We start from the raw sequence: 41,655 nt of genomic DNA, 5'->3' as shown, positions 1-41,655 counted from the left end.
CTATTGCTATAATAGCAACGCTTCTTCCGGATTATCTATTCTACGTTTAAAACCCAAAACAAATTCTTTTAAAAGATGAATGAGGAGGCTTAATATGGAGACGATTTTACAGTTTTAAAAATTTGGATTATTATTATGAAAGTAATGGAAAAAATGTAGCGATACTAGAAAATGTTAACTTTTCTTTTCAAAAAGGACATTTCTACACGATTTTAGGACCATCTGGATCTGGTAAAACCACAACTCTAAGCTTAGGTTGTGGACTAGATGTCCCTAAAAATGGTTATGTACTGTATAATGGCAAAGATATTAGAAAAATTGGTTTGGATCGATACCGTAATCAAAATGTATCTGTAATTTTCCAATCTTATAACTTAATAACCTATATGACAGCTCTTCAAAATGTCTTAACAGCAATGGAAATTACAGGTGTTAAAGTGCAAAATAAAACAGCAAGAGCATTAGAATTGTTAGAAAGGGTAGGACTCACAGAAGTTGAAGCGAAACGAAACGTCCTGCAACTAAGCGGTGGACAACAACAGCGTGTAGCAATTGCTCGAGCACTATCTTGTAATGTTGATTTACTGATTGCAGATGAGCCGACAGGAAACCTCGACGAGGAAACCGCAATGGATATAATAGAACTATTTCAAGAACTTGCACATAAAGAGAATAAATGCATTATTGTTGTGACGCACTCACAGGCGGTTGCTAAAAAATCAGATCGTGCAGTGTATTTAAGTAAGAAGAAGTTGGTCGTAAATGAAATCTAATATAAACATCGTAGTTATTTAATTCACATAATTTTCGAAATCTATACCTTTCAAAAGTTTATATTTGATTTATAATAATATCAAGCCATAATCAAAATGGTCTCCCTGTACTGAATGTTAAAATAGTTTGTCGTTCCCGTTTTAATAATATTTGAAAAAGAACTTGTAGGATATTCTACAGGTTCTTTTTATTATAATTGGTTACCTATATCATGGGATAATCACATATGAAAAACGAGACAGTACCTAGATATATAATCTAAATGCTGTCCCGTTTAACTGTGTATCTGTATAGTTATTGCAGAATTAAACCTACAATCATAATTAAACTAAATACTATTATCCAACCAAACGCACAATAGCCAAAAATTCTAATCCATTTAGGTAATTGATTCATGTTAATTTTATTTGAGGGAACTCCCTGCATAGAAAACATCATTTTTTGATCTCTATCTCTATTATTTTGTTGTTCATACATAATATCATCACCTTTCCAGAACTATTGCGTTTATAGTATATCAGCCTAAAGAAAATTATGCACAGAATAAGAGGGGATAGCATAAATATTATGTGGTGAATTTTATAAATAAATGCATTTAATTCCCATGGTTCTAAGCGCTAATCCGTTATAAATACTGAAAAAGAGCACTACATAAATAGGACTCTTTTTCTTCAAATATTAAGTTGCTGGATATAAATCAGAACCAAGGTAACGTTCTTTTATAATTTGAAGGTGATGAAGCTCATGACCAGCAATGATGTATGCTAATGCACGAACTGTAACTTCAGAATTATTCGCATTTCCTCTTTGTGACCAAGCTTCTTTATCTAAGCTTCTAAGTAAATACAAGGTAGATTGGCGAACAACTATTAAATTCTCAAGAAGATTTTGCATAGATTGCTTATCAAAACCAGCTCTAAGAACATACATATCATCATTATAGCCTGGAAGTTCTGCTGTCTCGCCTCGAGCGATTGATAGCAATCGATACGCCATAATCCGTTCTGTATCTGCTATATGACCGATTACTTCTTTTATACTCCATTTAGTAGGAGCATACCGGAAAAGTCCCTCACTATCAGAAATTCCCTTTAATAAAAGATTTGTTTCCTTCATTTGTTGTTCTAGAATATGTATGATATTTCCGTCTGATACCAAGTTGGTATACGTTGCATAATAGGAGTTATATTCACTTACCTCTGGTCTTATTTGCATACGAATCATCCTTTATGTTTTATATTTAATCTTTACATATAGCTTATCATAAAAGAATTCTAAATTAATCTGAAAAATGGAGGGAAATATGCATTTTTCATCTTCCTTTTCATCTTCATAGATGAAATGCATCTCGAATAAGAGAATCTAATTTGCTGTTAAGCGGAATTTCATTTTTTGGCTATTATAGTAGAAGATAAATATGTAAATTAAATACAGTTTGTCACTACTTATGATAATCGCCATTTAAGAAGCAGCATTTGTCCATTAAGTGAAAAACCTGTTAATAAATTTATACTTACTACAAAAACAAACAAACTCGTCCTATTTAAAGGAGAGTTTGTTTGTTTTTATGTTTAGATAATGGAATACTCATGTAAAATTGCACACTATGTTCCATATTTTTTATTGAATACTTTATATCTAGCGTTTCAAGAATTTGCTTAACAATATATAGCCCTAAACCATTTCCTCCAGTATTTCGATTTCTTGATTTTTCAATTCGATAAAATGGTTTGAAAATTTGTTGTAAATCTTCATCTTTAATATTGACACCTGTATTTATAATTTGCATTTCGATTTGACCTTGTTTCGAATCCTCACTTAACTTTATATAGACTTTTTCATTATTTGGTGAATACATAACCGCATTGTGAATAATATTTTTACATGCTTTTTCTAAAAGAGCACAATCGGTATAAATAAAAAGGTCAGAATTAATTTCTTTTATTATTTCAATGCTTTTTTGAGAAGCAAAAAATTCAAGATCTTTTGTGATTGCACCTATTAACTTTGAAGGATTAACTTCCTCTACTTTTAGTTTGAAGGTGTGTTGTTCTAATTTCGATACGCTTAAAATTTCACGAACTAATTGTTCCATACTTTCAATAATTTGATGATTTTTCTTTAAATATTGATCGCGATTTTGATAAGGGCCAATATTGTATATCATTCCTTCTAAGTATCCTTTCATTACAGTAAGAGGGGACTTTAATTCATGTGCTACAATCGCAAAAAACTCTCTGCGTTTTGTTTCTATTTCTCTTTCTTTTTCAATATCATTTTTTAATTGTTCATTTGCTTTTTTCAAATCAAACATAGCTTGTTGCAAGTTAATAGACATGTCATTCAAACTATTAGATAATTCTCCTAACTCATCTGTAGAGCGAACCTCAATTTTTTCGGAGAAATCTAAATTTGCCATCTTTTGTGCACCTTCATTAATATAAATAAGTGGCTTTGTAATAAACCTGGAATAAAAATAAGCACTTCCTATACCAATAACGAGCACAATGATACTAATATAGGGGAGAAAGCGTACTAAAACCTGTGAAGCTTCATCAATCGGTTGAAATGTAGCAAACACTATAAGCGTTAAACTACCATCTTGAAATTGAATTGGTTTCGTAACGTTATATGAATTGCTAAGGGTACTTGCATTCTCGAATCGTGTTGCTTTAGTAACTACTGTTTTTTGCGTACCACTTTGAATAAAAGAAAATGAAGGAGAGTAAATAATTACTCCTTCTTTATTTTGAAGATAAAGCATCGCATTATTTTTTTTGGCGTATTCATCAAAAAGTGGTATCGCATCTTGAAACATAAGATTTTTAGATTTATCAATGATTTCGTTTATCCCTGTTTGAAGTTGATCTGTTTTATATTGCTCATAAAACGTCGGAAGAAAGAAGTATAAAGTTAAATAAATCAATACTGCAAAGGATAATAAAATGAGAGATGTAGTCATAAAGAGTTTATAAGTAATTTGCTTCATTTTCATGAGTTTCACAATACTATTCATCAATTTTATATCCAATACCCTTTATTGTTTTAATATAAGGGATAGCTAATTTTTTGCGTAGGTTTTTAATATGTGTATCAATTATTCGTGTTTCTCCAAAATAATCGTAACCCCAAACCTTTTCAACGATATTTTCTCTTGTGAGTACTTTTCTCTCATTTTGAAATAGTAGTTGTAGAATTTCAAACTCTTTTGTCGTTAATATAATTTCAACGTCATTTACATATACTCTATATGCATCCACATCAATACGCACTTCTTTAAATATCAAATGATTATTTACATTTTTATCATAACTTCTTCTAAGTACAGCTTCGACTCGTCTAATCAAAACATGAAATGAAAAGGGCTTTGTTATATAGTCATCGATCCCAAGGTCGAATCCTTTCATTTGATCTTCCTCTTCTTCCAACGCAGTTAGCATAATAATTGGTACGTTTGACTGACTTCGGATCATTTTAGAAACTTCAAACCCATTAAGATTGGGCATCATGACATCTAGAAGAATTAAATCAAATGATTGCTTATTAAATTGTGTCATACCCTCTAGTCCATCTGAAGCGACTACCACTGTATAATGCTGTGTCATTAAAAATTGTTTAATTAATTCCTGAATTTCTTGATCGTCCTCTACCACGAGAATATGATAGTTTTTCATAATATCACCTCTGGTAGTCATTATAGCCGTACTATCTGGAGTTTATGTGGAGATACAATAGGAACTTCATAGGACGTTTAACGTAGTAGCTCCATTTTCAAGATTGTGTATTCTCCATAAAAAAGTATTATTACCCATATTCCTTTTTTATAGAGAAATATTTGTGCGCTTGAAAAAACTTATTATATAAAAAGCTAAACAATTAATATTTACAAAAAACTAATGTATAATAATGTAAATTGCATGTAGTTTTTTAAACCGTTTGAACATATACTTTTGATACTTTACTAGAAGGGGAAAGGGAGATGAATTTAAATATAAAAGAAGCCAGCGAAATTTTAGAGCTTACGCCACAAATTTTTTAGTTTTTTTGCTAATTTAGTAAAGGCCTAAGGTGCAAACAAGGGATTATTTAAATCATGTGAGAAAGGTTGTGAAATTATTTGATGGGTTATAAAGCGATGCTGTTTGATTTAGATGATACGTTAATTGATAGGGATAAGGCAGTAGATAACTTGTTTTTATTAGTTTTAGAAAAATGTTATGAGGATGTTAGTGATACAGTCAAAAACAATATGTTACAGAAATTCAAAGAATACGATAAAAGGGAATACGGCATTAGTGATAAAACGATAGTTTTAGAATCATTATTTGATGAATTCGCGCCGAAATATAGATTGCCACACAATTATATCCAAGATTTTTGGAATGAAAATTTACCTAAATGTTTTTCAATAGACCAAAATACTATTCATTTCTTAAATCAAATAAAGAAGCACTTTAAAGTTGGAATTATAACAAATGGCTCAACGCATAGACAAAAAGCTAAAATAATTAACACGAATTTAAACAATTACTTTGATACGATTATTATTTCTGAAGAAGTAGGATTGAGTAAACCTGATAAAGGTATATTCCAACTAGCATTAAATAAGCTTAATGTGCAATCAGAAGATGTATTATTTATTGGAGATGACTTAGAAAAGGATATTGCTGGTCCTCAAAATGCAAATATAAAAGGTGTGTGGTTTAACCCTCAGAAAATCAAGAATACTACCAAAATACAACCATATGCCGAGATTAACACTTTGGATAGTTTGTTAAGTTATATTACTCCACAATATTTTTATAACAAGTAAAAGTAATTCTGTATATACATATTCAAAAAAATAAAAAAGAGAAACTATCATTAATTTCATTGACCGTATTAGTAATAAAAAATATATATTTACAATAAAAATAGAGGCAATTTTTTATAGCTGTGGCTAATTTAATCTATGATTAATACGAAGTTTTGTAAAACAATTTTACTCGTACTGTGTAAATTGAAAAACTAAGTACATTAAAGTAATAATTATATCCTGCTAAATTCCCCCATTGCACTTAGTTCATAATTATATACGATATAGAAGAACTGATGTTTGTGGTAAACTAAGAGATGAATAAAGGGGGAGTTTTCTTGAACAATTTTAATAATATAATCCAAAATTTAAATAATATAGTTTACAAACCTAACAATTTAATGATTACGAATCTAAAAGAAGAAAAGCAAAACGCAGAATATGCAGGATGTTTATTCCACTTAAATAACAAAACCATTCGTTTTAGAAAATCAAAAGTTACACCTAATAAAACTGGTCAATTTGTTTCTTTTTGGGAGAAAGATGAAAATATGCGAAATAGAGCGTTCTCTTATAAAGCTGCTCCTGATTTATTAGTAATCACTTGTATTGCTGATAATAAACTAGGACAATTTATTTTTCCTAAAGAGATTCTTCTTAAAGAAAAAATATTGAGAACACAAAATCAAACAGGGAAAATGGCAATGAGAATTTATCCTGTTTGGGATACCACTGTTAGCAATCAAGCTAAAAAGAGTCAAATGTGGCAACTTCAGTATTTTGTTGATTTAAGTGATAGTAATAATTTGCCTATAGATAAACTATTAAATTTATATTCGTAGCTTTTGATCTACTCCAAAAAGAAGTAATTACAGAAAAGGCATTTGTAATGACGCCTTCTATTAATTTACCCCGTGAATCGTAATTTTTGTACCGGTACAGTTAAATGAAATGTACGTTGTTACAGTGCCTCTTAAAATTTACAATCAGCATATAATATTTTAACTTATACATTTTAAGGGGTGCTGACTATGACAAGTCTACAACATAAGCTTTTTACAAGATTGAATCTTGCAAAGCGTACTGAAGTGAAGTTTGAAGAATTGAATACAATTCTCTTTACATTTGCACACACTATACCATTTGAGAATTTAGATGTTATAGCACGAAATACGAATCAAATCTCTCTGGAAAACTTACGAGAGAAAATTTTAACTAGTTCCCGTGGTGGACTTTGCTACGAATTAAATACTCTTTTTTACTATTTCTTAAAAGACTGTGGCTATGATGTACAACTGGCATTAGGTACGGTGTATAAAAATGATATAAATGCATGGGCACTGGAGGATGGCCATATAACAATTATTTTAACTTATGATAATCTACAGTATTTAATTGATGTAGGTATAGCTTCGTTAGTACCTCTTGTTCCTGTACCTTTTACTGGCGAGTCTGTTTCTTCAAAAAATGGTTCGTACCGAGTGAGACGAAAAGATACAAGTAAAGGAAATTATGTTTTAGAAAGAATAGATACTGATGGAGAATGGAAAGTTTGTCATGCTTTTTATAAACATATTATTGATGAGATAGTAGTAAACGATGTTCAAAGAAGAGTGATAGAAGATGAGAAGTCTATTTTTAATAAAGGACCAATTGCAGTAAAGTTGACGAACTCCGGTCATATTTCATTAACGAATACAAGTTTAACTGAAGTTATTCATGGGGAAAAAACTAAGCGTGAAGTTACAGAAAATCAATATAAAGAGTTTTTATATACTTTATTTGCTATTAAGTTATGAATAATAAAGATAGCCGGTTCTTATTCAGAAGCGGCTATCTTTATTATTTTTGGTGTAAATGGTTTTCTTCTAATATGTTTCGGAAACTGCGGTATAGTTAATGTTTTTAATGTTTCCTCCGCTTCTTCATATGTATGAAAAATTGGTTCTTTTCCATCATCCCCTTGTAAAACTAGCCCTTCATCTCGGATTACATATGGCATAAAACCACCCCATCTAGTAAAGAATTATATTCTTTTGCAGCAGAATAATACGATTTAAAGTTGATTTTCTTAATACATATAATACACTAGAACAGTACGCAAAAGTATGTACAATGAATTTTGAATGTAAAGGAAGATTAATATGTCAGTTATTGATAAATTGAAACTTAATAAGTATACAAATATGGTCGTTATTAACGAACCAAGTGATTATGACATTTTTACAGGTAAAGAAACTGCATTCTCAAAAGAACACGATGCTATCTTTATATTTGTAGAAACGCTTGATGAAATGGTGAAACAAACGAATTTTATTATAAGTAATGAAGAATTACTAATTGAAAAAGGTTACGTATTCTTCGCATATCCGAAAAAAGGTAATGCTCGTTATAGTACGTTTATTCACCGTGATGAGATGTTTCCGGCATTAAATGTTGGAGAAGATGGTTATGTGGGAGAAAGTGATATTAAATTTGCACGAATGGTAAGTATGGATGAAGTCTTTACTGTTGTAGGTTTAAAACGCGAGAAGAAAAAAACAACGAAAACATCTGCTATGAGTCAATGTGTTGCCGATTATGCAGATCGAATTAAAGATGTTGAAGCATTATTAGCTAATCATCCGAATGAACTTAAGTTTTATCAAAGTTTAACGCCTGGATATCAGAAAGATTGGGCACGTAATCTTTTTTCTGTAAAACAAGAAAAAACACGTGAAAAACGTCTAGAGAAAATGATAGAGATCCTTTCACAAGGCTATAAAACAATTGAATTATTCCGTAAGAAGAAAAAATAATGATTAAGAAAGTCACAATGCTGCAACAATTAATTGTGATAAGTACATTGAAAAAAGCATTCCTTCTATTATACTAAGGAATGTTCTTATATTTATATAATTAGCAAAAGAGAAAAGGTGTTTGAGATGAAATCGTATATTGTAGTTGGATCTGGAATTTTAGGAGCGTCTACTGCTTATCATCTTGCTAAGGCAGGTGCGAATGTTACTATCGTGGATCGCCAACAATTAGGGCAAGCAACTGATGCAGGAGCAGGTATTGTATGTCCATGGCTATCGCAGCGTCGTAATAAAGCATGGTATAAAATTGTTAAAGGCGGTGCACGTTACTATTCTTCGTTAATTCAGCAATTAGAAGAAGACGGTGAAACTGACACAGGATATAATCGTGTAGGTGCAATTAGTTTACATACTGACGAGAAAAAGTTAGATCAAATGGAAGAGCGAGCTTATAAACGACGTGAAGATGCCCCAGAGATTGGTGAAATCACTCGCTTATCAGCTGAAGAAACAAAAAAATTATTCCCAGCATTATCAGACGAATATAGTTCTGTTCATATTAGTGGTGCTGCACGAGTAAATGGAAGATTATTACGCAATGCATTAATAAGTGCTGCGAAAAAACATGGTGCAACTTTAATAAAAGGCGATGCTATATTAGTCCGTGAAGGAAATCATATTACGGGAGTTACAGTAAACGATGAAACAATTTTAGCGGAAAAGGTTATTGTAACTGCAGGCGCATGGGCGAACGAAATCTTGAATCCATTAGGAATTAATTTCTTAGTTACATTCCAAAAAGGACAAATTGTTCATCTGCAAATCGAGAATACAGCAACAGAAAATATGCCAGTTGTTATGCCACCGAACGATCAATATATTTTAACGTTTGACAATGGGCATGTCGTAATTGGTGCAACACATGAGAATGATACTGGTTTCGATCATCGTGTAACAGCAGGTGGTTTACATGAAGTATTCCATAAGGCATTAGCAGTTGCACCTGGATTAGAAAATGCTACAGTGCTTGAAACGAGAGTTGGATTCAGACCATTTACACCAGGATTCTTACCTGTTATCGGACCGCTACCTAACTTTGAAGGAATTCTCGTTGCGAATGGATTAGGGGCTTCAGGTTTAACAGCTGGTCCATACTTAGGAGCGGAACTTGCTAAATTAGCGCTGGGACAACCAATTGAGTTAGATTTAAATGATTATGATGTTGCTGGCGCAATTGAATAATATGGAGTACTGCTAACATTTATGAAAAACCATGCTAAACAAATTCGACAGAGAATAAGTAGTTTTCCCTCTGTTAAGAGTAAGCCTGTTTATGAAAAATAAAATTATTTAAAAATAGAGGGCCGACATTATAAACCTGCATTAATAATGTAGAATTGTGATGTCGGCTCTTTATTCATATTGCTTTAAAACTTATTTTCGAGAGGAGGTTAAGTAATGAGAGCGCCATATCAAGTATTGATATTTCCTTATATAAAAACTGTCGATTCTATTCAATATGCCATTTTTAACCGAAGTGATTATGGTTATTGGCAAGGAATAGCTGGTGGCGGAGAAGACGGTGAGATTCCTATTGAATCAGCAAAACGGGAAGCGTTTGAAGAGGCTGGTATTACAAGAGAATGTCCATATATACAATTAGATTCTGTGTCTTCACTATCAGTAGAAGATGTAGTTGGAGGATTCCTTTGGGGAGAAGAGGTTTATGTAATAAAAGAATTTTCTTTTGGAGTTAAAGTCCCTACAAAAAACATATCATTATCTAAAGAACACTTTAATTATAAATGGTTATGCTTTGAGGAAGCAGTAACGTTTTTGAAATGGGATAGCAACAAAACAGCATTGTGGGAATTAAACAAAAGATTATTAAAACAATAAAAGTGTTAGCTAACAAAAATAGTAGTGAAAGAAGAATTGAACCATTAACAAACCCTTGCTACATTTCTAAACAATGTTTTAGATTATAAAATAGAGTAATATAGATTTGGCATGTTATGCTAAAATTCGCTTAGTGTATATTTTCGTTAAAATGTGGGTGGGCCCCCTTTTAGCAAAACCGGAGTGGGAATGATGAGTATAAATAGTTTTGTGGGATTGATAAATGACGAATTATTAAAAGAGGTAAGTATAAGAAGTGATGATGAATTCGATCCTGTAGTAGTTAAAGATATTCCTAGACTTTGGAAGTGTTTAGGAACAGGTAATTATGCCGCAGTATTCATGCACAGAGAATACAAAGATTGGGTAGTGAAAGTTTACGTGCGAGAAGGAGAAGGAATTGAAAAAGAGTCAGAAGTATACCGAAGAATTGGAGATCATCCTTCTTATTCAAAGCTTATATATAAAGGGGAAAATTTCATAGTATTGAAACGTTTAAAAGAAATTACCTTATACGATGCCCTTCATAAGGGGATTAAAATTCCTAAGCAGGTGATCCTTGATATAAATAAAGCTTTAGAGTATGCGAGGGAACAAGGATTAACTCCTTGTGATGTTCACGGGAAAAATGTGATGATGGAAAAAGGAAGGGGATATGTAGTCGATGTATCTGATTTCTTAAAAACAAAAGAAGATAGTAAGTGGAGGGATCTAGAAAAGGCATATTTCACCTTTTATTTTCCTTTCATTTATAAATTGCCTTTCTCTGTTAAAATACCGTATTTTATGTTAAACATTGTTAGACGTTCGTATAGAAAATATAAGAAGCTTAAAAAGAACTTCAAATTATAAAAGGACCACATATGTTCCTGAAAACGAGTTAAATTCACATAAATAACTTTAGAAAAATTTTAAATTTTGTTTAGGGGCTACTTCAAGACCTTAGCTTGCTGAGCATGTGGTGCTACCTCAAAATATAAAAAGATTAGGAGTGAACCCTAATCTTTTTATTTATACATATTTTTGATAGTTATATATATCACTATCAATTCCAAAACGGGATATTTTGAATAAATGAAACCGTCAAAATAAGTGTTGATGCGGAACCAGCAGTTACTAAAGTTACTATTTTTCGTACGTTCTGTTCTTTTGAAGGTTTTATAAGTTCTGTAATTAACACAATCCATATTATGATAGAAACTATTGAAATAATATTTATAGACATATGTAACACATCCCTTCTTGTTTTCACATAAATATTGCTTCTTTTATAAAATAAAAGCAATTTAACAAGAAAATATGTAACGCATTAAAAATCAATATTTTCCTGTTAAACCACCTTTTTTAAATAGAAATACGACTGATAAAACGATAACAACAGCCTTCAAACTGCCCCAATATGGATAAATAGCATGATCAGTTAGACTAGCATGCTGAAAAATATTCTCTAAACCGAAAATTCCTATCATGACTGCTAAAAGGAATGAAGCTGATCCATACGTCCCTTTACGATAGAGGGTAAATAAATAGACTGCGAAAATTAGTGATAAGATGATTTGTAGTACGATTATCATAGTTCGTCCCCCAGATTATTTATAATTATATTATATGCAAAATTGTAATAAAAAGGAAGAAAACTTATTTGATACTAACAGAACTACTCTAATCATATTCTTCTATAAAAAAGAAGAAAAAGGGGTGTACAGTTAATTGACAAAAGTTAAAGTTAGTTTACGACCCATTGTTCATAACGTAAATTTACCAACTGTATTGAAAACAACGATACTTCCAGGTGAATCGACCGAAAGACTATTTATCGCAACTCAATTAGGAGAGATTTTTTACATAGGGGACGGAGTTATAAAGACATTTTTAGATATTCGTCACCTAATTATTAAATTAGGTACATTTGAAGAAGGTGTTTCTAGTAGCGGTTATGATGAACGCGGATTGCTAGGACTTGCGTTCCATCCACAATTTTATCAAAATGGGTTATTTTATCTTCATTATTCAGTAGCCGGAACTCAAGGACCAGGTGCACTTTCTGAACAATTTAAACCGAATCCTTGTGACCCTAAAACGTTAAATTTGAAGTGGGTTAATAGAAATACGCAATATGATCACATTGATACAGTGGAAGAATGGACTTTACAATCTAATGGTCAAGCTCAAAAGCGACGAATATTATTGAATGTAAGAAGACCATTTTTTAATCATAACGGAGTCAATAGTTTAAACTTTTCACCTGAGACTGGAAAACTTGTTTTTACAAATGGAGATGGTGGATCAGGTTATGATCCATTTAATTTAAGCCAAGATGATTTAGAAATAGCAGGAAAAATAATTGAAATCGATGTAAGTAAAAATACATTTATAAATAACCCTCCTGTAGTTACACGCTTTAATGAACTTCCTTTATCTATACAAGAAACACTTACAGTAATTGCAAAAGGAGTACGTAATATAACCGGCATTTCATTTCAAAGGTTTTATAATCAATATATCAAATACACCGGAAATGTCGGACAAGATATTGTAGAGTCTATTTTTTCATTTGTTCAATATAAACCTATACCGGTAACAGAACTTGTTCAAATGCATTTTATGAGGTTAACTCCCAATCAAGATGGGTTTATCAATTTTGGGTGGCGAGGATGGGAAGGGGATTTACCTACTTCTTTTATACGACATTGTTCTGAGAATCAGACTTTGGATGAGAGAACGATGGTTTATTATGATGAAACAATACAAACTTCAGTGAAGCGTATTCTGCCTCTACTTAGTTATTTTCATAAAGATTCTAGAACAGATAAGTTTGGAGGAACTTCACTTACAGGAGTTCAGCCATATATGGGAAATGCAATTCCAAATTTAACAGGTAGCGTTGTTTTTACTGACCTTGCCAAGAAAGGAGAATCTCAGTCTCCAGTTAAGGGTGTTTTAGCCTATACTAGAGCAGGTACAGACGGTAAACATGCTGACTTTCATGCTATTGAAACCAATTATGATTTTGGTACGCAAGCAGCTTATTATATGAGTTTAGGAACAAATTCGAATCAAACTAAGTTATATTTAGGAGTTTACAGTTCTATGAAAGTAACTGATTTTAACAAAGGTACCATTTTTGAAATTATTCCTTGATACGATATAAATTCTCAGTTTAAAAACATAAAGAGTTTATTCTGCTTCCAAAACGCACAACTTGACTTGCCCCCCCTAAAAATCTTCAATTTTATATAGTGATTTATAACTAGTAGAAAGCAACTCATAAACCATAAGTGTATGAATAATATAGAAAGTAATGAATGTGGTATCTTTAGGGGGTATTTTAATGAATTGGTTTGTACGTTATTGGTATCAACTGATGATAGAACATGATACGAGCTTTGTTCATAAAAGAAAATTGTCCCTTGCGAATAAGTTAGTACTTACAGCTTTGATGAGTGCATTGGCCACCATGTTTCAAGCAGCTGGGAACTTAGTTCCTGGTATAGGTTTGCTCATTAGTCCATTTTCGACATTAACGATTTTTTTTGCTATTTTTTATTCTATTCGTGAGGGAATACTTTCTTATATTCTTACTATTTTTCTATTATTTATTATTGAGCCCAGTGAACTAATTGTCTTTCCTTTTACTACAGGCTTATTAGGTCTAGCCTTAGGAGTATCCTTTTTAAAATTAAAGAGGAGAATTTGGATTGTTTCTTTTTCAGCAACTTGTCTACTTATAGGTATTATGATCGTTCTCGATGTTTTCCACTTTCCGGTACTTGGTCCTGCTGTTCATACAACTATGGATATAAAAATTATTTTATCAATATTTATAATGAGCTTTCTATACTGTTGGATTTATGCAGGTTTTTGCAGAATAATGATGAATAGATTATATAAAGTGTTGTATTGACAATGGCATAATGAGGATTGGAGATTGAATTCATGACTAACGTTGCAGTTAGACGACCGAATTTGAATGATGTAGATGAACTATATTTATTTTTCCGTATAGTTATTACAAATACATACAAAAATGAAGGATTGTCACAATTATTGGATGACATAGAAAATGAAATTAACTCAAAAAAGCAGTATTTGAAAAGTGATTTTGATAGTAACGGAGAAAGTCGTTACTTTTTATTAGCAATTGATACAAGTAACAATAAAATCATTGGAACAATCGAAATCGGTCCAGCAAGTACATTGATTAATAGTTGTACAGGTGGTGTACTTAAAAATTTGTATGAAATAGGAACTGTATTCATACTTCCGGAGTATCAAAGAAAGGGAATAGGGAGTTTATTACTACATACAATGTTTCTTACATTACTTAGCAGAGGGATAACAGAATATTGTTTAGATAGTGGATATAAAAATGCGCAAAGTATATGGACGAAAAAGTTTGGAAAACCTAATTATGTATTGAAAGATTACTGGGGAGAATCCAGTGATCATATGATTTGGAAGAAAAGTTTACATGATACACCTATAATATTTGAATTATAAAATGAAATATGCCTCTGAACATAGCTTTTCTTACTTATGTATGCTATTATTTATCTTTATAATAAAAGAGGACGTGAATGAACTTGATTAAAATTAATATTCCTGAAGCTGATGTTTCAATTACTGAACGTAAACAAGTTATTAAAGGAGACGAGCCAATCATTACTCCAATTAATGGATTTATCGATTTCCACTTGTTCCCTAGAGATAAAGGCGGCATTTTTATGTTTTACAATATTAATGACGAACTTCTTTTCGTAGGTAAAGCTCGTAAAATTAGACAACGTATTAAGAAGCATTTTGAAGATAATGTTTCACCAATTAAAAATCACCGTGATGAAGTATACCGCATTGATGCATGTATCGTAGAAGATCCAACAGAAAGAGAAATTTACGAAACATATATCATTAATGAATACAAAGCGAAATATAACGTTGATAAAGTATTCTACAAATAATCAACATTAATAAAAAACAATCCTAGCTAATATGCAAGGATTGTTTTTTATTTAGATTTATTCTTCATATCTTTCTCCTTTTTTCAAATGATTAGCAGCAACAAAACAGATTACACCTATAAATATAAGTACAATACCAACCGTTTTCTGTTTTCCCTCAAAGAAAGGAATATCTGAAATAACATTTGTCATACATAGTCCTAAAAATACAAAGATGGGGCCCACCCAAAGTAATACATTACCGAATTTTGTGTGCTTCCACATAATAACCCTCCTTAACCCTCTTTACATATATATCCATAAATAAAAAGTAAATTCATAGAGAAATATAGTTTTTTTCATATCGAAAATTTAACCCTCATATATTGGTACAAGCAAAAGAGAAAGGAGACCATCATGAATTGGTTAGAAGCTTTCATACTAGGTATAATTCAAGGTTTAACAGAATTTTTACCAATCAGTAGTACCGGACATCTTTATTTAGGAAGGCATTTGTTCCGATTAGATGAGGCTGGCTTATTTTTAGATACGATGCTGCATATTGGGACTTTACTTGCGGTTTTTATTTATTACAAAAAAGAATTTATATATTTAATTAAAAACCCATTTTCAAAGCTCATGTTATTACTTATCGTTGGGACAATACCCGCAGTTGTAATTGGTTTATTGTTTAAAGACTTCTTTGAAGATATTTCAAAAACAGGAATCACGATCGGTTGGGAGTTTTTAGTGACCGGATTCTTTCTCTACATGGCAGATAAACAAAAGAATGGTCGTAAAAAAATGGATGACATAACATATAAAGACGCATTAATTATCGGTTCATTTCAAGCTGCTGCTATTTTTCCAGCCATTTCTCGTTCTGGAATGACAATTGTCGCTGCATTATGGAGAAAATTAGACCGTGAAACTGCTGCTTACTTTTCTTTTTTACTATCGACACCAGCCATCGTTGGAGCTATCGTTTTGCAATTTGTAGACGTTTTTCAAGGGAAAGCAGAATCTATTTCTATCACATCTTTAATTGTCGGAACGTTATCAGCAGCGTTTTTTGGATACATAGCCGTTTCATGGATGATTCAATATTTAAAACGTCACTCCTTAAAAATATTCGCGTATTACGTATGGGGATTAGGTATTTTAATTTTAATGTTGCAATTTACTGATGTATTTTAAGTATAATGATAAAGAAGTTAATTAGTTTAAGATCCTGTTTCATTCATACAAGGCAGGATCTCTTTTTATTAAGGGGGAAAATATGTTTAATAAGGCTATCGTTATTGGTGGAAGTATGGCAGGAAAGTTTGCAGCAAAAGCATTATCAACTTCTTTTAAAGAAGTAATCATTATAGAAGCTGGTGAAAGATGGGATGGAAAGTCTTCGAGAAAAAGAGTTCCACAAAGTAATCATCCTCACGTGTTATTAAAAGGTGGAGAAAACGCAATTGAAGAATTGTTTCCTAATATTACGAACGAATTAATAGAAGCGGGTAGTATTATAAACAACTTTACGCGTGATTTGAAATGGCATCAATTCGGTCTATGGAAACAACCGTTCATAGGGGAAGTACATATGATTCAACAAAGTCGTCCTTTGCTAGAATGGCATATTCAAAAACGAATACATCAAATTTCAAATATTACTATTAAATATGAAACATTGGTTAAAGGGTTATTGGTAGATGCAAAGCTTAACAAAGTGTGTGGAGTAAAAGTTAAATATTTAGAGACAAACACACAAGAAGAAGTTCATGCGGATCTTGTAGTTGATGCGAGTGGATTTGGCTCAAAAAGTATAGAGTGGCTACGAGAATACGAAATTAAAGTACAAGAAGAGAAAGTTCGTATTGATTTATTTTACGCAACGAAAATGTTCAAACTTAAAGAAAATGAGGAGTTAGACTGTTGTAATATGCTAATGTCTCCTAGTTTCCCTGATAACCCTTATGGCGTTCTTATTCAAACGATAGAAGATAATCGTTATTTTGTTACTTTTAGTGGATACGCAAATAAGAAAGCACCACAAACAGATGATGAGTTTTATGATTTTGCTGAAAATCTATCAATTTCTAATGTTACAGACTTCTTAAATAAGGCTGAGGGAATTACTGATATAAAGACATACAAAATTCCTTATCAAGTACGCCGGCGATTTGATTTAGTGAATAATGTACCAGAAGGATTATTAGTTATTGGAGATGCGCAATGTCGTTTTGATCCCGTTTTCGGCCAAGGCGTATCAGTTGCTGCTATGGAGGCTCACCAGTTGCAATTACTTCTGCAAGATAGAAAACAACTTGATAAAACATTTACACAACAATTTTATAAAAAGGCAGCTACTATAATAGAAACCCCTTGGGATATGACAACAACAGAAATATCACGTCACCCGCAACTAAAGAGAGAATTAACTACAAAACAAAAATTTCAGCTATGGTATACGAAACAAATATATCGACTATCCGCAAGTAATTCTGATGTTTATATTCGGTTAGTACGAGTGATGAATTTAATTCGTAGTCCATTTCATCTTTTTCATCCGAACGTGCTACTATCTGTATTACTTAATCGAAAGAAATAGCAGGAATATAATTGATTAAAAAAGAATGTATAACAGTTAGTAAATCAAGAAGGAGAATACGGAATGGAAATATACATAGAGCAACTAAAGAAACAAGATGCTAAGGATTTATTTACGTTTGAACTTACAAATAAATCTTTTTTTGAAACAATGGTACCAAATCGTGGCTCGAAATATTTTGAATTTGAATATTTCCAAAAACTACTAGACGATTTATTAATAGAACAGGCAGATGGAGATTCTTATTTTTATTTAATTCGTAATGAAGAAAAAGAAATTGTAGGGCGAATCAATTTAGTAGATATAGATACGGAAACTCGAATTAGTTCGCTCGGGTATCGTGTCGGAGAAAAATTTACTAAAAAAGGAGTTGCAACAGCAGCCGTAAAATTAATTTTAGATGTAGCGAAAAATAATGAAATTACTGAAGTTCATGCTAAAACAACGACTAATAATCTCGCATCACAAATTGTACTAGAAAAAAGCGGGTTTTCTTCTTATCAAAACGAATCAGATATAACATCTGTAGAATTAAATGGAGAACATGTGAAGTTTGTACACTATATTTGGAGAAATACTTCACACTTATAATAAGGAGGACTTATTCATGAATGATTTACGTTATCCAATTGGCCAATTTACATACAAACGTCCTATAACTGAAGAAATGATTGATACATGGATTCAAGAAATTGAAGATTTACCTAATGAACTAACAAGGGCAATTAAAGATTTAGATCAGAAGCAGTTAGATACACCATATCGCGTTGGAGGTTGGACTGTACGTCAAGTAGTTCATCACGTCGTTGATAGCCATATGAATAGCTACATACGCTTTAAATTAGCACTGACAGAAAAGAATCCAACTATTAAGCCGTATAAAGAAGAGAAGTGGGCAGAGTTACCTGATTCAAAATTACCGGTAGATGTTTCACTAGTAATGCTAGATTCATTACATAAAAGATGGGTTAATCTTTTATATTCTCTAGAAATTGAAGATTTAGAAAAGACATTTAACCATCCTGAAACTGGTGAAACAAAACTTGCTGTTGCAATAGGACTATATGCATGGCATGGTCGTCACCATACCGCTCATATTACTTCTTTAAGAAAGCGTCTAAATTGGTAACATGGAGATTATATTAGAAAAGGTGACAGAAACTGATGCAGAAGTTATATTTCAAATGCAAATAGGCTCATTTAGCTCTTTATTACATAAATATAAAGACTATGAAACAAATCCAGCAAATGAAACTATTGAAAAAACTATTTTTAGAATAAATAATCCCAGCAGTAATTTTTATAAGGTGATAATAGATTCGAAACTTGTTGGAGCGATATGTATATCCGCAAAAGAACTACCTTATAAATTTTGGATTAGTCCAATGTTTATTCATCCAATCTATCAAGGGAAAGGAATTGCTCAGAAGGTACTTATTTTAATTGAAGAAATGTTTCCAGAAGCACGAAGTTTTGAACTTGCTACGATTTTAGAAGAAGAAAGAAATTGTTTTCTATACGAGAAAATGGGGTATAAAAGGACAGAAGTAATAAAGAAATTAAATGATAAAACTACACTTGTTTATTACAAAAAAGAAAGGTAAAGCATTTAAAATACGCTTTACCTTTTTATGTTATTTTAGATTAAATATACAAAAATAATGTATGTTCTTCCAAAATACTCGGGTTAGTAATTTTGAAAATGAATAAAGATACAAAAACCACTACTTTGTCGTAAAGGTTACTAGCGCTTTTTGAATGCTTAAAATACTATCGTCACCTTTAAATTCTTTCGTAATTGGTTCCTCCATACTAGACACCCAAATTTTAAGTTCTGCATCTAAATCAAAATGCCCAGCCGTTTCGATGCTATATTGTGTAATACTTTTATAAGGAATAGAATGGTATTCTGTTTTTTTGCCAGTTACTCCTTGTTTATCTACTAATATAAGACGACGATTTGTAAATACGATTAGATCACGAATTAATTTATAAGCATGCTCTACTTTTTCATCGTCTAGCATAATCTTCTCTAAATCACGTTCTACACTTTCAGAACTCGTATTTGATGCATTTCCTAAAATACCGCTAAATAAACCCATATTAAATTCCTCCTTTAATATATGTGGAATGAATTACTTATATTGTAACATGTTACTCACAAAGATATTATCACATTACTTTAGTAGTTTCTGGTTATTGTTGTGATTAGTTTATATAACCTCACCTTAAAATCTTATGCTAATATGAAATTAAGAAAAAAGAAGCAGAGGGATATAGAATGAAGAATATCGGTTTAGTATTAGAGGGCGGAGGAATGAAAGGTTTATATACTGCAGGTGTACTCGAATATTTCATGGAAAAGAACTTATTCTTTCCATATGTAGTCGGCGTATCAGCTGGAGCCTGTATGGGAGCAACCTATTTGTCGCGTCAACAAGGGAGAAATAAGAAGGTAAATACAGAGCTAATATCAGATTACAGGTATATATCTTATCGAAATTTAATTCGAAAACGTGAATTATTTGGAATGGACTTTTTATTTGATGAAGTACCTAATAAAATTGTTCCATTTGATTTTCAAACTTTCTTAAACTGTAATGAACAATTTGTTATAGGGACGACTGATTGCGAATCAGGACAAGCTGTTTATTATAATAAAACAGAACATGGAAATGATATTTTAAAAATCATCCGTGCATCCAGCTCTGTGCCGTTTATAGCACCTGCTGTAGAATATGATAATCGAAAATTACTAGATGGAGGAATTATAGATCCTATACCAGTTTTAAAAGCTCAAACTGATGGTTATGAAAAGAACGTTGTAATTATGACAAAGCCAGAAGGATATGAGAAGCAGCGGAATAAATTTTCAGGCCTAGCTAAAATTTTATATAGAAAATATCCGAAAATCGCAGAGAATTTAGTAGACCATTATCGTTTTTATAATGAGACGATATCTTATATGAATCAAGAAGAACAAAAAGATAATTTTTATGTAATTCAACCAAGTGTACAGCTTCCTATAAGCGGAATAGAAAGAAATAAGGAAAAGCTCGTTAATTTATATAATCTTGGGTATATCGATGCTCAATATCATTATGAAAACTTATTAAATTGGATAGAGAAATAAAGGAGGAGAAAGTTGAAGTTAGGAAAACAAATTATTTTTAAGGAATTGCAGAAAATGCATATTCCACTTCATAAACCGTTTCCTTATCGTGCTACAGCAAAATTGCAGCGAGACTTAAAAAGTAAATTTACCGAAGATGACTGTATAAACGCTAATTTTAATCATTATTGGATGCATATAGCAGCTACTTTAAATTCTGTACTAAATGGAAACGAACAGAACATTACGTTTCAACAAATAAAGTGGTTAAGAAAATCGTTTTTTGAGTGGTTTCCGCAATATCGTTTTCTAGAAACAGAAATTGTGAATTATCCCATTTTGTATAGAGATTTCATAAGTTATGAGAAGACCAGAAAGCTATTACTTTATTACCTTACTGAATAAAAGCGAAAACGTACAGGTTAGTTACATTACTTGTACGTTTTTTTGTTCATAAAACATTCAATATTAACAACTAGTTTATATAGGAATTCTAATGAGAAGAAAGAAGTACATATAATAGAATGATGCAGGGGAGGAGAGAGGAATAGCTGTTTTACTTTAAGTTATTGTCCAACTCGAATACAGTTAGTTATTTATATTAAAATATTTCGAGTGAAATCAAGCTTTTAAGGATTTCATTAAACATTAAACAAAACAAGTTAGCAACGTAGAAGGGATAACATTAACATGAAAAACGTATCAAATATAGATAAAGTAGAATCAATAAAATCTTTACAGTCAACAATTAGTAAACTTGAAAATGCCTTATCACAGATGACTCACAAAGGATCAAATACTACTTTAGTGAAAAAAAGACTCAAAGCAGCTAGTATCGGCTTAGCTATGTTAGAAAGTGTTTGGAAGCAAGAAACTCATCATTATACTCAGGAAGATTTAGCAGAAGCTCGTAATGTTCTGATTGGTTTGCTTCCATCAATTGAAAAGATTTACGTTAAGTCGAAGCTTGGGAGTCCTCAAAGAACGCTTTTAGAAAGAAGAATAAAATCGTTGGAACTTTCTATTCAGGCAATTGATTATTTTTCTAATAAATAACTTCGCTAAACAAATAACTTACGACTACTTTTATATAGGGATTCTAATGAAAAAAACTACATATAGAATACTACAAAGGATGAAGAGAGGTGACTACAATAATCAGTCCTAAGTTAGAGAAGCTTAAAAATCAATTAAAGAATGGAAACGAAAAAGCTCTTTATACTTTTTTGCATGAAATAAAGTCAAATCACACGCCACTAATAGAACAATGCCCTGCAGATAATCAGTATAAGCTTATAACGTATATATGGTTAGGGGATCAAAACACTGAAAACGTTTATGTATTCGGTAGTTTTCCTGGTTGGGATTTGTCTGTAAATCAATTACAACGATTGTTACAGACAGATATTTGGTATGTAACGTTTAGGACGGATAAGAGTTTTATTTCAACGTACTATTTTTCAGTAAACGATGTTTTCGAAAATGATTGGATAAAGCGTAGTGAACAGTACGAAATAGACCAATTTAATCGAAATACATTTGGAGAAGGTACCAATAAAGCGTCTGTGTTAAACATAGGAATGGAGGTGCAATATAGCAGTCGTTTTCCTTCAAATGATTATCCATCCGGAAAGATTGAAACATATTCTTTTTATAGTTCGATTTTAAATAACACACGCAAAATTCATATTTATACGCCTCATGATTATTCTCACACTTCACATCTTCAAGAACTTCTCATTGTATTTGATGGGAATTCATTCATTAATGACCTTTCAATCACAAAAACACTTAATTATTTAATTTACGAAAAAGAAATCCCATCGTGTATTGCTGTTGATATAGATCCTGTCGATCGATTAGAAGAGCTAACTTATAACGATAAAATGAATGCATTTTTAACGAAGGAATTACTTCCGTGGATTCAAGCTAAGTATCACGTTTATCAAGAAAAGAATCATACAACAATTGCTGGTTTCAGTCTTGGTGGCTTAGCAGCTTTTTATGCAGCACTTCAAAATCCACATATTTTCGGAAATGTGTTGTCACTGTCTGGATCCGTACATTGGAAAAAGGATAATTATGAAAATACAATTCCTTGGATTGAAAATCAAATTTCATTAATATATTCTAATGCGACTCATCTACATTCTTACATAGCAGTAGGTGAACTCGAAAACGAACCTCTTTTAACGGCTAATAGACGGCTATATAAAGCTTTAGAAGAAATGAAACGCCAAACCCACTTACGAAGAGTTTCAAGGCGGACATGATAGCGTATGGTGGCGAGAAAAGCTATTCGATGGATTAAGGGCATTAGAATTTACAAAAACGACATTAGAAAATAAAAAGGAGAGGGAATCTATGAATCAAGAAGAACTAGATAAAAAACTAAAAAAACAAGAGATTTTAGTAAAAGATGAGAAAGTTTGGTCTTATACGTATGAGGATCATATTAGTTCTATCGTTAAAGAGGCAGAAAAGAAAGGGTCATTTAATAATTTACCTGGTAAAAGTAAACCTCTTAATCTCGATAAAGATCTTTCTTACAATCCTGAAAAGCAACTTTATAGAACTTTAGCAAATAATCATGTTTTGCCTAGGTGGATTGAGCTTTCAAAAGAAATTGACGATTTAAAAGAAAGACTAAAAGAAAATACAAATACTACAGAAGCAGCGGAATTAATTCGAACTATTAATAAAAAGGTTTTAGAGCATAATTTACTTTGTCCGCCAAGCGCGCAAAAAATGAGGGTGAAAATGGATTTTTAACGATTTTCAATTAAGCTATCGCTTACTATATAATTAAGTTAGGCATTTTCAATTCATTACTAAAGGGAGGCAAATGTAGTGAAGAATACGTATCAACTTCAAATTCCGAAAGAACTAGAACAGTATCGTAGTATTTTAGAAGAAAGTGTGAAACCGTATATTAAAGTGTCTGGAACGCAAGCAGAGACAACGCTTTTTGAAAGTAAATTTGGTGGATATCCGTATTTACCTATAGATCAAGAGCATCCTAAAGACTCAAACGGACAACCTATGATGCTACTTGCGCAGTTAAACCTTGAAGAAATACCTAACATTGAACATATGCCTCAACATGGAATGTTACAGTTTTTCATAAGTGCTGAAGAAGATCTTTTTGGAGCAGATTTTGATCATCCCACAAGCCAAAAAGACTTTCGGATTGTTTATCATTCTACAATCACAGCGGATTTAACTAAGGTGATTACTGATTTTAGTTATTTAAACACTTTAGATTTAGAGAATTTTATCATACCCGAAGCAGCAAAACTAAAGTTTGAATTGGCACATCAACCAGTAACACCAAGAGATTATCGATTTGAAATGATTTTTAGTGATAACATTGATTGGGAAGAAATTGTTGATGAAGAAAATAATACAGAATTAGGCGAACTGTATGATGATTTATGTAAAGATCAAGGACATAAAATTGGTGGATATCCATTTTTCACACAGACAGATCCGAGAGAATGGGAAGAAAAATACCAGCAACATGACATATTATTGCTGCAAATCGATACAGACGATTCATTAAATATTATGTGGGGCGATTCTGGGGTTGCTAATTTCTTTATACGTAAGGAAGAGCTGTTAAATCTAGATTTTTCCAATGTCATTTACAATTGGGATTGTTACTAGAAGATATAAATAAAATAATAGCAAACAAAAAATCTTCCTGAAGGCGAGGAGGTATTTTTTTATGTTAAAAATAAGCGTTATGTTAACTAGAATAAAAACAATGAGTGTAATGAAAGTCAAGCCTAAATAACAGAAATAACAACAAATAATGTAAAGTTGTAAAACATGTGCAAATAGCAATAAATTCATTAAGTAAAACATAAAATAAAATTACTAATTTATATTTTGTATAGAAATAATTTTTCTGTATAAAAATTTCTTACCAATCAAAAATGTTTTTAATTCGTTAAATCTTAAGTGATTATTGATTAAGATTTGCTGTGATGAATTTATAACAAATAAAAACGATAAAAACTGAAGAAATTTGTTTAGATAAGATTTCATGTGAATCTCACTAAAAATCTCTGTTTCGTCTCATTAAGTATAGTTTACTTGAGTTTTGATACCTGATATTACTTTGTTTCTATAACTGCCTATAATATATATTATGTCTACTAGTAAAAAATAATAAACTTATTATAAGTTAGCTTAGTTTGGTATACTTCCCTTTTCTTTATTTATTAGTGAATAGTTCGTTGATGCTGGATTAGTATAAATAATAATTAATAAAACATAATAAAAAGCAACTTGTTTAAATTTAATAATTAAACAAGTTGCTTTGAAATTGACTAAACTATATTTATAATTTGTTTGCTTTAGGAATTACTTTGATTTTAATTAATAATTCATCGTGAATTTTAATTTTATAATTGAACTTGTTTGTGAATTATTCGATCATCATTACAATTATTCTTTTTCTTGAAAAATATTGTATTTACGCTTTAAATGCAAACCTTTATTTTTATAAATCCACTGTGAAAATTTATTAACATTATTTTTACCACTTAGGTAAATACGATATTGTTTTTCTTTGTCAACAAAACTTAATTGGAATTTATTATTCTCAAGGATATCTTTAAAAGAATTCATAAAATTATATGATCCTCCAACAAAGCTAACAAAGTATTTATGAGAATTAACATGACCATCCCCATCGAAATACCCACGAACAAAGTGATGCAAATATTCTTCTGGTACAAAAGGAAATTCGATGTTAAATGATTTACACGGCCTGATTCCATGTATGTTCATAAGATCGTCTTTTATTGTTTTGCTATTAATATTTAGCATATATACACCTGTTTTTTTGTTTTGGTATAGCGGCTGATTTGTTTTTAGTTCTTTTTTTATATCTTCTAAAATATAACTTTCTTTTTGTGATATACTGACGCATTGATTTTCTTTTGGTATAGCACCATCAGCTGCTATAAATCCTAAAATATAAGCCATATTATTTGACCACGTTTTAAAATAATTTTCTGTTATGTCATACTCTCTCTTCCAGCTCCCTATAGCGCGCCTTGGAACGTTGCTGTCTGATAGAACCATACGAATATATCTTGCAGACACATTAGCAAGCATGGCGATTTCTGAAGTACTTTCCCCTTCTGTATACATATGAATGATTTCAGCTTTTGATAGTTTACATTTTGATTTCTTTTTTCGCTCTATTTGCACTTACATCCTCTCCTTCCTTTTAATAATTTGAGACTTATCTTCTTCTATAACATATAACGAAACATACGTTCTTTGTTGTTTATAAGAAGAAATTTACTAAATTAAAACAATTTACATCTACTTAATATTGATTTTATCTGCTGCTACATGGTTTTTATTTTGCATATAAGAATAATGAATTTAACAAATTTATGAAATGTACTGCATTTAAGGTGAAAGGTAAAATGATTTCGTTTAAACTACAAATAGCTACAATAACAACATACGTATATTGTTAATCATAAAAAGGAGAACGAATGAATAAGAAATATACAAATCAAATTCATACTGATATGAGTTTTAAACCGAAAGATATTATAAGTTTAATGACGGATTACTTTAAAATGAAATCAAAGCTGCGTCCTATAAAGGATTTGCCTGTTGTTTTATCAAATAAAGATAATGAAGCGTTAGAGAGTGTTACATGGTTTGGCCATTCTGCTTCTCTTTTGAAAATAGAAGGTAAAAAACTGTTATTAGACCCGATGTTTGGAGATGCCTCTTCCCCATTTCCTTTGTTTAATAGTAAACGCTATAGTGGTGCTTTTTCTTTAGAACGTGATGACCTTCAAGAAATTGATGCGATTGTCATTTCTCATAATCACTATGATCATTTGAATTACAAAAGTATTATGCAGTTAAAAAATCGCGCAAAACACTTTTATGTTCCAACTGGAGTTGCACAATATCTTATTAAATGGGGTGTTTCACCTAGTAAAATTAGTGAGCATAATTGGTGGGACGAAATTACGTTTGATAATATTAAGTTAGTATGTGCGCCTGCAAGGCATTTCTCTGGACGTGGTATGACAGATAGAGATCGTTCATTATGGTGTTCATGGCTTATTCTTGGTCAAGAGACTAAAATTTTCTTTAGTGGTGATAGCGGTTATGCCCCTCACTTTAAGGAAATTGGTGATAAATACGGTCCATTCGATCTTACATTAATGGAATGCGGGCAATATGATCCGAGGTGGTCTGCTATTCATATGTTGCCTGAAGAAACGGTACAAGCTCATATTGATGTTAAAGGAGAATTACTTCTTCCGATTCATTGGGGTGCTTTTACGTTAGCATTACACGAATGGAGTGAGCCGATAGAACGTGTTACGAAAGAAGCTAACCGTTTAGGAGTTAAAATTACAACGCCACAAATTGGCGAATCTATTACGTTAAAATCTACAGACTATCCTTTATCCGCTTGGTGGAAGAAAATTTAATTTTAAAATATAAAAAGAGCGAATCCTCTTATAAAGAATTCGCTCTTTTTTCTGTATTTAAACTTATTTCACTATATTGGATCTCCCACTATCTAATACTCTATTTGCTGGTACACTGGATATTTCAACCACTGTATTCATACTCTTATCAGTCAGTTCAATGAGTTCGTTTTCATGTTTTATTTTATTTAAATCCCACACCATCCCATGAAATTCATTGTGTTGACCACTTACCTGTATAATGCTTTTTGTTTTATTTGAAGGCTGTATTTGAAGGTTTGTAAATTGATTCCCACTAATTTCATTTGGCGTAGTTACTTGACTATCCATATAAATCATATTTACACAGTCTTCTAAAGAAAAGTTCATAAAACGATTGGCATTTATCCAAGCTTGTCCGGTGCTCGGTTTTTTCGCTACTAATTTCAGTCCAGTTTCCATTCCTACAACTTTAATATTTTCGAAGTTAACAAACGAAATTTCATTTTCTTTTCCAGCAGAGTATAAAGAAATTCCGGTACCTTTATTCGTTTCCGTCCAATTGATAATATTTATATCTTTTATTTGTGTTTTGTTCCAAGTGTTATAATATTTATTTTTACCGTCTAAATAAATAACTTCAGAGTTAAATTTAGGATCGTCAATAGTTATATACGCTCCTTCAATGGATGCGTTTTTCTCTAGTTCTAAAACTCTAAAGTTTCCCTCAACTACAAATTGGGATCCGTAACCAAATAATAATTTCACACCTTTTTTAACAATGATTGGTGACGTGATTTTATACTTTTTATCATCAAGCAATACAGTTTTAATTTTACTAGACTCTGCTTTATTAATAGCAGATTGTATTTTTATTGAATCATTTTCCCCTTTAAAGTTTTCTACATACAAGTTAGTACTTTTAGCTGCATAGTCTTTTTTGTTGTATTGATAAAAAGCAAAAATAATTAAAACTATACCCATGAGTAAAACAATTATTTTCTTCATCGTACTCACCCCATATCGATTAATCTATGGCTTTTATATTCAGGTTATTATTATTTTGCTTTGTATTTCAGATTACCATTGCTGCTTTGTCTATTAATCCCTTCCTCTATCCTTAATAAGCTCTTACTGGCGATATAAGATGTACTGCTGCAGATTGCTCTCCTGCTTCAATCAATATCGGTCTCATAGAACCGCCAAAGCTTAAAGTAATCGTTTCTTCTTTTATTGCTCTTAAAGCATCAACCATAAAACGCCCATCGAAAGATATATTTAATTGTTTTTCACCTTGAATTGCATCTATTTGTTGCGTTTCGGATATTTGCCCAATTTGAGAAGCGTTTGAAGAAATTTTAATTGTGGATTCGTTTATGATTTCTAAGTTAACATTGTTATTGGCCCATTCACTTGCTAATAAACTTGATCGGTCTACACCTTGTAATATCTTTTTTCTATCTACGTTAATAATCGTTTTAAAATCATTTGGAATAAGGTTAGAAATATTAGGATATTTCCCTTCAATTAGTCTTGAATATAATGTAGTTGTTCCGAGCGTAAATATAATATGACTCTCTGAAAGGTAGATATATACGAATTCCGAATTGCTGTTCATTAATTTTAGAAGTTCACTAATGGTTGCGCTTGGTACAATACAATTTGCTTTTACATCTGAGGAAAGTAATGTTTCGCGTATCGCTAGTCTATGTGAGTCAGTTGCAGCACAAATTAACTTATTATTAGATAACTCTATATGCACCCCAGTAAGAACAGGTCTAGATTCATTTTTTGCTACCGCAAAGACTGTTTGTTTAAATACTTCAATCAATTGCTCTGTCTCTACTTTGATTTCTGCATGATTGTCTATAAGCGGTACATTCGGAAACTCATCTGCAGGAAATCCATTTAAACTTAATGTGATTTCTTCTGATTGTATCTTAATAATTTGCTCATTCTTACTTTTTATTGCTATATCACTTGGCATTTTCTTTATTATTTCAATGAAATACTTTGCAGGTACAACAATAGTTCCTGCCTTTAAAATGGTTGCAATCTTTTCGTCTTCAATTAAAACAGGAATGAATTTTTCAATAAAAATATTCGAGTTACTTGCAATTAAAGTAATTCCAGATTGATCTGCAGTTATTTTTATACCAGATAATATAGGGATTAAAGATTTTGTTGATATTGCTTTGTTGACTTCTGAAAGTGCTTGAGTGAATTGTTTGTGATTAACGATAAACTCCATGTTTTCCCCGCCTTACATGAGATAATATTTTTATGAAGATTGATGAACGATTGTTCCATTAAAAAAATAAGGTACTGTTTCTTTCTTTTGTAATAAATATAGTAAATGTTCTGGTATGCGTAAATACGGTGCTGCTTTATGTAATTCCATCCAAGTAATCTCTTCGATTTCTTTTGGCCTTGATATATATGTCTCCCCGCCGATTATTTCGCCTAGAAAATTAAAGAAAATGGCATGATGATCTCTTTCCTCGAAAAAGGCTTCGCTGATAGAAAAAATCCCGTTTACGTTTATATGTAACCCTGTTTCTTCTTTTACTTCTCGAATTACTGCTTCTTCTAATGTTTCTCCTAGTTTAACTGCGCCACCTGGTAATGTATAATAAGAACCATTTTCCCCTTTGTTTTTTACCATTAAGATCTTTTCATTAGTTTTATCGTACAAAATCGCGTATGTAACATTAACTTTTTTCATATGTACCTCCTCTATTTTAAATAAAAGGAATTTTCTGTCTTCTATTCATTCTACCATTAACTCCTTTTAATATATATAAGTTAGTTAAGTCTTGCCTTTACCGCTATTGGTGGAGTTAATAAGAATAGGCTACTGATATAAAAAAGAACGTACCTTAGGCAGATTATCCAAAGTACGTTCTTGCAGTTTTAGTATAAAAATTGATTCAATTAATACTGAAATTAATAATAACCTCGCCCTTATTGCATTTGTATTCCAAATACTAATGTTAACAAATTCTATATACTTTTTAACCGTTTTTCTAAATAATAATGATTATGTCCTTTCGGATGATCTTCACTTACTCCAATTACTTTATATCCATGTTTCTTATAAAAATCAGGTGCTTGGAAACTAAAAGTATCTAAATTAATTAACCTACACCCTTTTTCAATTGCAAATTCTTCAATAAGCTTTATTAACTTGCTTCCGTAACCTTCATGCCTATATTCTTCAGAAACCCATAGAAAGTTAACGTGGACATGGTGCCAAAAAGTTATTGTTGTTACCCCACCTACTATTTCTTCTTTTTCATTTCTTACTATGAAACTAACCTTTTCTGAAGGTGTTTTTTCTTCATCTGCAAGATATTTTTGATTGTATTCAATTACTTTCTCTCTTATGTAATCACTATCTTCTTGTACCCACTGCTGTACTATTTTCATTTTAAGTGTCACACTCCTTTTACGATAGCTATTCAACTTCATAATTCTAATGTCCTGTCTAAATAATAGTCGTAGATGACTAATACAATTGTTTCATTTCACTAAAATAAAAAAGCCCTACTACATTTCATCTGTAATAAGACTTATATACGTTGTGTAGAATCCAATTAATCTCAATGAATGTGATTGGTCAAAAAAATATTAAAATTGTTCAATTCTTTTTTATGAAAACTTCCGTTATTTCAACACCTTAGGAGAATAGTCCAATTGTATCACTGCGAAAAAGAATGAACATTCCTAAACCAATTAGAACAATTGGAACAATAATATGACAATTGTTCTCAAGTGCTTTAGCTAGAATAGGAGCTCTTATCAATTTGTAGCTAATAAAACACCATATCGCTATCATGGAAAAAAAGATAACTAATGTAACGATATTTGCTTCAAGAGTTTGACTAGCAAACATTGGTATATAAATTGAGATATTGTCAGCTCCATTGGCTAATGTAATCGCAGCTACTTTAAATAATGAATCGGAAGTGTTATCAATAACTTCATTACTTTTGTTAGAACGAAGCGAGAATAGTCCTTTAACCCCCATATAAATTGGCACGAATCCTAATAACCCAATCCACGAAACAGGAATGAAAAAAGAGCTTAAAGACCCAACGATACTTAGAAAAATTATCATACTAAACCCTACATATTGTCCAATAACAATATAAAGCTTTTTTCTCATAGCTTTTTCGCGGACAGCTCTTCCTTCTTTCCTAATTACTTCTGTTCTTATTTGTGAAAATAAAACAAGCAGTATAAAAATGTCGTCAATATTTGTTGTAGCGAATGCCACAACAGAAGAAATTATGGTTGTAATCAATATAAGCCAACTACTTTCATTGTAAACTTATAAGAAAATAATGATCTATGAATGAAGTGAACGTTCCATCACAAAGTTGGTTAACTGTAATTTTCTAAATGTTTTTTAACAACATGTTAGTTCCTTTATAAAACAATATGAATATTCTACGTATCTGCTACTTAGTTCATCAAGAAATAAACAACTTTATTGCTTCTCAAATCATTTCATTTTAAATTAAATAACTCTATTCTCTCTACATAAAAAAGAGCCCTATATTAGGACTCTTTTTAGTATCAAGCTACTTTCCGATGTAAATGTTTTAGTTCCTTTTTCTTCTCTGCATTTGGTGGGCGGATTAATATTGAAATAATGAAGGAAATAACACTTAAAACACCGATTATAATGAAGGTTGGTTGAAATCCTCCGAGTATCGCTCCAATAAATGATCCTGCAAGCGCACCAAATCCGAAACCTTGGTAGACGATCCCATAATTTGTACTATGGTTTTTTAATCCAAAGAAATCTCCGACAATAGCTGGGAATATAGTTATATTACCGCCGAAGCAAAAGGCGACACTTGCTACACAAGCAAAATAGATTCCGTAATTTAGCGGAATAAAACTTAAAGTAAAGACTGACAAACCTATAATAATAAACGTTGCAGAGACAATTTTCATTCGCCCGATTTTATCTGATAACGTCCCAAGAATGATTCTACCTACTGTATTAAAGATTGCAATCATAGCAACAGCGTTTGCAGCGGTTGCTGCGCTAAGTCCAACAAGTTGTACGCCGATATCTTTTACCATACTGATTAAATACAAACCACCCATACACGAGGTGAATAACATAAAAAATAGCAGATATACTTGTTTCGTTCGCATCATTTCACGCGGAGTATAGTCATTGTGTAATGTTTCAGTTACAGCATTACTTACAATTGCCTCACGTAAGAAGCACGATCCGATTAACACTAAAAGTAACACGATAATACCCCAATATAAGAATGCTTGTGATACACCAAGGTTATCGATAAGATTTCCGTTTATATATCTAAAGATTAAGCTGCCCATTCCATACGCTGATACAGATATACCTGAAATAAGCCCTTTCCGATTTGGAAACCATTTAATTAAATTAGATAGTGATGTAATATAAGCTGTTCCATCCGCATAACCAACAACAACACCAGCTAATAAATATAAGAGTGGTAAGGAAGAAACTTGTGAACTAAGTATTAAGCCGAGTCCTAAAACAATTCCTGCAGTAGCAATAAGTTTCCGAAGTCCTAATTTTTTCTGCAATTTTGCTGCAAATAAAGTTGAGAATGATAAAGAAAAACTTGTTATGGAGAAAGTTATCGCTACCGAATTAAGATTCCATCCAAACTTACTTACAAGGGGTTGATTAAATAAACTCCATGTATAAATTGTTCCAAGGCCAATTTGAACAATGATTGTACCTAGAACAATTAGTAACGGATTTATAGAAGTTTGTTTCATACTAACTGTCCCCTTCTTTTATCTTGACATGAATTTTCACAGTTAGTATATCCATCTTAAATTGCAAGATACTGTACGGAAAATGGTAATTAAGTTCATATACACAAAAAGACACTTCATAAAGAAGTGTCTTTTGCAGGTTATATCAGATGTTTCTAAAGAAAGCTTTGTTAAGATAAGCCATTTTCAAATGCTTATGTATATATGTTATCAAATAATTTCTTATATGTGATGAGACTTAAGACGTATTTTTCATTCATCATATAGTCGGATGAAAAATTAATATTCGATTTCATCAAAATCCTTCGGCTGCGGTACAGTTTGCATATTAGCTGCATCTTTAGGATCGCTATAAATTGCATTTTGCTCTGTATTTACATCTTTTATATTTTGTTTTTTATTTTTGTTCACTTTATCTTTCACTTACAATCACTCCTTTTTGTTATAGGAGTAATTATGCCCTATTACCGTTACTAAATGTATCAGCGACTAAATTACTAAATTCACGTAAATAATATAAGTAATTATCACCGCCGTAGTTATATCTTTTGTTATACATTTTTGCAACAACTACATTATATTCAGGTATTACTAAAATAGTCGGTCCAGTAATCCCTAATATTTGATATGACCCTTTTGGAACACGTTCACCAAGTTCGCTTAATTGTGCAGATTCATTTTGAACGAACCAAAACAAGCCATTTTGTGGTAGCTCTTTATTTACATATGTTGGACTCTGCAAACTCGTAGCGATTTTTATAACTTCTTTTGGAACAATTTGCTTACCGTTTATCACACCTTGATTTAAATGAAGGTTGCCCCAATAAGCAAATTCTCTAGCTGAGACAAACAGATTTTTTTCAGTACCGTCATCTACCGTACCAATTTCACTAATTGCGTCTTTATTTGGATTATTAACAACGCCAACTAAATTTTCATCTCGCTGAACTCTCCAACCTGTTTCTTGAAAATTAGCAGGCTTAAAAACACGCTCCTTTAACAATTCAGGAAAACTTTTGTTATATAGCTGATAAATAAGACGTGTCATCATTCTTACATTAATATCTCTATATGCCCATGCTTGTCCCGGTTCAAATTCACGAAAAATTGTCCCGTCATTCATTTCTTCTAATCCGTGCGAATGTGTTACTAAATGTCTTATCGTTGTTTTACCAAGCAATGCAGGATCAAAGTCTTTAAAATATTTTATCGCTTCATCATCAATAGAGTTTATTTTCCCCTCGTAAAGCGCATACGCTATCATTAATCCTAAATAACTTTTTCTAGCAGAAGCAACGTTGAATTGCGAAGATGCAGTTACTTTTTTATTAGTCGCTGTATTTGAGTGATAACCGCTATAATGCTCTAATACGACTTTATTATTTTTTATAATACAAAGTGCTGTAGCAGAACTATGATTTTTTTCTTTTATATTCTCTACCCAAGAAGTCAACTTTTCGTATGTATACAAATAAATCCTCCTTAATCCTAATACAAAATTACAGCATGAAAGAAAAGTATAAACAGTATTTACACCTTTCTTTCATGTAAAATAGTTTTGATCTTCTATACTTAAATGATCCACCAGTTCCAGCAATTAAAGCAACCAAAACATCCGGCACAACCTACGCAACCACCACATCTGCCGCCGCCACAACCGCCACAGCGTCCACCACAACCTCCGCATCCGCCACAACGACGTGCATCGCCTTGGATGTAATAATATGGATATTGACTTTGTTGTTGATCCCAATACACAACATTACCAGTTTGATAATCATTAAGGTTTAATGTTTGTAATTCATGTTGAAACTGATTCATTACGAACCCCTCCATTTATAAATATAAATTTCGCCCAAACGTTAAAGTTTATATATTTTTGTAAACAAAATAGAAACAAGACTATAGACTAAATGCGTACATCAACAAAATATGAACTTACACTAGGTGATGTACCTTGTTTTTTAGCCTATTTTCTTTATATCCTTGCGATGGACCTATTTACTATAAATAGAGTGATTTAAAAATTACTTATCCAACAATTTAGTAGTTCATCACTTAACTTTCTTTCTAGTAATTCCTTCACTAATGGCATTGGCATGATTTCATAATGATTTAAGGCTTCTTTATTATAATCTATCCAGTGAAATGCTAAATGAGACTCGCTAGATTTCGGTGTTAAGTCCGTATGTAAATCTTGTGACTCTACTTCAAAAATGTGGTTAATTTCATGATGAAGCACTTCTTTATCTTGCCATTGATTTTCTATGACTCCTAAAAATTGTTGTATACTACAGTTTACTCCAAGTTCTTCCCTTAGCTCTCTTATTAATGCATTCTCTGCTGATTCTCCAATTTCAATATGGCCACCAGGTAAAAAATAATGATGGCCAATATATTCAGCAACTAATATTTTTTCATTTTTTATCATGACTGCTCGTACAATATGATGGAATTTACTTTTCAATTGATATCCCTCCTAGTTATTCAATGTATAGTTGCTCAAAATAGTCATTTAGTATTGGTATAATATAAATCATAGGTGTTTCATACGGATGAATATCATTAATAACTTCAAGAGCATCTTTTACAATTTCTCGTTTACACTTTATTTCAACTTTACATTCTTGCCCTTCGCATATTCGCCCAATTTCTCCATTAAAAGGAGATGCCTCGTCTAAAGGTCTCCAATATCCTTTCACTGAACTATAGGAAAGGCAATGGTCATATTCGCCCGTTTTACATGCTCCAATTTTATTTAATTCATCCCTTAATGTTTCAATATATTCTTCAGGAATGAACACTTCAATTTTCACTTCAGTAAATTGCATATTTCATTTCACACCTTTACTTCCTAATAGTTAAACAAATAAACGATATACTTGCTCACCATCATACTCTTGTCCTAATGATATGAAACCATATCGTTCATATAATTTCTTTGCAGAGAGATTATCTTTATGTACTGTTAATCTTATTTCTTTACACGATTTAAAAGTATTTTTTATTATATTAATACTTTCTCGTAATGCTGCTTTTCCATAACCATTACCTTGCTGCGATTGATCAATAATAAATCCGTTAATCCAATACATATCCGATGTCTCTCTTACAACAGCATGCATAACAAAACCAACCATAAGGTCACCATGGTATATAGCGAATGGTATGTACTCTACATTGTCACCATCTGGTTTTATATATACTTTAGCAAGCGAAACTGCTACGGGTGGAACAAATTTCAACTGATTTTCTTTAACTTGTAGTTTTAATGCTTCTTCCCAATTTTCTCTCGTAACAACCTTTAACTGGATATTCAATATTGTAAGCTCCCTTATATAGAGGATGTATGTTTATATTCAACGCATTGAAATAATTCCCTTTTTCGACAACAACTTATAACATAATTTTTATAAAATCTTGAATGAATTTTTGTTCATCTATTTCTAATGCTATATGGGCTCCTTCAGATATAGAGCTAAGGCGAAAATCAGCAAATGTTTGTCCTTTCGTATCTCCGTATGTATCAACATTCACTGTACGATGTACAAATTCAAAAAAGTTTGGATTTACTAATCCACTTATAGCAACCACATCATGAAGCAATGGCCCTTCGATAGATGGATTAAGTTTTTGGTATGCAGAAAAATAGTAATCATACATTGGTTTCATTATCGTATGGAATGGATTCTTTGAATTAGCTTGAATATAGTCAAACACATTTGGTGTTAACACAGCTTTGTTTGTTACATTTAAAGGGAATATTAATAAATTCTTTGCTTGATGGAAAACAATTTTACTTGCTATAGGATCTCCATACACATTTGCCTCTGCTAACGGCGTAACGTTTCCTATTTCTAAAAAAACACCACCCATGAAATAGATTCCTTTTACATTTAGCATTAAATCATTCCACAAATTAAAAGCAATTGCTAACGAGGTAGATCTTCCTACATCAACAATCGTTAAATCTTTTCCGTAATTTATAAGAATCGCAGCAATACTGCCAAAATTGTATATTGGAATAGATAATACGCTTTCTGGAACATGGATGGTACCTAATCCTTCTGCTCCGTGAATTTCAGGGTAGTACGTAGTAATTTCTTCTGTAAGTGGTTTTGTTGCACCACTAATGACAGGAATGTCTTGTCTATTTGCTAACTGTAAAATATACGCTGCATTATGTGCAGCATGTATATGCTCAACATTTCCGTATCCAGTTACAATACCGACAATTTCAATTTCGGGATGCAGTAAGCCATACATAATGGCAAATGAGTCATCAATACCTGGGTCTCCGAAAAATAATACTTTTTCCAAGAAATACGCTCCTCTCACGAAAAAATCGAGTCATTAGTAACTATGTATATGAAAAAAGCAAGTATATCTATGCAAATTTTAGAATGGATAATGTTTTACAAAATATTAAAAAGGAACTAGCGTATGCTAATTCCTTTCTTGAGTAACCATTCTCAAATTTAATTAATTATCGTATCCTTCATAAATTGCATCATTTATTTGATTTTGTATTTTTGTATCATCAGGTATAGGTTTCCACCAATTTCCTGTAATGAATAACATAGTTAATAAATTATAACTATCACTAAAATAACTTTCTCTCTTATTCTTCATCCAATCCCAACCGCTATTTACCCACTTTTGATTATTGCTACTTGTTATACTTGCAGCAATAAACGGTGAAACAAATACAGCAGTTGAATAACTACCAATATTAGATCCATTTAATTGATAACCATCCACAATTTTAGAAGGATTTCCATTCGTTTTATTTTGAATCCACGAAGAAACTTTATCAGAAATGACTTTACTTCTTTTCTCGCCGTACATCGCATAGTCCATTACAATTCTCAATGGTACCCGACTAGCATTGTAATAATATGCATTTGTATATTCTGACTCCTCTAAGAAGTCTTTAGGTGCGGGTTGTGGTGGGTTTTTTACAACGAAATCTGAAATAAGTCCTGTATTTGGAGAGTACTTATTACTAAATTGCGTATAAACATCGTACAAATTATTAATAACAGTAAGCCAAGTTTTATCACCTGTAAATTCATAAAATGCTCTAAGGTGTGACATCATCCAATCAGATGGTCTCGTATCAAGTGAACTTTTAGAATCCCAATCTCCTAAATTTAGTCGGTTATTATTTGTAACATTACTAGCTTTAATACCTTTTGTAATCATGTCTTGTGCTTCTTTCAAATAATTAACTGTTCCATTAGATCCCCACTGCTTATGAGCAAGAAGAAGAGAATACGCAATATCTAAATCTCCATCAGTAGCAGAATCAAAATGACCTTGTGCTTTTTTACTATCTGCGACAACCCATCCCATTAAATTAGGATTTTGAGAACTTTTAAAAGTTCTTGCTGTTTTAAATAAACCGTCATAGATTTTTTGAGCATTCGAATCATAACCAGCCATTAATACTGTAATTATCATCCCATACCCTTGACCTTCTGAAGTTCCAAGTGGCTTAAACCCATCTGCATCACCTGTAATCTCTCCTTTTACATAATAACCACCAGGTAAAGAAGATAAATCATTTTTCAAATATTTCTTTTTCCAATTATCGTAGTAACTTCTTACAGAAGCATTTAAACTTTCCTGTGTAACATGATTCGGTTTTATAACACCTGCATAATTAACTTGCTGCGGAAATGGTTTCATTTCCTTTGCAGCAGCTACTTGTTGATTAACTACGGGAATAGAATTTTGTACTGAATTGTCCGTTACACTTGCTGCGAAACTAGAATTAGAAAAACTAGCTAGTCCGATTCCTACAATAGAAATACATGTGAAAATTTTTCTTTTTCCATTCATTATGTTGTCAGCTCCTTTTAAAATGCTTACTACATAAAATGTAACATACAATATTTAACTGAAATACAAAATATTATATTTATCAACATAAGAAAGAAACTATATAAAAAAGTATCTTAAAGTCATTATTGAATTACATTATACGGATTGATTATTTGCTAAATTCCCATGTTTTTCTTTTCTTAATACTGGTATATGAGCAATCACAATTCCAAGTATAGTAATCACTCCGCCAATTATCGAAACTAAAGTTGGCACTTCTCCTAACCATATCCAAGCAATGAAACACGCAGTTATTGGCGTTAAATATAGAGAACTTGTTGCTTCAGAAGCACCAGCACGAGATATAATATAGGCCAATGCAATATACGGGAGTACTGTTGGAAAGACACCTAAATATATAACGCTCAAGTTAACTTCAAGAGGAGCTGCTAGTATTTCTTGATAAACTCCGGGTAAGAAAATAAGCATACATATAGTACTAGACAAAATTGTATATATGGTAAATGGTAAGAAGCCGTATTTTTTTAAGTAAGATGTTTGGAAAACGAAAAATAGACTTTCTGAAATCGCCGCTAATAATATAAATAACCCCCCGCTATTTAATTGAATAGCGTCGCCTTGGCTAAATGAAATTAAGGCAATTCCTGCAAAACTCATTACACCACCGATCCAGCCATTTAATTTCATTTTTTCATTCAAAAAAACAGAAGCAAGAATTGCCGTCACTATTGGAGTGACTGAAATTATTAAACTTGCAGATCCAGCATTTACTGTTTTTTCGCCGTAGTTTAATGCGATGTGATAAATAGTAAACCCTAAAGCACCAAATATAAAAAATGCTGGGATATCCTTTAAATCCGGTAGTCGTAGTTTGTATATAAATGAAAATAACAAAAGTATAAATGAAGCGATTAATAAGCGTAGTAAAGTAAGGTGTTCCGGCGTATAAGATTCAAGCCCCATACGAATTGCTGGAAAAGCAGTTCCCCATATAAGAATTGTAAAAGCGTGAGCACATATAATGCGTAAATCCCATTTTTTATTATGCATGTTTTCTCTCCCTCCCTAATAAACCAACCATTTTTAAATTACCAATTATTTCTTTTCATCATATTTAATAGTTGATACAATGTCTTCAACCAGTTATTTATCGGAAAAACCAACCACTTTGAATCTTTTAAATAAACGAGGGAGTTTTTTATATGACAAACGATAAAAAAGTGCCCAAATATCGGCAGATAATAGACTATATGAAAGAAAAAATTGAAAACGGAGAATGGCCAATTGGAAGTAAAATCCCTAGTCAGCGGCAGTTAGCAAAATTATTTCATGTAAATCGAAGTACTGTAATAACTGCGCTAGATGAACTTATGGCAGATGGTTTAATTCAAGGACAAATCGGAGCAGGAACAATTGTAACAAATAATACATGGTCATTATTAGCAACTAATCCCCCGCCTGATTGGAGTGAATATGTAAAGGCAGGTATTCATAAACCAAGTAAGTTAATGGTGCGAGAAATAAATGAAGCAGAAGCAAATAAAACGCTTATCCATCTTAGTAAAGGTGAACTTGCACCTCATCTTTTCCCGCTCGAAACTATGCAATCTATAATAAAAAACGTCAGTGAGGAATTAGATTATTTCGGATACGAAGAACAAAAAGGTTTTTATCCGTTACGTGAAGCAATAAGCAAATATGTAAGATCATTTGGAATACATGCATCACCGGGTTCTATATTAATAGTGTCTGGTGCACTCCAAGCATTACATTTAATATCAATTGGTCTTTTACATAGAAAATCAACTGTTTTACTTGAACAACCTTCTTACTTATATTCACTTCATGTTTTTCAATCAGCAAATATAAATTTATCCGGTATATCAATGGATCATCACGGTATTTTACCTAACGACTTATTAAAACGAATTAAATATAGTCAAAAGAATAATATTTTATACTCAATCCCTTGTTTTCAAAATCCAACGGGGATATTGATGTCCAAAGAGCGAAGAAAAGAAATATTAAAAATATGTGAAAAAGAGCAGTTGCCTATCATCGAGGATGATATTTACCGGGAGTTATGGATTGATGAATCACCTCCAGCTCCTTTAAAGTCGATGGATAAACATGGACATGTATTATATATTGGTAGCCTCTCTAAAACACTTAGCCCTGGACTTAGAATTGGATGGATAATTGGACCAGAGCCTGTTATTGATAGATTGTCAGATATAAAAATGCAAACAGACTATGGATCGAGTTCTTTATCTCAAAGAGTAGCTGCTGAATGGATAAATGAAGGTTTTTATGAAGAACATGTAGCAAACGTAAGAATGCACCTGAAAGAACGAAGACAAATAATGATACGAGTTTTAAATAAATATTGTGCAGATATTGCATCGTGGGATATTCCTAGTGGTGGAGTTTTTATATGGCTAAAGGTTGTACATAACATTCCGATGAAAAAACTATTTTCAGAGGCACTATCAAAAGGAATTCTTTTAAACCCGGGACGTATTTATGAAGAAGAATCAGATCAGTACATTCGTTTATCATATGGATATGCTTCTCCAGAACAAATGACTTACGGGGTTAAATTGCTCAGTGAATTAATTCGGAAGTTAACAGCATAAAAAA

General features: G+C 31.7%; 49 protein-coding genes and 2 pseudogenes. 26 read left to right on the top strand and 25 right to left on the bottom strand.

Features of this window, described 5'->3' with window-relative positions:
* Together HMPREF1014_RS32595 and HMPREF1014_RS13600 are read left to right on the top strand one after the other, a co-directional pair.
* Positions 1-83 (top strand): annotated as a pseudogene (locus HMPREF1014_RS32595) (ABC transporter permease); the annotation flags it as partial.
* Positions 84-94: 11 nt separating this feature from the next.
* Positions 95-773: pseudogene (locus tag HMPREF1014_RS13600) on the top strand (ABC transporter ATP-binding protein).
* 295 nt (positions 774-1,068) lie between these two features.
* Here the strand turns inward: HMPREF1014_RS13600 and HMPREF1014_RS13595 are convergent.
* The 4 genes from HMPREF1014_RS13595 to HMPREF1014_RS13580 form a co-directional block, all read right to left on the bottom strand.
* Positions 1,069-1,251 (bottom strand): hypothetical protein, encoded by a 183-nt coding sequence (locus HMPREF1014_RS13595; protein WP_000273229.1) that lies wholly within the window; start codon positions 1,249-1,251, stop codon positions 1,069-1,071.
* A gap of 201 nt (positions 1,252-1,452) precedes the next feature.
* A complete protein-coding gene (locus HMPREF1014_RS13590) occupies positions 1,453-1,989 on the bottom strand; it encodes a DinB family protein (protein WP_001167106.1) in 537 nt (178 codons plus the stop codon).
* Between the two features lie 328 nt (positions 1,990-2,317).
* On the bottom strand, positions 2,318-3,769 hold the full coding sequence (locus HMPREF1014_RS13585; protein WP_066464245.1) for a sensor histidine kinase: 1,452 nt from the start codon (positions 3,767-3,769) through the stop codon (positions 2,318-2,320).
* A 13-nt stretch (positions 3,770-3,782) separates the two neighbouring features.
* The gene (locus HMPREF1014_RS13580; protein WP_000800727.1) at positions 3,783-4,448 is read right to left on the bottom strand and encodes a response regulator transcription factor; all 666 of its coding nucleotides are present in this window, start codon (positions 4,446-4,448) and stop codon (positions 3,783-3,785) included.
* Between the two features lie 446 nt (positions 4,449-4,894).
* Here HMPREF1014_RS13580 and HMPREF1014_RS13575 point away from each other — a divergent pair, with 446 nt between their 5' ends.
* The 3 genes from HMPREF1014_RS13575 (at position 4,895) to HMPREF1014_RS13565 (ending at position 7,368) form a co-directional block, all read left to right on the top strand.
* Positions 4,895-5,587, top strand: a complete 693-nt coding sequence (locus HMPREF1014_RS13575) for an HAD family hydrolase (RefSeq protein ID WP_000540703.1) — start codon at positions 4,895-4,897, stop codon at positions 5,585-5,587.
* 320 nt (positions 5,588-5,907) lie between these two features.
* A complete protein-coding gene (locus tag HMPREF1014_RS13570) occupies positions 5,908-6,411 on the top strand; it encodes a MepB family protein (protein ID WP_001058867.1) in 504 nt (167 codons plus the stop codon).
* A 189-nt stretch (positions 6,412-6,600) separates the two neighbouring features.
* On the top strand, positions 6,601-7,368 hold the full coding sequence (locus HMPREF1014_RS13565) for an arylamine N-acetyltransferase family protein (protein WP_000202772.1): 768 nt from the start codon (positions 6,601-6,603) through the stop codon (positions 7,366-7,368).
* Positions 7,369-7,388: 20 nt separating this feature from the next.
* Here HMPREF1014_RS13565 and HMPREF1014_RS13560 read toward each other — a convergent pair whose 3' ends face one another.
* On the bottom strand, positions 7,389-7,571 hold the full coding sequence (locus HMPREF1014_RS13560) for a hypothetical protein (protein ID WP_001147158.1): 183 nt from the start codon (positions 7,569-7,571) through the stop codon (positions 7,389-7,391).
* A gap of 142 nt (positions 7,572-7,713) precedes the next feature.
* Here HMPREF1014_RS13560 and HMPREF1014_RS13555 point away from each other — a divergent pair, with 142 nt between their 5' ends.
* The 4 genes from HMPREF1014_RS13555 (at position 7,714) to HMPREF1014_RS13540 (ending at position 11,118) form a co-directional block, all read left to right on the top strand.
* Positions 7,714-8,367 (top strand): YdeI/OmpD-associated family protein, encoded by a 654-nt coding sequence (locus tag HMPREF1014_RS13555; RefSeq protein ID WP_000110844.1) that lies wholly within the window; start codon positions 7,714-7,716, stop codon positions 8,365-8,367.
* Positions 8,368-8,493: 126 nt separating this feature from the next.
* Positions 8,494-9,609 (top strand): NAD(P)/FAD-dependent oxidoreductase, encoded by a 1,116-nt coding sequence (locus HMPREF1014_RS13550; protein ID WP_000844390.1) that lies wholly within the window; start codon positions 8,494-8,496, stop codon positions 9,607-9,609.
* 216 nt (positions 9,610-9,825) lie between these two features.
* On the top strand, positions 9,826-10,266 hold the full coding sequence (locus tag HMPREF1014_RS13545) for an NUDIX hydrolase (RefSeq protein WP_001202619.1): 441 nt from the start codon (positions 9,826-9,828) through the stop codon (positions 10,264-10,266).
* 192 nt (positions 10,267-10,458) lie between these two features.
* Positions 10,459-11,118 (top strand): protein kinase family protein, encoded by a 660-nt coding sequence (locus tag HMPREF1014_RS13540; RefSeq protein WP_000026528.1) that lies wholly within the window; start codon positions 10,459-10,461, stop codon positions 11,116-11,118.
* Between the two features lie 193 nt (positions 11,119-11,311).
* On the opposite strand, the gene HMPREF1014_RS13535 is transcribed toward HMPREF1014_RS13540, so the two are convergent.
* Positions 11,312-11,491, bottom strand: coding sequence for a hypothetical protein (locus HMPREF1014_RS13535; protein WP_000026328.1), 180 nt, complete (start codon positions 11,489-11,491; stop codon positions 11,312-11,314).
* A 91-nt stretch (positions 11,492-11,582) separates the two neighbouring features.
* The gene (locus tag HMPREF1014_RS13530) at positions 11,583-11,840 is read right to left on the bottom strand and encodes a hypothetical protein (protein WP_000587710.1); all 258 of its coding nucleotides are present in this window, start codon (positions 11,838-11,840) and stop codon (positions 11,583-11,585) included.
* Positions 11,841-11,976: 136 nt separating this feature from the next.
* Here HMPREF1014_RS13530 and HMPREF1014_RS13525 point away from each other — a divergent pair, with 136 nt between their 5' ends.
* The 4 genes from HMPREF1014_RS13525 to HMPREF1014_RS13510 all read left to right on the top strand — a co-directional run bounded on the left by HMPREF1014_RS13525 (position 11,977) and on the right by HMPREF1014_RS13510 (position 15,224).
* A complete protein-coding gene (locus HMPREF1014_RS13525) occupies positions 11,977-13,407 on the top strand; it encodes a PQQ-dependent sugar dehydrogenase (protein WP_000170003.1) in 1,431 nt (476 codons plus the stop codon).
* Positions 13,408-13,597: 190 nt separating this feature from the next.
* Positions 13,598-14,170, top strand: coding sequence for a hypothetical protein (locus tag HMPREF1014_RS13520; protein WP_001103997.1), 573 nt, complete (start codon positions 13,598-13,600; stop codon positions 14,168-14,170).
* A gap of 32 nt (positions 14,171-14,202) precedes the next feature.
* Positions 14,203-14,766 carry a GNAT family N-acetyltransferase gene (locus tag HMPREF1014_RS13515; protein ID WP_000185963.1) on the top strand — a complete coding sequence of 188 codons (564 nt, stop codon included), beginning with the start codon at positions 14,203-14,205 and terminating at the stop codon, positions 14,764-14,766.
* A 77-nt stretch (positions 14,767-14,843) separates the two neighbouring features.
* Positions 14,844-15,224 carry a nucleotide excision repair endonuclease gene (locus HMPREF1014_RS13510; RefSeq protein ID WP_001048941.1) on the top strand — a complete coding sequence of 127 codons (381 nt, stop codon included), beginning with the start codon at positions 14,844-14,846 and terminating at the stop codon, positions 15,222-15,224.
* A gap of 57 nt (positions 15,225-15,281) precedes the next feature.
* Here the strand turns inward: HMPREF1014_RS13510 and HMPREF1014_RS13505 are convergent, their stop codons facing one another.
* On the bottom strand, positions 15,282-15,488 hold the full coding sequence (locus tag HMPREF1014_RS13505) for a hypothetical protein (RefSeq protein ID WP_000265471.1): 207 nt from the start codon (positions 15,486-15,488) through the stop codon (positions 15,282-15,284).
* 132 nt (positions 15,489-15,620) lie between these two features.
* Here HMPREF1014_RS13505 and HMPREF1014_RS13500 point away from each other — a divergent pair, with 132 nt between their 5' ends.
* From HMPREF1014_RS13500 to HMPREF1014_RS13480, 5 genes are all read left to right on the top strand, one after another.
* Positions 15,621-16,400 (top strand): undecaprenyl-diphosphate phosphatase, encoded by a 780-nt coding sequence (locus HMPREF1014_RS13500; protein WP_001104299.1) that lies wholly within the window; start codon positions 15,621-15,623, stop codon positions 16,398-16,400.
* Between the two features lie 82 nt (positions 16,401-16,482).
* The gene (locus HMPREF1014_RS13495) at positions 16,483-17,805 is read left to right on the top strand and encodes an FAD-dependent oxidoreductase (protein WP_000482052.1); all 1,323 of its coding nucleotides are present in this window, start codon (positions 16,483-16,485) and stop codon (positions 17,803-17,805) included.
* 63 nt (positions 17,806-17,868) lie between these two features.
* Positions 17,869-18,396: a GNAT family N-acetyltransferase gene (locus tag HMPREF1014_RS13490; RefSeq protein ID WP_000409242.1), complete on the top strand. Its 528-nt coding sequence runs from the start codon at positions 17,869-17,871 to the stop codon at positions 18,394-18,396.
* A 16-nt stretch (positions 18,397-18,412) separates the two neighbouring features.
* Complete coding sequence (locus HMPREF1014_RS13485) at positions 18,413-18,934, top strand: YfiT family bacillithiol transferase (RefSeq protein WP_000999082.1); 522 nt, start codon at positions 18,413-18,415, stop codon at positions 18,932-18,934.
* A gap of 1 nt (position 18,935) precedes the next feature.
* Positions 18,936-19,409, top strand: a complete 474-nt coding sequence (locus HMPREF1014_RS13480) for a GNAT family N-acetyltransferase (RefSeq protein ID WP_009327030.1) — start codon at positions 18,936-18,938, stop codon at positions 19,407-19,409.
* Between the two features lie 120 nt (positions 19,410-19,529).
* Here the strand turns inward: HMPREF1014_RS13480 and HMPREF1014_RS13475 are convergent, their stop codons facing one another.
* Positions 19,530-19,907 carry a PH domain-containing protein gene (locus HMPREF1014_RS13475; RefSeq protein ID WP_000522476.1) on the bottom strand — a complete coding sequence of 126 codons (378 nt, stop codon included), beginning with the start codon at positions 19,905-19,907 and terminating at the stop codon, positions 19,530-19,532.
* 179 nt (positions 19,908-20,086) lie between these two features.
* On the opposite strand from HMPREF1014_RS13475, the gene HMPREF1014_RS13470 reads away from it, so the two are divergent.
* The 6 genes from HMPREF1014_RS13470 to HMPREF1014_RS13445 all read left to right on the top strand — a co-directional run bounded on the left by HMPREF1014_RS13470 (position 20,087) and on the right by HMPREF1014_RS13445 (position 24,583).
* Positions 20,087-20,938 (top strand): patatin-like phospholipase family protein, encoded by an 852-nt coding sequence (locus HMPREF1014_RS13470; protein ID WP_000789286.1) that lies wholly within the window; start codon positions 20,087-20,089, stop codon positions 20,936-20,938.
* Positions 20,939-20,950: 12 nt separating this feature from the next.
* The gene (locus HMPREF1014_RS13465) at positions 20,951-21,322 is read left to right on the top strand and encodes a YxiJ-like family protein (protein ID WP_000765914.1); all 372 of its coding nucleotides are present in this window, start codon (positions 20,951-20,953) and stop codon (positions 21,320-21,322) included.
* A gap of 285 nt (positions 21,323-21,607) precedes the next feature.
* A complete protein-coding gene (locus HMPREF1014_RS13460; protein WP_000800299.1) occupies positions 21,608-21,973 on the top strand; it encodes a hypothetical protein in 366 nt (121 codons plus the stop codon).
* A gap of 89 nt (positions 21,974-22,062) precedes the next feature.
* The gene (locus tag HMPREF1014_RS13455; protein WP_009327029.1) at positions 22,063-23,190 is read left to right on the top strand and encodes an alpha/beta hydrolase-fold protein; all 1,128 of its coding nucleotides are present in this window, start codon (positions 22,063-22,065) and stop codon (positions 23,188-23,190) included.
* Between the two features lie 91 nt (positions 23,191-23,281).
* Positions 23,282-23,689: a DnaJ family domain-containing protein gene (locus HMPREF1014_RS13450; RefSeq protein ID WP_001070922.1), complete on the top strand. Its 408-nt coding sequence runs from the start codon at positions 23,282-23,284 to the stop codon at positions 23,687-23,689.
* 78 nt (positions 23,690-23,767) lie between these two features.
* On the top strand, positions 23,768-24,583 hold the full coding sequence (locus tag HMPREF1014_RS13445) for a YwqG family protein (RefSeq protein WP_000799786.1): 816 nt from the start codon (positions 23,768-23,770) through the stop codon (positions 24,581-24,583).
* A gap of 786 nt (positions 24,584-25,369) precedes the next feature.
* Here the strand turns inward: HMPREF1014_RS13445 and HMPREF1014_RS13440 are convergent.
* Positions 25,370-26,140 (bottom strand): LAGLIDADG family homing endonuclease, encoded by a 771-nt coding sequence (locus HMPREF1014_RS13440; RefSeq protein ID WP_001165384.1) that lies wholly within the window; start codon positions 26,138-26,140, stop codon positions 25,370-25,372.
* A 296-nt stretch (positions 26,141-26,436) separates the two neighbouring features.
* Between HMPREF1014_RS13440 and HMPREF1014_RS13435 the strand changes: the two genes are divergently transcribed.
* A complete protein-coding gene (locus HMPREF1014_RS13435; RefSeq protein ID WP_001037079.1) occupies positions 26,437-27,399 on the top strand; it encodes an MBL fold metallo-hydrolase in 963 nt (320 codons plus the stop codon).
* Between the two features lie 63 nt (positions 27,400-27,462).
* On the opposite strand, the gene HMPREF1014_RS13430 is transcribed toward HMPREF1014_RS13435, so the two are convergent.
* The 15 genes from HMPREF1014_RS13430 to HMPREF1014_RS13360 all read right to left on the bottom strand — a co-directional run bounded on the left by HMPREF1014_RS13430 (position 27,463) and on the right by HMPREF1014_RS13360 (position 40,065).
* The gene (locus HMPREF1014_RS13430) at positions 27,463-28,386 is read right to left on the bottom strand and encodes a hypothetical protein (protein WP_000721088.1); all 924 of its coding nucleotides are present in this window, start codon (positions 28,384-28,386) and stop codon (positions 27,463-27,465) included.
* A gap of 112 nt (positions 28,387-28,498) precedes the next feature.
* Positions 28,499-29,629 carry a DNA polymerase III subunit beta gene (dnaN, locus tag HMPREF1014_RS13425; RefSeq protein ID WP_000394473.1) on the bottom strand — a complete coding sequence of 377 codons (1,131 nt, stop codon included), beginning with the start codon at positions 29,627-29,629 and terminating at the stop codon, positions 28,499-28,501.
* Positions 29,630-29,659: 30 nt separating this feature from the next.
* Entirely contained in the window at positions 29,660-30,103 is a 444-nt protein-coding gene (locus tag HMPREF1014_RS13420; RefSeq protein ID WP_000757611.1) for an NUDIX hydrolase, read from the bottom strand.
* Between the two features lie 278 nt (positions 30,104-30,381).
* Complete coding sequence (locus HMPREF1014_RS13415; protein WP_000706909.1) at positions 30,382-30,807, bottom strand: GNAT family N-acetyltransferase; 426 nt, start codon at positions 30,805-30,807, stop codon at positions 30,382-30,384.
* Positions 30,808-31,057: 250 nt separating this feature from the next.
* Complete coding sequence (locus tag HMPREF1014_RS13410; protein WP_000633406.1) at positions 31,058-31,684, bottom strand: cadmium resistance transporter; 627 nt, start codon at positions 31,682-31,684, stop codon at positions 31,058-31,060.
* Between the two features lie 275 nt (positions 31,685-31,959).
* Positions 31,960-33,168, bottom strand: a complete 1,209-nt coding sequence (locus HMPREF1014_RS13405) for an L-lactate MFS transporter (RefSeq protein ID WP_000815126.1) — start codon at positions 33,166-33,168, stop codon at positions 31,960-31,962.
* A gap of 279 nt (positions 33,169-33,447) precedes the next feature.
* Positions 33,448-33,591: a hypothetical protein gene (locus HMPREF1014_RS31595; protein ID WP_000653680.1), complete on the bottom strand. Its 144-nt coding sequence runs from the start codon at positions 33,589-33,591 to the stop codon at positions 33,448-33,450.
* Between the two features lie 31 nt (positions 33,592-33,622).
* Positions 33,623-34,639, bottom strand: coding sequence for a serine hydrolase domain-containing protein (locus tag HMPREF1014_RS13395; RefSeq protein ID WP_000288929.1), 1,017 nt, complete (start codon positions 34,637-34,639; stop codon positions 33,623-33,625).
* 101 nt (positions 34,640-34,740) lie between these two features.
* On the bottom strand, positions 34,741-34,989 hold the full coding sequence (locus HMPREF1014_RS13390; RefSeq protein WP_001071345.1) for a heterocycloanthracin/sonorensin family bacteriocin: 249 nt from the start codon (positions 34,987-34,989) through the stop codon (positions 34,741-34,743).
* Positions 34,990-35,188: 199 nt separating this feature from the next.
* Positions 35,189-35,635: an NUDIX domain-containing protein gene (locus tag HMPREF1014_RS13385; RefSeq protein WP_000836840.1), complete on the bottom strand. Its 447-nt coding sequence runs from the start codon at positions 35,633-35,635 to the stop codon at positions 35,189-35,191.
* 16 nt (positions 35,636-35,651) lie between these two features.
* Positions 35,652-35,999: a divalent cation tolerance protein CutA gene (cutA, locus tag HMPREF1014_RS13380; protein ID WP_001160788.1), complete on the bottom strand. Its 348-nt coding sequence runs from the start codon at positions 35,997-35,999 to the stop codon at positions 35,652-35,654.
* 30 nt (positions 36,000-36,029) lie between these two features.
* Entirely contained in the window at positions 36,030-36,488 is a 459-nt protein-coding gene (locus HMPREF1014_RS13375; protein ID WP_001025613.1) for a GNAT family N-acetyltransferase, read from the bottom strand.
* Positions 36,489-36,564: 76 nt separating this feature from the next.
* Positions 36,565-37,488, bottom strand: a complete 924-nt coding sequence (locus HMPREF1014_RS13370; protein ID WP_000416788.1) for a nucleoside hydrolase — start codon at positions 37,486-37,488, stop codon at positions 36,565-36,567.
* A gap of 162 nt (positions 37,489-37,650) precedes the next feature.
* Positions 37,651-39,012: a family 8 glycosyl hydrolase gene (locus HMPREF1014_RS13365; RefSeq protein ID WP_001013599.1), complete on the bottom strand. Its 1,362-nt coding sequence runs from the start codon at positions 39,010-39,012 to the stop codon at positions 37,651-37,653.
* A 138-nt stretch (positions 39,013-39,150) separates the two neighbouring features.
* Positions 39,151-40,065: a DMT family transporter gene (locus HMPREF1014_RS13360; protein ID WP_000551613.1), complete on the bottom strand. Its 915-nt coding sequence runs from the start codon at positions 40,063-40,065 to the stop codon at positions 39,151-39,153.
* A gap of 152 nt (positions 40,066-40,217) precedes the next feature.
* On the opposite strand from HMPREF1014_RS13360, the gene norG reads away from it, so the two are divergent.
* Positions 40,218-41,651, top strand: a complete 1,434-nt coding sequence (gene norG / locus HMPREF1014_RS13355; RefSeq protein WP_000180305.1) for an efflux pump transcription regulator NorG — start codon at positions 40,218-40,220, stop codon at positions 41,649-41,651.
* The last annotated feature ends 4 nt before the right edge of the window (positions 41,652-41,655 follow it).

Origin of the sequence: Bacillus sp. 7_6_55CFAA_CT2 (genome assembly GCF_000238655.1) — a bacterium.
Taxonomy (GTDB): domain Bacteria; phylum Bacillota; class Bacilli; order Bacillales; family Bacillaceae_G; genus Bacillus_A; species Bacillus_A cereus.
This window is presented reverse-complemented; position numbering and strand designations above follow the sequence as displayed.

Bases quoted from the DNA above. Each gene is read 5' to 3' on its own strand.
- HMPREF1014_RS13595 (WP_000273229.1), bottom strand. From the start codon at position 1,251: ATGTATGAACAACAAAATAATAGAGATAGAGATCAAAAAATGATGTTT.
- HMPREF1014_RS13590 (WP_001167106.1), bottom strand. From the start codon at position 1,989: ATGCAAATAAGACCAGAGGTAAGTGAATATAACTCCTATTATGCAACG.
- HMPREF1014_RS13585 (WP_066464245.1), bottom strand. From the start codon at position 3,769: ATGAAAATGAAGCAAATTACTTATAAACTCTTTATGACTACATCTCTC.
- HMPREF1014_RS13580 (WP_000800727.1), bottom strand. From the start codon at position 4,448: ATGAAAAACTATCATATTCTCGTGGTAGAGGACGATCAAGAAATTCAG.
- HMPREF1014_RS13575 (WP_000540703.1), top strand. From the start codon at position 4,895: ATGGGTTATAAAGCGATGCTGTTTGATTTAGATGATACGTTAATTGAT.
- HMPREF1014_RS13565 (WP_000202772.1), top strand. From the start codon at position 6,601: ATGACAAGTCTACAACATAAGCTTTTTACAAGATTGAATCTTGCAAAG.
- HMPREF1014_RS13560 (WP_001147158.1), bottom strand. From the start codon at position 7,571: ATGCCATATGTAATCCGAGATGAAGGGCTAGTTTTACAAGGGGATGAT.
- HMPREF1014_RS13555 (WP_000110844.1), top strand. From the start codon at position 7,714: ATGTCAGTTATTGATAAATTGAAACTTAATAAGTATACAAATATGGTC.
- HMPREF1014_RS13550 (WP_000844390.1), top strand. From the start codon at position 8,494: ATGAAATCGTATATTGTAGTTGGATCTGGAATTTTAGGAGCGTCTACT.
- HMPREF1014_RS13545 (WP_001202619.1), top strand. From the start codon at position 9,826: ATGAGAGCGCCATATCAAGTATTGATATTTCCTTATATAAAAACTGTC.
- HMPREF1014_RS13540 (WP_000026528.1), top strand. From the start codon at position 10,459: ATGAGTATAAATAGTTTTGTGGGATTGATAAATGACGAATTATTAAAA.
- HMPREF1014_RS13535 (WP_000026328.1), bottom strand. From the start codon at position 11,491: ATGTCTATAAATATTATTTCAATAGTTTCTATCATAATATGGATTGTG.
- HMPREF1014_RS13530 (WP_000587710.1), bottom strand. From the start codon at position 11,840: ATGATAATCGTACTACAAATCATCTTATCACTAATTTTCGCAGTCTAT.
- HMPREF1014_RS13520 (WP_001103997.1), top strand. From the start codon at position 13,598: ATGAATTGGTTTGTACGTTATTGGTATCAACTGATGATAGAACATGAT.
- HMPREF1014_RS13515 (WP_000185963.1), top strand. From the start codon at position 14,203: ATGACTAACGTTGCAGTTAGACGACCGAATTTGAATGATGTAGATGAA.
- HMPREF1014_RS13510 (WP_001048941.1), top strand. From the start codon at position 14,844: ATGAACTTGATTAAAATTAATATTCCTGAAGCTGATGTTTCAATTACT.
- HMPREF1014_RS13505 (WP_000265471.1), bottom strand. From the start codon at position 15,488: ATGTGGAAGCACACAAAATTCGGTAATGTATTACTTTGGGTGGGCCCC.
- HMPREF1014_RS13500 (WP_001104299.1), top strand. From the start codon at position 15,621: ATGAATTGGTTAGAAGCTTTCATACTAGGTATAATTCAAGGTTTAACA.
- HMPREF1014_RS13495 (WP_000482052.1), top strand. From the start codon at position 16,483: ATGTTTAATAAGGCTATCGTTATTGGTGGAAGTATGGCAGGAAAGTTT.
- HMPREF1014_RS13490 (WP_000409242.1), top strand. From the start codon at position 17,869: ATGGAAATATACATAGAGCAACTAAAGAAACAAGATGCTAAGGATTTA.
- HMPREF1014_RS13485 (WP_000999082.1), top strand. From the start codon at position 18,413: ATGAATGATTTACGTTATCCAATTGGCCAATTTACATACAAACGTCCT.
- HMPREF1014_RS13480 (WP_009327030.1), top strand. From the start codon at position 18,936: ATGGAGATTATATTAGAAAAGGTGACAGAAACTGATGCAGAAGTTATA.
- HMPREF1014_RS13475 (WP_000522476.1), bottom strand. From the start codon at position 19,907: ATGGGTTTATTTAGCGGTATTTTAGGAAATGCATCAAATACGAGTTCT.
- HMPREF1014_RS13470 (WP_000789286.1), top strand. From the start codon at position 20,087: ATGAAGAATATCGGTTTAGTATTAGAGGGCGGAGGAATGAAAGGTTTA.
- HMPREF1014_RS13460 (WP_000800299.1), top strand. From the start codon at position 21,608: ATGAAAAACGTATCAAATATAGATAAAGTAGAATCAATAAAATCTTTA.
- HMPREF1014_RS13450 (WP_001070922.1), top strand. From the start codon at position 23,282: ATGAATCAAGAAGAACTAGATAAAAAACTAAAAAAACAAGAGATTTTA.
- HMPREF1014_RS13435 (WP_001037079.1), top strand. From the start codon at position 26,437: ATGAATAAGAAATATACAAATCAAATTCATACTGATATGAGTTTTAAA.
- HMPREF1014_RS13430 (WP_000721088.1), bottom strand. From the start codon at position 28,386: ATGAAGAAAATAATTGTTTTACTCATGGGTATAGTTTTAATTATTTTT.
- dnaN (WP_000394473.1), bottom strand. From the start codon at position 29,629: ATGGAGTTTATCGTTAATCACAAACAATTCACTCAAGCACTTTCAGAA.
- HMPREF1014_RS13420 (WP_000757611.1), bottom strand. From the start codon at position 30,103: ATGAAAAAAGTTAATGTTACATACGCGATTTTGTACGATAAAACTAAT.
- HMPREF1014_RS13415 (WP_000706909.1), bottom strand. From the start codon at position 30,807: ATGAAAATAGTACAGCAGTGGGTACAAGAAGATAGTGATTACATAAGA.
- HMPREF1014_RS13405 (WP_000815126.1), bottom strand. From the start codon at position 33,168: ATGAAACAAACTTCTATAAATCCGTTACTAATTGTTCTAGGTACAATC.
- HMPREF1014_RS13390 (WP_001071345.1), bottom strand. From the start codon at position 34,989: ATGAATCAGTTTCAACATGAATTACAAACATTAAACCTTAATGATTAT.
- cutA (WP_001160788.1), bottom strand. From the start codon at position 35,999: ATGCAATTTACTGAAGTGAAAATTGAAGTGTTCATTCCTGAAGAATAT.
- HMPREF1014_RS13365 (WP_001013599.1), bottom strand. From the start codon at position 39,012: ATGAATGGAAAAAGAAAAATTTTCACATGTATTTCTATTGTAGGAATC.
- HMPREF1014_RS13360 (WP_000551613.1), bottom strand. From the start codon at position 40,065: ATGCATAATAAAAAATGGGATTTACGCATTATATGTGCTCACGCTTTT.
- norG (WP_000180305.1), top strand. From the start codon at position 40,218: ATGACAAACGATAAAAAAGTGCCCAAATATCGGCAGATAATAGACTAT.